This is a genomic window from Candidatus Limnocylindrales bacterium (genome assembly GCA_035571835.1).
In the GTDB taxonomy this organism is placed as follows: Bacteria; Desulfobacterota; Binatia; order UBA1149; family CAITLU01; genus DATNBU01.
Map to the genome: position 1 here is coordinate 57672 of DATNBU010000001.1, position 57362 is coordinate 115033.

Annotated in this window: 54 protein-coding genes and 3 tRNA genes (2 of these 57 cut by a window edge); 22 read left to right on the forward strand and 35 right to left on the reverse strand. The window is 64.6% G+C overall.

The features are described 5' to 3' along the window. Positions 1-508 carry the 5' portion of a DUF1566 domain-containing protein gene (locus VN634_00205; GenBank protein ID HXC49278.1) on the reverse strand. 500 nt of this gene lie to the left of the window's left edge, so only the first 508 of its 1008 coding nucleotides appear in the window; it begins with the start codon at positions 506-508; the stop codon falls past the left edge of the window. Positions 509-691: 183 nt separating this feature from the next. On the opposite strand from VN634_00205, the gene VN634_00210 reads away from it, so the two are divergent. Further along, positions 692-2029, forward strand: coding sequence for a hypothetical protein (locus VN634_00210; GenBank protein ID HXC49279.1), 1338 nt, complete (start codon positions 692-694; stop codon positions 2027-2029). Between the two features lie 50 nt (positions 2030-2079). On the opposite strand, the gene VN634_00215 is transcribed toward VN634_00210, so the two are convergent. After that, the gene (locus tag VN634_00215; protein ID HXC49280.1) at positions 2080-2676 is read right to left on the reverse strand and encodes a TetR/AcrR family transcriptional regulator; all 597 of its coding nucleotides are present in this window, start codon (positions 2674-2676) and stop codon (positions 2080-2082) included. Between VN634_00215 and VN634_00220 the strand changes: the two genes are divergently transcribed. Beyond that, complete coding sequence (locus VN634_00220) at positions 2658-3143, forward strand: DUF1330 domain-containing protein (GenBank protein ID HXC49281.1); 486 nt, start codon at positions 2658-2660, stop codon at positions 3141-3143. The genes VN634_00215 and VN634_00220 overlap by 19 nt on opposite strands. A gap of 72 nt (positions 3144-3215) precedes the next feature. Here VN634_00220 and VN634_00225 read toward each other — a convergent pair whose 3' ends face one another. The 3 genes from VN634_00225 to VN634_00235 all read right to left on the reverse strand — a co-directional run bounded on the left by VN634_00225 (position 3216) and on the right by VN634_00235 (position 5091). Further along, positions 3216-4331: a PQQ-binding-like beta-propeller repeat protein gene (locus tag VN634_00225; GenBank protein HXC49282.1), complete on the reverse strand. Its 1116-nt coding sequence runs from the start codon at positions 4329-4331 to the stop codon at positions 3216-3218. Positions 4332-4535: 204 nt separating this feature from the next. After that, on the reverse strand, positions 4536-4853 hold the full coding sequence (locus VN634_00230; GenBank protein HXC49283.1) for a hypothetical protein: 318 nt from the start codon (positions 4851-4853) through the stop codon (positions 4536-4538). Between the two features lie 19 nt (positions 4854-4872). Next, the gene (locus VN634_00235) at positions 4873-5091 is read right to left on the reverse strand and encodes a DUF433 domain-containing protein (protein HXC49284.1); all 219 of its coding nucleotides are present in this window, start codon (positions 5089-5091) and stop codon (positions 4873-4875) included. Between the two features lie 319 nt (positions 5092-5410). Here VN634_00235 and VN634_00240 point away from each other — a divergent pair, with 319 nt between their 5' ends. Together VN634_00240 and VN634_00245 are read left to right on the forward strand one after the other, a co-directional pair. Then, complete coding sequence (locus VN634_00240) at positions 5411-6034, forward strand: hypothetical protein (GenBank protein HXC49285.1); 624 nt, start codon at positions 5411-5413, stop codon at positions 6032-6034. Between the two features lie 94 nt (positions 6035-6128). Then, positions 6129-6608, forward strand: coding sequence for a hypothetical protein (locus VN634_00245; GenBank protein ID HXC49286.1), 480 nt, complete (start codon positions 6129-6131; stop codon positions 6606-6608). A gap of 65 nt (positions 6609-6673) precedes the next feature. Here the strand turns inward: VN634_00245 and VN634_00250 are convergent. Then, a tRNA-Glu gene (locus tag VN634_00250) sits at positions 6674-6748 on the reverse strand. 74 nt (positions 6749-6822) lie between these two features. After that, a tRNA-Lys gene (locus tag VN634_00255) sits at positions 6823-6895 on the reverse strand. 112 nt (positions 6896-7007) lie between these two features. Here VN634_00255 and VN634_00260 point away from each other — a divergent pair. Then, the gene (locus VN634_00260) at positions 7008-7433 is read left to right on the forward strand and encodes an EVE domain-containing protein (protein ID HXC49287.1); all 426 of its coding nucleotides are present in this window, start codon (positions 7008-7010) and stop codon (positions 7431-7433) included. Next, positions 7426-8142 (forward strand): hypothetical protein, encoded by a 717-nt coding sequence (locus tag VN634_00265; protein ID HXC49288.1) that lies wholly within the window; start codon positions 7426-7428, stop codon positions 8140-8142. Before VN634_00260 ends, VN634_00265 begins: the two co-directional genes overlap by 8 nt. A 9-nt stretch (positions 8143-8151) precedes the next feature. On the opposite strand, the gene VN634_00270 is transcribed toward VN634_00265, so the two are convergent. Then, a complete protein-coding gene (locus VN634_00270) occupies positions 8152-8946 on the reverse strand; it encodes an SDR family oxidoreductase (GenBank protein ID HXC49289.1) in 795 nt (264 codons plus the stop codon). 3 nt (positions 8947-8949) lie between these two features. After that, the gene (locus VN634_00275) at positions 8950-9909 is read right to left on the reverse strand and encodes a Rieske 2Fe-2S domain-containing protein (GenBank protein HXC49290.1); all 960 of its coding nucleotides are present in this window, start codon (positions 9907-9909) and stop codon (positions 8950-8952) included. A gap of 166 nt (positions 9910-10075) precedes the next feature. Between VN634_00275 and VN634_00280 the strand changes: the two genes are divergently transcribed. Next, the gene (locus VN634_00280; protein HXC49291.1) at positions 10076-11149 is read left to right on the forward strand and encodes a hypothetical protein; all 1074 of its coding nucleotides are present in this window, start codon (positions 10076-10078) and stop codon (positions 11147-11149) included. 18 nt (positions 11150-11167) lie between these two features. Here the strand turns inward: VN634_00280 and VN634_00285 are convergent, their stop codons facing one another. From VN634_00285 to VN634_00305, 5 genes are read right to left on the reverse strand one after another with little or no spacing between them, the layout of a single operon-like run. Beyond that, positions 11168-11965, reverse strand: coding sequence for an SDR family oxidoreductase (locus VN634_00285; GenBank protein HXC49292.1), 798 nt, complete (start codon positions 11963-11965; stop codon positions 11168-11170). Between the two features lie 47 nt (positions 11966-12012). Continuing rightward, a complete protein-coding gene (locus VN634_00290) occupies positions 12013-12918 on the reverse strand; it encodes a CoA-binding protein (protein ID HXC49293.1) in 906 nt (301 codons plus the stop codon). Between the two features lie 12 nt (positions 12919-12930). Beyond that, positions 12931-14139 carry an ATP-grasp domain-containing protein gene (locus VN634_00295; GenBank protein ID HXC49294.1) on the reverse strand — a complete coding sequence of 403 codons (1209 nt, stop codon included), beginning with the start codon at positions 14137-14139 and terminating at the stop codon, positions 12931-12933. A 17-nt stretch (positions 14140-14156) separates the two neighbouring features. After that, positions 14157-14375: a hypothetical protein gene (locus VN634_00300; protein ID HXC49295.1), complete on the reverse strand. Its 219-nt coding sequence runs from the start codon at positions 14373-14375 to the stop codon at positions 14157-14159. Between the two features lie 17 nt (positions 14376-14392). After that, entirely contained in the window at positions 14393-15442 is a 1050-nt protein-coding gene (locus VN634_00305; protein ID HXC49296.1) for a CoA ester lyase, read from the reverse strand. A gap of 126 nt (positions 15443-15568) precedes the next feature. Between VN634_00305 and VN634_00310 the strand changes: the two genes are divergently transcribed. Continuing rightward, positions 15569-16987: an amidohydrolase family protein gene (locus tag VN634_00310; GenBank protein HXC49297.1), complete on the forward strand. Its 1419-nt coding sequence runs from the start codon at positions 15569-15571 to the stop codon at positions 16985-16987. A 143-nt stretch (positions 16988-17130) separates the two neighbouring features. Then, complete coding sequence (locus VN634_00315) at positions 17131-18363, forward strand: LL-diaminopimelate aminotransferase (protein HXC49298.1); 1233 nt, start codon at positions 17131-17133, stop codon at positions 18361-18363. 2 nt (positions 18364-18365) lie between these two features. Here VN634_00315 and VN634_00320 read toward each other — a convergent pair whose 3' ends face one another. Continuing rightward, positions 18366-19154, reverse strand: coding sequence for a glucose 1-dehydrogenase (locus VN634_00320; GenBank protein ID HXC49299.1), 789 nt, complete (start codon positions 19152-19154; stop codon positions 18366-18368). A 117-nt stretch (positions 19155-19271) separates the two neighbouring features. Between VN634_00320 and VN634_00325 the strand changes: the two genes are divergently transcribed. Continuing rightward, positions 19272-19646, forward strand: a complete 375-nt coding sequence (locus VN634_00325; GenBank protein HXC49300.1) for a hypothetical protein — start codon at positions 19272-19274, stop codon at positions 19644-19646. A 5-nt stretch (positions 19647-19651) separates the two neighbouring features. Here the strand turns inward: VN634_00325 and VN634_00330 are convergent, their stop codons facing one another. Next, positions 19652-20248 carry a nitroreductase family protein gene (locus VN634_00330; protein HXC49301.1) on the reverse strand — a complete coding sequence of 199 codons (597 nt, stop codon included), beginning with the start codon at positions 20246-20248 and terminating at the stop codon, positions 19652-19654. Positions 20249-20418: 170 nt separating this feature from the next. Between VN634_00330 and VN634_00335 the strand changes: the two genes are divergently transcribed. Together VN634_00335 and VN634_00340 are read left to right on the forward strand one after the other, a co-directional pair. Then, a complete protein-coding gene (locus VN634_00335) occupies positions 20419-20937 on the forward strand; it encodes a hypothetical protein (GenBank protein ID HXC49302.1) in 519 nt (172 codons plus the stop codon). Positions 20938-21089: 152 nt separating this feature from the next. Beyond that, positions 21090-21542, forward strand: coding sequence for a response regulator (locus VN634_00340; protein HXC49303.1), 453 nt, complete (start codon positions 21090-21092; stop codon positions 21540-21542). Position 21543: 1 nt separating this feature from the next. Here the strand turns inward: VN634_00340 and VN634_00345 are convergent, their stop codons facing one another. The 5 genes from VN634_00345 to VN634_00365 form a co-directional block, all read right to left on the reverse strand. Continuing rightward, positions 21544-22761 (reverse strand): ATP-binding protein, encoded by a 1218-nt coding sequence (locus tag VN634_00345; GenBank protein HXC49304.1) that lies wholly within the window; start codon positions 22759-22761, stop codon positions 21544-21546. 66 nt (positions 22762-22827) lie between these two features. Further along, the gene (locus tag VN634_00350) at positions 22828-23994 is read right to left on the reverse strand and encodes a hypothetical protein (protein ID HXC49305.1); all 1167 of its coding nucleotides are present in this window, start codon (positions 23992-23994) and stop codon (positions 22828-22830) included. 6 nt (positions 23995-24000) lie between these two features. Next, complete coding sequence (locus VN634_00355; protein ID HXC49306.1) at positions 24001-25824, reverse strand: AMP-binding protein; 1824 nt, start codon at positions 25822-25824, stop codon at positions 24001-24003. A 189-nt stretch (positions 25825-26013) separates the two neighbouring features. Beyond that, the gene (locus VN634_00360; GenBank protein HXC49307.1) at positions 26014-27708 is read right to left on the reverse strand and encodes an ATP-binding protein; all 1695 of its coding nucleotides are present in this window, start codon (positions 27706-27708) and stop codon (positions 26014-26016) included. Between the two features lie 156 nt (positions 27709-27864). Then, complete coding sequence (locus VN634_00365; GenBank protein HXC49308.1) at positions 27865-29370, reverse strand: aldehyde dehydrogenase family protein; 1506 nt, start codon at positions 29368-29370, stop codon at positions 27865-27867. A gap of 89 nt (positions 29371-29459) precedes the next feature. Between VN634_00365 and VN634_00370 the strand changes: the two genes are divergently transcribed. Continuing rightward, positions 29460-31271: a lysyl oxidase family protein gene (locus VN634_00370; GenBank protein HXC49309.1), complete on the forward strand. Its 1812-nt coding sequence runs from the start codon at positions 29460-29462 to the stop codon at positions 31269-31271. Between the two features lie 16 nt (positions 31272-31287). On the opposite strand, the gene VN634_00375 is transcribed toward VN634_00370, so the two are convergent. Next, positions 31288-33111 (reverse strand): glycosyl hydrolase family 8, encoded by a 1824-nt coding sequence (locus VN634_00375; protein HXC49310.1) that lies wholly within the window; start codon positions 33109-33111, stop codon positions 31288-31290. Positions 33112-33245: 134 nt separating this feature from the next. On the opposite strand from VN634_00375, the gene VN634_00380 reads away from it, so the two are divergent. Together VN634_00380 and VN634_00385 are read left to right on the forward strand one after the other, a co-directional pair. After that, the gene (locus VN634_00380) at positions 33246-33698 is read left to right on the forward strand and encodes a DUF6010 family protein (protein HXC49311.1); all 453 of its coding nucleotides are present in this window, start codon (positions 33246-33248) and stop codon (positions 33696-33698) included. Further along, on the forward strand, positions 33695-35203 hold the full coding sequence (locus VN634_00385) for a hypothetical protein (GenBank protein HXC49312.1): 1509 nt from the start codon (positions 33695-33697) through the stop codon (positions 35201-35203). The genes VN634_00380 and VN634_00385 overlap by 4 nt, the downstream gene beginning before the upstream one ends. Before the next feature lie 136 nt (positions 35204-35339). Here VN634_00385 and VN634_00390 read toward each other — a convergent pair whose 3' ends face one another. Further along, a complete protein-coding gene (locus VN634_00390; GenBank protein HXC49313.1) occupies positions 35340-35771 on the reverse strand; it encodes an MAPEG family protein in 432 nt (143 codons plus the stop codon). 439 nt (positions 35772-36210) lie between these two features. Between VN634_00390 and VN634_00395 the strand changes: the two genes are divergently transcribed. Both VN634_00395 and VN634_00400 read left to right on the forward strand, forming a co-directional pair. Beyond that, the gene (locus tag VN634_00395; protein ID HXC49314.1) at positions 36211-37287 is read left to right on the forward strand and encodes a hypothetical protein; all 1077 of its coding nucleotides are present in this window, start codon (positions 36211-36213) and stop codon (positions 37285-37287) included. Positions 37288-37994: 707 nt separating this feature from the next. Beyond that, the gene (locus VN634_00400) at positions 37995-38651 is read left to right on the forward strand and encodes a hypothetical protein (protein HXC49315.1); all 657 of its coding nucleotides are present in this window, start codon (positions 37995-37997) and stop codon (positions 38649-38651) included. Positions 38652-38717: 66 nt separating this feature from the next. Here the strand turns inward: VN634_00400 and VN634_00405 are convergent, their stop codons facing one another. The 7 genes from VN634_00405 to VN634_00435 form a co-directional block, all read right to left on the reverse strand. Further along, the gene (locus VN634_00405; protein ID HXC49316.1) at positions 38718-39191 is read right to left on the reverse strand and encodes a DUF4440 domain-containing protein; all 474 of its coding nucleotides are present in this window, start codon (positions 39189-39191) and stop codon (positions 38718-38720) included. Between the two features lie 136 nt (positions 39192-39327). Next, positions 39328-40017: a hypothetical protein gene (locus VN634_00410; protein ID HXC49317.1), complete on the reverse strand. Its 690-nt coding sequence runs from the start codon at positions 40015-40017 to the stop codon at positions 39328-39330. A 125-nt stretch (positions 40018-40142) separates the two neighbouring features. After that, the gene (locus VN634_00415; protein ID HXC49318.1) at positions 40143-41513 is read right to left on the reverse strand and encodes an adenylate/guanylate cyclase domain-containing protein; all 1371 of its coding nucleotides are present in this window, start codon (positions 41511-41513) and stop codon (positions 40143-40145) included. A gap of 355 nt (positions 41514-41868) precedes the next feature. Continuing rightward, a complete protein-coding gene (locus VN634_00420; protein HXC49319.1) occupies positions 41869-42090 on the reverse strand; it encodes a type II toxin-antitoxin system HicB family antitoxin in 222 nt (73 codons plus the stop codon). Positions 42091-42161: 71 nt separating this feature from the next. After that, positions 42162-42236 (reverse strand) — tRNA-Glu (locus VN634_00425). Between the two features lie 63 nt (positions 42237-42299). Beyond that, on the reverse strand, positions 42300-43442 hold the full coding sequence (locus VN634_00430; protein ID HXC49320.1) for an acyl-CoA dehydrogenase family protein: 1143 nt from the start codon (positions 43440-43442) through the stop codon (positions 42300-42302). 168 nt (positions 43443-43610) lie between these two features. After that, a complete protein-coding gene (locus VN634_00435; protein ID HXC49321.1) occupies positions 43611-44945 on the reverse strand; it encodes an alkaline phosphatase family protein in 1335 nt (444 codons plus the stop codon). Positions 44946-45133: 188 nt separating this feature from the next. Between VN634_00435 and VN634_00440 the strand changes: the two genes are divergently transcribed. Both VN634_00440 and VN634_00445 read left to right on the forward strand, forming a co-directional pair. Further along, on the forward strand, positions 45134-46687 hold the full coding sequence (locus VN634_00440) for a hypothetical protein (GenBank protein HXC49322.1): 1554 nt from the start codon (positions 45134-45136) through the stop codon (positions 46685-46687). Positions 46688-46791: 104 nt separating this feature from the next. Further along, the gene (locus VN634_00445) at positions 46792-49056 is read left to right on the forward strand and encodes an aconitate hydratase (GenBank protein HXC49323.1); all 2265 of its coding nucleotides are present in this window, start codon (positions 46792-46794) and stop codon (positions 49054-49056) included. Here VN634_00445 and gltX read toward each other — a convergent pair. Together gltX and ispF are read right to left on the reverse strand one after the other, a co-directional pair. Continuing rightward, a complete protein-coding gene (gene gltX, locus VN634_00450; protein HXC49324.1) occupies positions 49037-50521 on the reverse strand; it encodes a glutamate--tRNA ligase in 1485 nt (494 codons plus the stop codon). The two genes, VN634_00445 and gltX, sit on opposite strands and share 20 nt — an antisense overlap. A gap of 50 nt (positions 50522-50571) precedes the next feature. Continuing rightward, complete coding sequence (ispF, locus tag VN634_00455) at positions 50572-51048, reverse strand: 2-C-methyl-D-erythritol 2,4-cyclodiphosphate synthase (protein ID HXC49325.1); 477 nt, start codon at positions 51046-51048, stop codon at positions 50572-50574. Positions 51049-51234: 186 nt separating this feature from the next. Between ispF and VN634_00460 the strand changes: the two genes are divergently transcribed. From VN634_00460 to thiE, 3 genes are read left to right on the forward strand one after another with little or no spacing between them, the layout of a single operon-like run. Continuing rightward, a complete protein-coding gene (locus VN634_00460; GenBank protein HXC49326.1) occupies positions 51235-52350 on the forward strand; it encodes an ATP-binding protein in 1116 nt (371 codons plus the stop codon). Then, positions 52347-53792 (forward strand): sigma-54 dependent transcriptional regulator, encoded by a 1446-nt coding sequence (locus VN634_00465; protein ID HXC49327.1) that lies wholly within the window; start codon positions 52347-52349, stop codon positions 53790-53792. The genes VN634_00460 and VN634_00465 overlap by 4 nt, the downstream gene beginning before the upstream one ends. After that, a complete protein-coding gene (gene thiE / locus VN634_00470) occupies positions 53789-54454 on the forward strand; it encodes a thiamine phosphate synthase (GenBank protein ID HXC49328.1) in 666 nt (221 codons plus the stop codon). Before VN634_00465 ends, thiE begins: the two co-directional genes overlap by 4 nt. 93 nt (positions 54455-54547) lie before the next feature. Here thiE and dnaB read toward each other — a convergent pair whose 3' ends face one another. The 3 genes from dnaB to VN634_00485 form a co-directional block, all read right to left on the reverse strand. After that, positions 54548-55933 carry a replicative DNA helicase gene (gene dnaB / locus VN634_00475; protein HXC49329.1) on the reverse strand — a complete coding sequence of 462 codons (1386 nt, stop codon included), beginning with the start codon at positions 55931-55933 and terminating at the stop codon, positions 54548-54550. Positions 55934-56125: 192 nt separating this feature from the next. Continuing rightward, positions 56126-56872, reverse strand: a complete 747-nt coding sequence (locus VN634_00480) for a helical backbone metal receptor (GenBank protein HXC49330.1) — start codon at positions 56870-56872, stop codon at positions 56126-56128. Between the two features lie 129 nt (positions 56873-57001). Beyond that, a protein-coding gene (locus tag VN634_00485; GenBank protein HXC49331.1) for an acetyl-CoA C-acetyltransferase crosses the window boundary here: on the reverse strand, positions 57002-57362 show its final stretch. It continues 827 nt past the right edge of the window; only the last 361 of its 1188 coding nucleotides appear in the window; its start codon lies off the right edge, out of view — the gene reads right to left on this strand; its stop codon occupies positions 57002-57004.

The following is a 57362-nucleotide window of genomic DNA, read 5'->3' on the forward strand; positions in this document are numbered from 1 at the left end:
GCGACGGCACTGCGCCCGCATAAGCGCAGCCCGTGAAGTCCAGCGAACACCGACTCGTGCACGCGAGGCCCGGCGAGTCGCTGGCACCAAAGCTGGAGCACGTCTTCCCGTCAAGATCCGTTCCATCGCACGTCTCGCCGAGTTCGACGATGCCGTTGCCGCAAGCAAACGGCAGTACACCGCCGCCGAGTTTGTCGGCGACACCGTCGTCGCAGGCATCGATGAAAGCTTTGACCGCTGCGGCGTCGCCCATGCTCGGACACAGCGTCGGCGCGGCTTTATCCTCGGTAGCGGGGAACTTGTCGTTGAACTTGCCCTCGCACTTGCTGTAGTCGGCTGTCCCGCCCTTGACGGCGACGCCCGCATCGACTTTCAATCGACACGCCGCGTACGAGCTGCTCGCCTTGAGCTTGCCGGATTGGCAGACGAGCGCCTTGTCGGCGGCCTCGGCCACGCTCACGTTGAGGATCATCAAGGCTATCAGAGCGATCACACTGTTGTTCATCATCGTGCCAATGTCGCACGCGGCCCCTGCTGACGCGAGGAGTTGGGTACCCTGAGAGCTCGCCTTAGTCCGTGTTAGGGCTTCTCGGGATCGAAGAGCGTCGCAAAACCACTCGCTAAGCGATTCTCGTGCGGGCATCCTTGCGCTATGCATTCCGCAAGATTCGCATTCGCAGTGGCGCTGGCAATGGCGACAGGTGCGGCCGCACAAACTCTGCCGGCTCCCTGCCCTGATGTTCCGTTCATCACCGACGTTCCGCTGATCGAAGCCGGCGCGCCGCCCGACACCATTACGGTCGATCCGGCGGGGATGACGGCAATCGCGGGCTACTGCGACCCCGTGCTGGCGCGCTGGCGCGTACGCAGTGACGGCACCGCAAAGCTTCGCGCGCGATGGGACACATGCGGTGCTTTCGAGCGCATAAGGCTGCGCATCGAGTTCGCCGGCGACTGCGTTTCGGCCTCCGGCAAGCTGTCCGCGCGACATCAGTCGCGCGTGCTTTTCACCGCTCTCCCGGAAGGAGGCGCAACGACGACGACGAATCCTGGCGGAACCACAACTACCCTCGATGGCGGAACGACGACGACCACGCTTGGCGGCGGCAGCGGAGGCGGCGGAATCTTCGAGGCGCCGAACCCGTGGAACGAGGACGTCTCGGGCCTGCCGCCTTCGGGCCAGAGCGCAACCATCATCTCCGCGCTGGCGGCAGCCGGCGGATGGGGCAACGGGAACAACTTCCAGATCGACTTCGGGCTGCACGTCCTTCAGCGGATCGCATCGACGCCGTTCGTCACGTTCCAGAAGAGCGCCGGCTACTATTCGCCGGACTGCGACGAGCCTTTCGCGTTTCCCCGCCCTGTCGGCGGCGCGGCCGAAGGCCAGTCCGGCTACTCGTGCCCGGTAGGGAGCGAGGATTGTCATATCCTCGTCGTCGACCCGATCGCGAAGCGGCTGTACGAGATGTACAACGCGACATCGTCGGGCGGCACGCTGGTCGCACGCTGCGCGCTGCAATGGGACTTGACCCGCTCGTATCCCGACGGCCTTCGCGGCGAGCAGTGCACGTCCGCCGATGCCGCGGGCTTTCCGATCGCGGCAATGCTGTTCACGGCCGACGAGGTCTTCGCCGGCGAGATCGATCACGCGATCCGTTTCATTCTTCCGAACGCCCGCATGCGTGCGGGCGTCTACGTTCACCCTGCTTCTCATGCGGGCGGACCGTCGGGCGGTCCGAACCTGCCGCCCTACGGCGTGCGCTTCCGCCTGCGCGCCGACTATCCGCTTGCGACGCTTCCGACCGAAGGTGCACGCGTCGTCGCTCGCGCGCTGCAGAAGTACGGCATGTTCCTGTCCGACGGCGGCAACATTGCGCTCACCGCGGCGAGCGATACGTACACGACGCACACGTGGAGCGAAGTCGGCATCGATTCGCACTCGATGTACGGCATCCAGGTCACCGACTTCGAAGTGGTCGAGCTCGGGCCGACGATTCCGCTCACCTACGACTGCGTGCGCAATCCTTAAAAAGAATCGCCTGCCGACCGGCACCGGCGCGGCCGGCATGCGACTTCCGGCTAGCTCGCAGCAAGGACCGCCTTGGCCAGTGCCTTCCGCAACGCGCTGGCCGATCTGCTCGCCCCCCAGCCGCGATCCACCGCAAGAAGTTCCCAGACCTGCACGGAGGAACCTGCCCACAGATAGTCCGCCGAAGTTTCGATGGTCCATCCCTCTGCAAGCGCGCCGTCGCGACGAAGACTTTTCGTCAACGTTCGATAACCACCGCGCAACTCCTCCATGCGGTCGGCCCAGGCAGCGGCTGCCTCGGGATCCTCGCTGCGAGCACGCATCAGCGTAGTCGCGACCGGATGGATGGTCGGAACAAAATCGAACCAGACAGCGAGAAACGCGTCCAGTCGTCGAATCGGATCCTTGACGGCGAGTGCTTTGCGAAATTTTGCGTGGATGTCGGCGCGCTCGTCCGCGCGCTGCACGAGTGCGACGAGGAGCCCGCCGCGCGAACGAAAGTGGATGTAGACCGCCTGGCGCGTGAGGCCGGCCGCCTGCGCGACCTCGACCATGGAGACCGCTTCGCCTTTCTTCGCGAACAGCTTCCACGCGACGTCGAGAATCTCGGCGCGCGTCCGAACCGAGCGTGGATGCAAACTTGACACGTGTAAACTCTACGGATAGCGTCGCCGCCGATCAACCCCGGCAAGGAGGATTCTGCATGACCCTCGACGCTCAAACACAGACGAAGCGCCTGGTCGCGCATTTCGGCGAACAACACGGCCCGACCGCCGCACAGTGGGAGCGTGCGCTGTCCGGTCCCGGTGGCCCCATCACGCTGATCAATTTCTTCAAGCTCCGCGCCGACGGCGGCGAATCCCTGGGGGCTATGATGCGCTACGCTTCGGTCAGCGGCCCTGCGCTGGAACGCGTCGGAGGACGCTTTTTGCTGTCCGGCCCCTTCGAGATGACGTTCATGGGCGACGACGAAGACTGGGACATCGTTGCGATCGCATCCTATCCGGATCGCGCGGCTCTTCTCGCGCTGCACGAGGACGAGGCGTATCGCCTGGCATGGTCCGATCGCGTCGCCGCGGTCGACCGGCAACGCGTCGTGATCGCAGCCGGCTAGCTCGCCCGACGCAGTCGGGAGCAATGAACGATCCCGAGTCTCCACCGTGCCGCCTCGCTCCAACGACGCAGGCTAGCGCAGCCATAGCTCATTCGGCGGCCAGTACCCCGGCGGAATCGTCCATCGGTGAATCAGGGCACCGTCGGTTATGGTCCTGCGCTCCACGAAGTGGCCACCCATTCCTTGGCTCACAAGGACGAGCTCGGTTCCTCGAAACTCGACATAGACACGTTGCCAGTACTTAGAGTGACTGATTCCGAGCCCCCTTGCGGTAATGTGCCAAGCGACGGCTCCGGTCGCCGTGTCGATTTTCGCCAGATGCACGCCGTCATCGGAATATCCCAGATGCGTTTCAACGAGGATCAAGCCATCTGCGAGTGGGTAGATACGTGCGGGCGTATGTGTGAAAGCCGGAATCGGCGGAGTCACATGCCAAATCTCTTGACCGCTTCGAGTAAGGCGCGCCGTTCTCGATGAGCTTGTTATGTAGTTGTTCCCGACACGACCGGGATATGGACCCAGCTTCGATTCGGATACGGTCACGACGATCACGTCGCCCCCCGGAGCGATCTGGTGCGCTGCATGCAGAGCCTCTCCATCGAGAACGAACTGAAGTGATCCGTCCGCAGCGTACGCCCGAGTCCAGCCATTACTTCCAGTTCCCTCATTGCTGACGATGAGGATGTCGCCGGTGGCGATCGCGGGCTGCGGGTCCGAATCCTCCGGTAAGGTAGCGCGCCACGTCTCCACACCGTCGGTGAGCCGACGGGCAGCTACCGTATCGCCGTCAACGGCAACGACGAGTCCGTGGGCTGCGATCAAACGGTCTTGCGGGCGGCCCGAGTGCCAGATTTTCACACCGCTTGTCTCATTGACGCCGGTCACGCCATCTTCGACTGCCAATGCGATCACCCCGCTACCCTCGGCCCAGAGCGGCGGACGGAGTGAATCGTAAGACGGATACGCCCACTGCACGGCCCCTCCCTTGCCGAGCAAGGAAATCCTCGTGTCGCGAACCGTGGGATTCGAGACGGCGATGATCCCGTCCGTCGTGGTCGTCATCTTCGCTGCATCGACGAACAGGTCTTCGTGCCTGAACTTTCCAGCTTCTCCCGGCACCGGTTCTGACCACGTGTATGGGGAGCCGCCGGGCACCGTGCCGACGATGCTTCCGTCGGTCACACTCACGAACCTGTTCCCGACTAGAACCGGTCGCTCAGGTTGGTCGGCGCGAGCCGCCGACGTCGCAGCGACAACGAACGCAGTTGCAGCGGCCAGCGCGATTGTGCCGGTGCGAAGGAATCTGTGCGCCATTGATTTCACCGTCGCCTCTGCTCCAGATTCGGCTCGTATCTGACTGTCGTCGCGGCCCTTGTGGACCATCCGGAGGGACTACGAAATCGTCAACTCCACAAAGTCTCCAGGTCGCAATGCATCGACGGCTTCGACAACGGCGGAGAGCGCCTGCTGGATCCTTGGCCAACTCGTTGTAGAAAGTACCACGATCGCGAGTTTCCGACCGGTGACCTTCTGTTGATACTGAAGGCTCTGGTCCGTGGTGACGAGGGCATCGAACGATGCTTCCGCCACAGCGAGCAACTCGCCATTCGTCAGCGTTCCCCATCCGCCCTCGTAAGCTGTGACTACGATGTGCTTTTCGAGGGCAGCTCGAAGCGGGACGGGCGTGCCCTGATCGAAGAGGATCCTCACCGACGATGACGATCGAGCATCAGGCCGCCGCGAGGCTTCGCTCGGCGTGTTTCAGGACGGCATCGACCTGTTCACGGCTGACACCTGGGAACCAGGAAAGGAAATCGGGCACGCGCGCTCCATCTTCGAGATTCTCGAAGAGCGCTTTCACCGGCACCCGGGTTCCCTTGAAGACCCAGACGCCACTGACGGTGTCAGGGTCTCGTTCAACTGCCGGGCATTGATCCCAAGCGAGCATGTGGGAAATCTACCTCAGAGCGGTCCGTCCGCCAAGGCGAGCCCTGTTCCCCCTCGATTGACAGCAAGTCGCACGGAAACCCCGACGACAATCCTGATGGTCACACCGAGCGATTCGCGACCCGCACGACCGCTGAATAGAAGTGACGTATGTCCAGAGAAGTGTCCTTCGACATTGCGAGTCGGAACCAGCTGGTAGACTGGCTCCGGGAAGCCGAACTCCTGCGATGAGATGGCGTCAGCTCTGGAAAAACACATATCCTGTTCCTGGATAGCCCGCGGCGCCGAAGCGAAACATCTGCGGGCTGGAGGAATTCTCGATGACACGCACGCATATGCTGGTTCCCATCGCAGTCGTTCTCGCAGCCCTGCTGATCGTTCCCGGCGCTTCCGCGCTCGACAAGTGCAAGGCCAAGACCGATTCGAAAGATGGGACCATCCTGGTCTCGGCCGCGAGCGTCGATGGCACGCTGAAGTGGGGCGGCTCCGCGTCGGGAGCGACCAACGCTTTCTTCAATCCGACCTGCGTCGCCGCGGGTGTCGCGAAGGGCTGCGTGCTCGGTGATGTCGGCAGCGAAGCTCGAATCACGCCGCCTCGGCAGTGCACGATCTATCTGGCGGACGATACTGGCAGCTGCTCCGTTTTCCTCAAGGGTTGTACGCCGACCGCACAGGGCTTCATTACGGCCCCTTCGACCGGTTCGGTCCTCTGCCCTGCCAGCAGCATCTGTAGCGGTCAGATCGTGGAGGATTGCCCAGGGAACTCTGCAGCGGCGAGCATCGTTCGTTGCGAACCCCAGCTTCAGCCCGGCGTCAACGTCGTATCCACCGACCCGGTGTTCGGGGCGACGGTCGCGTGTGACGTGACACTGAACAACACGAACGCAAGTCCTGTCCTGGTGAACGTCGATATCGAGGCTTTGTGCATCCCTGCGGCAGACTAGCCGAGTGAAGTGTCTCCACTGCGACTTGGAACCAGTTGAAGACGTGGCTGAGGGATCTGCAAATCCTGCGGAGAACCGGAGCGCAGGCGACGCAATGAGAATGCGTCTGTTGAACTGCTTGGTCGGGGTGTTGCTCGCGCTGGTGTCTTCAGGCTGTAAGACACCCGACGGGCCGCGGCTCGCCTTGCCGGATCAAACGACGTCCGCGCCACTACCGGCTGGGTACGTGCGCGTCGTTGTTTTCAACGATACATTCGAAGCGATGAACTTCGACAACTCCGGCGTCATGCGAATTCAGATCGACGGTCAGACCGCTCCCAGTCTCTACCTTCGACACTATGCGCAACTGTTTCTGAAACCCGGAGAACATCAGTTGCTGCTCGAGCACTTCGATCTCTTCCTGTTCACAGACAAGTTCCGCCTCAAGGTTGAACCACCAGCAACCTTCGTTCGAATCTGGACCACGCCGTTTGGCAATCGCTTTGAAGTCGTTCCGGAACTTCCCGCAAACTTTCATACTCGTTTCATCGGTGGGCGTGATCCTGCGCAGTGGCCAGCCTTTCACGCCGAGTAAACGCTGAGCGCCAACGTCCCGGCCGCCAACGTCCCCGCACACGTTTGAAGCGATGCGAAGAAGAGTGTCCCCGACGGGATTTGAACCCGTGTTACCGACGTGAAAGGCCGGTGTCCTGGGCCGGGCTAGACGACGGGGACCCAGATATGAGCCGCTCTGCTCGCGGCGCATCTTGCGCGGCGTTGCGGCTGCCGCTTGCGGGCGGCTCTCGTGATGAGCCGTGTTGGATTCGAACCAACGACCCGCGCCTTAAAAGGGCGCTGCTCTACCGACTGAGCTAACGGCTCGGAAAGAGGGCGGACCATACCAACCCGCTCCCGTTTTGCAACTCGCCTGTCCTGCGCAACCCCGCGGAAGCATGCAGGTTCCGTATTCGCGCCGCGAGAGTTACGAAAAGGCATGGCTCACTGGCTCGCGAAGACCGAACCGTCCACGTACTCGTGGCAACAGCTCGTCAAAGAAAAGCGCACTCGCTGGGACGGCGTCCGCAATGCGCAGGCGCGTAACAACCTCGCAGCGATGAAGAAAGGCGACGACGTGCTGTTCTACCACAGCGGCGACGAGCGCGCGGTCGTCGGCATCGCCAAAGTCGCAACGGCCGCGTACGCCGATCCGACCACCGACGACGAGCGCTGGGTCTGCGTCGACCTCACGCCGGCGAAAGCCCTCGCCTCGCCCGTGACGCTGGCATCGATCAAGGCAACGCCCTCTCTCAAGAACATGGCGCTGGTTCGCCAGGGGCGACTGTCGGTCACGCCGGTTACGCCCGAGGAGTTTCGCGCGGTCGTCGCGCTCGCGAAGCCAGCGGCGCGAAAACATGCCTGAACCGGTCACGTTCTACGCACCGCTGGCCGGTCATCTCGCGACGTGGTCGAGCGTTACGGTTGACGTCACCTCCGACGACGGCGACGCGTCGGTTCCCCTGCCCTGCGACCCGGTCGATCTCTACGTGCTCGCCGACCCCGAAACATCGATCGATTCTGCGGCGCTCCTGCGCGAACCGGTCATCGCCGATCCGCCATACTGGGCGATCGTCTGGACCGGGGCCCGCGCGCTTGCCGCAACGATCGCAAGCTCACCGGATATCGCCGGAACCAGAACGCTCGATCTCGGCTGCGGCCTCGGTCTGTCGGGTCTGGTGGCCGCGCGCAGCGGCGCGTTCGTGACGTTCGGCGACTACCTCGACGAGCCGCTCGCGTTCGTGCGCGCGACGCTCACGCGTTCGCAGCAGAAAGAGTCGGTCGTCGCGAAGATCGACTTTACCCGCGCGGACGATGACGGTTCGCGCTACGACGTCATCCTCGCCGCCGACATCGTTTACGATCCGGCTCACTACCGGCCGCTCGCCGACTATCTCGACCTTCACCTTTCGCCGGCCGGAAGGATTTTCCTTACCGAGAGCCTGCGCGCCGATGCGAGCGTGTTCCTTGCCGGAATGATCGAGCGCGGCTTCTCCGACGAGAAAAGAGCGCTGCGTGTGATCGAAGACGGGCGCCGCGAGCGCACGTGGCTGCACGAGCTGGCCCGGTCTTAGGGACGCAAGTCAGTCGACGTCCGGCATCAGCGGCCGGAACAGGTCGACGAGCTCGGGCCCTTGCCGCAGCGTGTGTCCGCCGTCGACGCCGATGCACTGGCCGGTGATCCAGCCGGCTTCGTCGCTCAGAAGAAACCCGACGATCGCGCCGACGTCGGCGGGAATCCCGATGCGCGAGATCGGCATGCGGCGCTTGTATTCGTCGGTAGCGGCCTCGCTCGACGTCAGTGTCACGGCGAGCTCGGTATCGACGAGGCCCGGCATGACGGCGTTCACGCGGATACCGTGCTCGCCGAGCTCGTCGGCGGCGCAGCGCGTGAGCATGTTGACGCCGGCCTTCGATACGCAGTACGCCGACATCCAGCGGTGCGTCAGCACGCCGGCAATCGAGCTGATGTTGACGATGCTGCCGCCGCCCGCCTTCTTCATGACGTTGGCTTCGGCACGGATGCAGCGCATGACGCCGGTAAGGTTGGTATCGATGGTCATCGCGAATGCGTCCGTTGCGGTCGCCGTCACCGGACCGGCCATTCCCATTCCTGCCGCGTTGACGGCCAGGTTGAGTGAACCGAACCGCTCGACGGTCCTGGCGATCGCAGCATCGACGGACGCATCCTGCGTCACGTCGCACTCGACGAAGTCCGCGCCATATCCGAGGGTGGAAACCGCGTTTTCGAGGACGTCACGACGGCGGGCAGCGAGCATCACGCGTCCGGCGCCATCCAGGACGGCGCGGGCACAGGCCAGACCGATGCCGGTCGCACCGCCCGAGATGAATGCGACCTTCCCCTTGAAACCCGGCATGCGTCAGGCCGCTACCGTTTCCTGCGGGGCTTTCGAGTAGAACTGCGCGTACCAGCGCCGGTAGCGCACGTACGGTCCGTCGTTCTCGGCGATCACCGGGATCGGCCGGTACAGCTTCGCGTTCCAGATCGGGATGTCGAGCTCGTAGTCGCGGATGTAGTTCGTGAAGAAAGCGTCGACGATCGCGGGATCGGTGTTCCGGTGACCGTAGTAGCGGTGCTGGATGAGCAGTTGCTCGGGTGCGACCGGCACGAGCACGTTGATTGCGATTCCGGTCATCGGACCGCGCACGCGCGTGCACGTGAACGACGGACCGGAATTGAACGAATCGACGTCGGTCGCATTCGCCGCGGTCGCCGACTGCTCTTCGGCGCCGGAGTCGACGTCGATGCGAAGCGTGTAGCGGTGACCGGCGGGCTGCCAGTCGATCGATTTCGCCTTCCAGCCGTGCAGCGTGAAGAAATGCTGGATGTCGACGCCGTTCTCCATGATCTCCTGCGGGTGCGAGGCGATGCGCCACTCTTTCTTTCCCCACAGGTAGTAGCCTGGGTCGGCAAGCTCCTCGACGACGTCCGGCGTCCAGTCGGGCTCATTGCCTTCGGCATGATGCCAGACGAAGACGAATCCGTTGTTCTCCCAGACCGGCCATGAGCCGACCGCGGCCTTCGGCGGCAGCTTGTCGGTGTACGGAATGGACGTGCACTTGCCGGTCGCGCCGTCGTAGCACCAGCCGTGGAACGGACATCGGATCGTGTCGCCTTCGACGCGGCCTCCGACACCGAGATGTGCGCCGAGATGCGCGCAGTACGGATCGACCGCGAAAGCCTGGCCGCCCGAGCCGCGGAAGACGACCATCTCGCGACCGAGGATGTGAACGGTCTTGACGTCGCCGACGGCGAGCTCGTCGGAGTGGCTGACGGCCCACCATCCGTTCGGATACGGGGGAAGAGGGATTCTTTGCATCGGATTCTCCGCTGGTAGAACCTGTTCCAGTCGGGCCGATTATGGGCGCGCAACGGGCTCGAGTCCACCGCAGGCCGGGCCGATAGCACCGGGCTTGAACCGCTGCGCCGCGGAGCAACCGGGATCTCGTGTCCGCGCGGCCCCGCCCGGCACCCAGGAGGCAACTTTGGCCACTGTCCAGACCGTTCTCGGCCCCGTCGATGCCGCCGATCTCGGCGCCACGATGTCCCACGTGCACCTGACGCTGGACATCTCGTGCTGGTACATGCCGCCCGAGGATCCGGCGGCGCGCCGCGATGCGGAGATGGATTTTTCGATCGAGCGCCTCGGCGCGATCCGCCGCAACGGGCTCTCCTACCAGCGCAACCTGCATCAGGATGACGTCGCGCTGACGACCCGCGAAGTTGCCGAGTTCAAGAAGCACGGCGGCGGCGCAATCGTCGACATGGACCTCGAGGGCATCGGCCGGAGCGTCGATGCGATGGTCGAGATTTCGCGCGCGACCGGCCTGCACGTGATCGCGTCGACCGGCTGGTACATCCAGGGTGCCCATCCGTCGTTCGTTGCCGACAAGAGCGTGGAAGAGCTCGCCGACATCATGACCGGCGAGATCCTCGAAGGCATCGGCACGAGCGGAGTGCGCGCCGGCAACATCGGCGAGATCGGGCTGAGCGGCATGCCGGACGTGCCGTTTCACCCGCACGAAGAGAAAGTGCTGCGTGCAGCGGGACGCGCGCAGAAGGCAACCGGTGCGTCGCTGACGATTCATCCGAACGCGCACCTGACGATTTACGGCGAGACGCCGGTCGATCACTTTCCGACCTACATCGACATTCTCGAGAAAGAAGGCGCCGATCTCGCGAAGGTCTATCCGTCGCACCTCGGCCTGTTCCCGGTCTCGACCGCACGCAAGCTTCTCGAGCGCGGCGTCGGATTCGTCTCGTACGACCACTTCGGTCACGAGGAATACTGCGAGATCCTCGGGCCGGGACGCGGTTTCACACCCGACCGCATCGAAGTGGAATCGGTCATGAATCTCGTCGGCGAAGGCTTCGCCGACCGCATTTTGCTCGGCGCCGAGGTCGGCTGGAAGACCTGCTACAAGGCGAACGGCGGCTGGGGTTACAGCCACGTGCTCGAGAACATCGTGCCGTGGCTTCGCGCGTGCGGCGCGACCGCGGACCAGATCCACACGATGACGGTCGACAATCCGCGCCGCCTGCACGGCATCGGTGCCTGACCAGGAATCAGCGCGCGTCTAGATCGGAGACTGGAGATTGCGCACGAGCCCGAGCAGCGTCGTCCGCGGCATGAACGGCACGAGGCTCGCGAGCACGCGGTTGCGCAGGCCCGTCACCTCGACGCGCTTGTTTCGCTTCCACGCTTCGTAGCCCAGGCGCGCGACGTCCATCGACGGCATCGGCGTACCGCCGGCCTGGCTGAGCCTGGTTTTTCCGGTACCGGCGCGCTCGCGGAACTTGCTGACGGTCGGCCCCGGGCAAAGACAGCTCACGCGCAGGTTGGTGCAGCGCGCCTCTTCCCAGAGCGCCTCGGAGAACGACAGCACGAACGCCTTCGACGCGTAATAGATCGCCATCAGCGGACCGGGCTGAAATGCGGCGGTCGACGCCACGTTGAGCACGCCGCCGCGATTCTTCGACAGCATGCGCGGCCAGTAGATGTGCGTGAGCTCGACGAGCGCACGATCGTTGAGGTCGATCATGCCGAGCTGGTTGTCCGCGTCCGAGCCGTTGAATGCGCCCGCCGTGCCGTAGCCCGCGTTGTTGACGAGCACGTCGATGTCGATCCCGCGTGACGCGATTTCATCAGCGAGCCGCTTGCCGCCGCCGATCGCACCGAGATCGACGGCAATCGCCGTCGCAGTGATACCGTGCGTCTTTGCCAGTCGATCCGCGACTTCGCGCAGCGCCGGCTCGGTGCGTGCAGCAAGCACCAGATTGTATCCGTCGGCTGCGAAGCACTCTGCAAGGTCGACGCCGATGCCGAACGATGCACCGGTAACCAGGGCCGTCTGTCCAACGCCTTCTTTCGACATGGAAGCCTCCCCGCAGCACCGGCGCCGCGCCCGCGCCGGACTCTGCCTTAGTTTACGGAGCTGAGCCTTTGCCTTACGAGCTCCGGAATATCCTCGATGCGCTCGGCGACAGAGATTCCCGCTGCCTGCATGCGCGCGATCTTGTCGGCGGTCGTGTCCGCCTTGCCTTCGACAATGGTGCCGGCGTGGCCGAAGCGCATTCCCGGCATCTCGTCCATGAAGCGACCCGCCATGAACGCGACGATCGGAAGCCGCGACTTCGTCTCGGTCACGTGGCGCGCAAGCTCGGCTTCCATGCGGCCGCCCGGCTCGCTGTAGATCGCGATGGCCTTCGTTTCCGGATCGGCTTCGAAGAGCGGCATCAGCTCGGCGTAGCTGGAGCCGATGATCGCGTCGCCGCCGATCGAGACGGCCGTCGACTGGCCGAGCCCCGCAGCGGTGAGCGTATTGCAGATCTCGGTGGTCATGCCGCCGGAACGCGACATCACGCCGATGTTGCCCTTGGTGAAGGCCTTGCGCGCGTCTTCCGCGCGGCCGCCGAGGCCGCCCATCTTCGCTTCGTCGGGCGAGAGCACGCCGAGGCAGTTCGGTCCGATGATGCGCGCGCCCTTCTGCTTGGCCATCTCCACCATCTGAGCGACGTGCATGCGCGGAATGCGCTCGGTGACGATCACGATGATCTTGATGCCGTTCTCGAGGGCCTCGAGCACCGCATCGCGCGTGTACGCCGGCGGCACCACGACGATCGAGCCGTCGACGTGCTGCTTTTTGGTGATCTCACGGACGGTGTCGTAGACGGGGACGCCGTAGATGTCGCGACCCGCGCGGCCCGGCGTGACGCCGCCGACCACCTTCGACCCGTAGTCGAGGCAGTCCTTGGTCATGTTGATGGCCTCGCGGCCGGTAATGCCCTGAACGATGAAGGTGGTGTCTTTGGTAATCAGGATCGACATGGCTTTAGCTCGTCACTTCCCTTCCATGTTCGCGACTGCGCGGCCGGCGGCTTCGTACATCGACACCTTGCGATCGGCGTACGGAACGCCGTAATGCTCGAGGATCTGGAACCCGTCGCCCTCCCAGGATCCGGGAATGCGGAAGATCGCGATCTTCTCCGACGGCTTGAATCCCGATTCGACGACGCCCTTGATCACGCCGCGCGCGACGATGTCGACGCGCGTATTGGAAACCACGTTCATCATGACCGCGATCTTCGATACGCCGGGCTTGCGAAGGATGAGCTTGGTCAGCTCGCAGGTCTTCGACACGCTCGGGTTGCCGCCGATCTCGCAGTAGTTGGCCGGCTTTCCGCCGTGCTTGCGGACCGCATCGAACAGCGTGAGCGAGCCGCCGCCGGCGCCGATGATGAGTCCGAGCGTGCCGTCGAACTCGACGACGTTGCCCGCAACACCTCGGTGATCGGCTGCATCGACCGCCGCCCCGTCGATCTCGAACTGCGTCGCCGGACGTGCCTGGCGTTTCTCGAGGGGATCGATGCCGATCTCCTTGAGAATCGCCTTCTGCATGTCGAGCGCCTCGTCCTCCATGTCGATGTGGCCGTCGAGGCAGACGAAGCGGCCGTCATCGAGCTTGGCGAGCGGGTTGATCTCGGCGAGCGTGAGGTCGTGGTTGATGAAGACGCGTGCGAGCGCCGCAGCAATCTGCGTGAGGCGGTTGAGATCGCCGCCGGTGACGCCGACGGAAGAAATCAGCTCCTTGGCCATGTAGTCCGAGAACGGCTCGATGGTGGAGAAGTTGCGCTTGCCGATATGCTCGGGGTGCTTTTCGGCGACCTCTTCGATGTCGATGCCGCCCATGTCGCTGAAGATCATGATCGGCAGCTTGTTGATGCCGTCCCACGTGACGCCGATGTAGTATTCCTGCTTGACCGGCGCGCGCTGCTCGACGAGCACGCCGCGCGCCGTGTGGCCGTTGATCTTGAGCGGAAAGATCTTCTCCGCCGCTGCGGCCGCCTGGTCGCCATTGTCGGCGAAAAGAACGCCGCCGGCCTTCATGCGCCCACCCGACAGGACCTGGGACTTGAGCACGACCGGACCGCCGATCTCGTCGGCGATGGCTTTCGCGTCGGCCGCGGTCGTCGCGACCTTCGATCCCTTCGGGAGCGGGACGCCGAGCTTTCCGAACAGACGCTTGGACTCGAATTCGTAGAAACGCATGGTGCTATGCCTCTGCTTCAGTAGAGCTTGACGACGCTCACGGCGCCCGGCGCAGCCTCGATGCACAGCTCGCAGAGCGTGCACTCGTCGACGTTCTTTTCGACGACCGTCACCTTGTTCGCGCCGCTGTCGGCCGCGAAGATATTGACGGGGCATACTTCCGCCAGCTTGGCGGCAAGCCCCGGGGTCTTGGCGACGACGGCGTCGTCGACCTCTACACGAATGAACATCGCCATGATCTTCAACTCCTCGGTCAGAATCCGTACGCTGCCTTGAGATCCGCATCACGCGAAGCGAGCATGCGGGCAAGCTCGACCATGACCTTGCACTGCTTGTAGGTCGCGTCGTCCTGCATTTTTCCGTCGAGCATCACGGCGCCGCTTCCGTCGCCGAGCTCGGTGATTACCCGCTTCGCCCACAGCACCTCGTCCACTGGCGGGCTGAACACTCGCTTGGCGATGCCGATCTGCACGGGGTGGAGTGACCAGGCGCCCACGCAGCCCATGAGGAAGGCGTTGCGGAACTGATCCTCGCACGCGACCACATCGTGGATGTCCCCGAAGGGCCCGTAATAAGGAAGGATGCCGTTGGCCGTGCACGCATCGACCATGCGCGCCATCGTGTAATGCCAGAGGTCCTGCTGCGCGGTAGGCCGCGGCGCATCGGGATTGGATGGATCGGGATCGGTGCGCACGAGGTAGCCCGGGTGCCCGCCGCCGACACGCGTCGTCTTCATGCGGCGCGAGGCCGCGAGGTCGGCCGGGCCGAGCGACAGGCCCTGCATGCGCGGGCTTGCCGCACAGATCTCCTCGACGTTCGACACGCCCGTCGACGTCTCGAGGATCGCATGGACAAGGATGGGCCGCTTGATGTGAGCGCGGGCCTCGAGCTGCGCGAGGAGCTGGTCCACGTAGTGGATGTCCCAGGCCCCTTCGACCTTGGGAATCATCATGACGTCGAGCTTGTCGCCGATTTCGGTGACGAGCTCGACGATGTCGTCGAGCACCCACGGCGAATCAAGGCTGTTGACGCGTGTCCAGAGCTGCGTGTCTCCGAAGTCTGTGGCCTTCGCGATCTCGATCAGGCCGCGGCGCGCCGCGACCTTGTTCGTGGACTGGATTGCGTCCTCGAGGTTGCCGAGCAGCACGTCCACCTGGCGCGCGATGTCCGGCACCTTCGACGCCATCTTCGGATTGCTCGGATCGAAGAAATGGATCATGCGCGAAGGACGTACGGAGATCTCCCGCACCGGCTCGGGCGCACCGATGGCCAGCGGACGGAAGTAGGCTTTGGCGCTTCGCATGAGAATTCCTTTGGGCGGCAGACGTTCGGACCGGGCGCCTATACACGATGCGGTGGAGGGAGTCGACTGAGTCGAAGCGCCCAGCCGGGCCTCGCGTCGTCCATGCGCTCTGCTAAGCAAGACCTCATGCAGAACAACTCGCGCCTCGGCCATTCGCTCGCCATCGCGATTCTCGCCTGCGGCTTTGCGGCATGCTCCAAGCCGGCGCCGCTCGTGACGATGCCGGCGAAATCGCCGGAAGCGGTTCTCTTCGAGAATACCGGCGTGCTCGACGTCGCAAACGGGCGGATCACGCCCGGCCAGGACGTGCTGGTCACCGGCTCGAAGATCACAGCGATCGGTACGACGGGAACGCTGACGGTGCCTGCGACGGCGTCGCGCATCGACGGCCGCGGCAAGACGCTGCTGCCCGGGCTCGTCGACAGTCACGGTCACGTTGCCAATGGCTCGTCGCCGCCGTGGCTCAAGCGGTTCCCCGACCCCGACCGCAACCTCCAGGCGTTTCTGTACTGCGGCGTGACGACCGTGCTCGATCCCGCCGACCTTGCGCCGGACGCGTTCGAACGGCGCGATGCAGTGGCCGCCGGCAAGCTGCTCGGACCGACGATCTTCGCATCGGGACCGATGCTGACCGCGATCGGCGGACATCCGCTGCCGGTGATCGACGAGATCGCGCCGTGGTGGATCCGCTGGTACGTGCGCAGCCACGCGGTGCGTCCGCTCGGATCCGACGAAGACGTAAGGAAAGCCATCGACGAGCTTGCTGCGGCGCACGCCGACGTCGTCAAGATGGCGATCGACAGCGTTCCCGACAGTGCGCCTCGGCTCACCGACGCGCTGGCTGCGTCGGTCGTGCGCATGGCGCATGCGAAAGGCCTGCGCGTGGTCTCGCACGTCGGCACGCTGGCCGATGCGCTCGAGGCCGGCAATGCGGGCGTCGATGCGTTCATGCACATGGTCTACAAGGAGGCGCTCGACGACGCGGGCGCGGCGAAGCTCGCCGCTTTCCGGAAGCCGATCGTGGCCACGATGGCCGTCTTCGAGAACTACGCGATGTTCGGGCATGGGCCGCGCATGCCGACGCCGCTCGAAACGGAGACCGCCGACCGCGAGCTGCTCGAGTCGTTCGATCATCCGCCGGCCGGCGGTCTGTCGCCGATGTTCCAGGCGTATTTCGAGCTGCTGTACGCGACGCGCCAGGCTCGACGCGACAACGTGAAGCTGCTTCGCGCCAATGGAGCGACGATTCTCGCCGGCAGCGATGCGCAGACCGGCGTGTTTCCGGGCGCCGGGCTGCATCGCGAGCTCGCGCTGCTCGTCGAGGGTGGGATGACGCCGGCCGAAGCGATTCGCGCGGCAACGCTCGATCCGGCGCGCTTCATCGAAAAAACCGAGGATCCGTCGTTCGGCGTGGTCGCCGTCGGCAAGCGCGCCGACCTGCTGCTGGTCGGCGGCGACCCGACGACCGGCGTCGCCGAGCTTTCGAAAATCCACACGGTCATGAAAAACGGAGTCGCCCTCGAACGCCACGCGATCGGCGGGTAGGGACTGGTACGATTTCGCCGCCGGAACCGTCGCGATTCATCCACGCCCCGGCGAAATTGTACCTGTCCCTTTTTTAAAACCGCCCGCGTTTTCGCTGAAGAAAATTAATTGTACCTGTCCCCTTTTTCGAAGAGGTTCGCTTCATGGCTCGCATCAATGACAACTACCTCAAGCTTGCTGCCGGATATCTGTTTCCGGAGATCGGCCGGCGCGTGCGCGTGTTTCAGGAGGCCAATCCTGGCGCGTCGATCATCCGGCTCGGGATCGGCGACGTCGTGCTTCCGCTGCCGCCGTCGATCTGCGATGCGATGCACGCGGCCGTCGACGAGATGAAGACCCGCGAAGGGTTTCACGGATACGGACCGGAACAGGGTTATGATTTTCTTCGCGAGGCGATCGCGCAGAGCGACTACAAGAGCCGCGGCGCGGCCATCGAAGCCGATGAAATCTTCGTCTCCGACGGCTCGAAGTGCGACAGCGGCAACATCCAGGAGATCTTCTCGACCGACGCCCGCATCGCGATTCCCGACCCGGTCTATCCGGTCTACGTCGATACCAACGTCATGGCCGGGCGCACCGGAGCCGCCGACGCGAGCGGCCGTTATGCCGGTCTGGTCTATCTGCCGTGCACGTCGGACGGAGGCTTTCTGCCGCATCCGCCCACCGAGAAGGTCGACCTCGCGTACCTGTGCTTTCCGAACAATCCGACGGGCGCAGTCGCGCGGCGCGCCGATCTCGAACGCTGGGTCGCGTGGGCGCGCGAGACCGACGCGGTGATTCTGTACGATGCCGCCTACGAGGCGTTCATCACCGATCCCGAAATTCCGCACTCGATCTACGAGATCGACGGAGCGCGCGAAGTTGCGATCGAGTTTCGCAGCTTCTCGAAGACGGCCGGCTTTACCGGGACGCGTTGCGCGTTCCTGGTGGTGCCGAAGTCGCTGCGCGGCACGGCGGCCGACGGCTCGCGCGTCGACTTGCACAAGCTGTGGTCACGCCGGCACACGACGAAGTTCAACGGCGTGTCCTACCCGGTGCAGAAGGCTGCGGCGGCGGTCTACACCGACAGCGGCCGCCGCGAAGTGCGCGCCAACATCGACTACTACATGGCCAACGCATCGATCATCCGTAGCGGCCTCGCCGACGCCGGGCTCGAGGTGCATGGCGGCGTCAACGCGCCGTACGTCTGGGTGCGCACGCCGCGAGGTCTCGGATCGTGGGAGTTCTTCGATCTGCTGCTCGAGCGCGCGCACGTGGTCGGCACGCCCGGCGCGGGCTTCGGTTCTTGCGGCGAAGGTTATTTCCGGCTGTCGGCATTCGGCATCCGCGAGCAGGTCGAGGAAGCCGTTGCGCGCGTGAAGCAGGCCATCCACTAACCTCAGTGCACGAAGCCTTCTTCGATGGCCGGCGCACCAAGCGATGCGCGCTGGCCTCCGTCGGCGACGAGGCAGGCTCCGGTTACGAACGAAGAGTCGTCGCTGACGAGGAATAGCGCAGCCTTCGCGATCTCGTCGGGCTCGCCGAAGCGTCCGAGCGGAATCAATCGGAACATCGCGCGCCGCGCGGTCTCGGTCGGAAACGCAGCCAGCGTGCCGGGCGTGGCGATGCATCCGGGCGCAAGCGCATTGACGCGCACGCCACCTGGCGCCCCTTCGATTGCGGAAACGCGCGTGAAGCTCTCGAGCGCAGCCTTGGCCGAGCTGTAACCGGCGAGCGAATGCAGGGCCGCGTGCCCGGCAGTCGACGAGATGTTGAGGATGACGCCGCCGCCCTGCTCGAACATGATCGGCATCGCCGTACGCGTCGCATAGAACACCGCATCCAGCGCTACGCTGAAACTGTCCTTCCATGCGGCCGTCGACATTGCCGTGATCGGCGCGGCCGTCATGCGGAACGCATTGTTGACGAGGATGTCGAGCCGTCCGCGCCGCCCGGCCGTGTCCAGGATGAGCCTGGCCATCGCGGCTTCGTCGGTGACATCGCAGAGGTGGCTTTCGGCGCTCCCGCCGCGCCCGACGATTTCGGACACCGTCTCGACCAGCGACGGCTCGCGGTCGCCGCAGACGACGACGTGCGCTCCTTCGGTGGCAAAAAGAGCGGCCATTGCCCGTCCGATTCCCGAACCGGAGCCCGTTACCAGCGCCACTTTCCCTTCGAGCCTGTGCATCACGTTCTCCTTTGCCGCAGCGGCGGGCCGCAGCGGGTGGCCGCGCAAAGACTGTGTGCCTTGCCGGAGCGACGCAAGCACGCGCTTCGGCGGCCAGGTGCCCGGATTGCATCGCACGTGCCCGCAGACAATCTCACGCACGGCCGCGCATGCACCCTCAACCTGCTCGCGGCCGCGAAGGAGGCTCCGATGATCCGCATCGTCACTCGACTCGCCTGCGCACCGAAGAATCGGCGAAAGATCGCCGAGAATGCCGGCGACCTCGTCCGCCTGTTCGAAAAGCACGGCTTGCGCAGCGAAGGCGTCTTCGAGAACTTCGCCGAAAGTGAGATCATCCACCTCTGGTCGGCCGAGGACATGGCGACCTACGATGCGGCAACAGCCCGGCTGAGGAGCGACCCCGAGTTTCTTTCGTTCGCGGCGGCCGCCGCCGAACCCATCGTCTCCGAACGCAAGGAATACTGGCGGGCGCTTGCGCTCGCCCGCACGTGAAAATCCTACCAGCGCTCCCAGTGCGCGACATCGTCGAGCGGCTTGCGGCGCACCGGCCCGAAGGCACGGGCCGGCCAGCCGATCGGGATCGTGACTGCAATGCGCGCATCGTCCGGTATCGCGAGAAGACTTCGGACGGCGGCCTCCGACGGCATGTGCCAGGTGGTGAACGTGGCGCCGAGCCCGAGGCCCCGCGCGGCGATCAGGATGTTCTGCGCCGCCGGATAGACGGCCGATGCGATCCAGTCCACGCTCGGCGCGGACGCGGGATAGACCGGACGCCCGCAGACGAGCACCCAGACCGGAACATCGAGCGCATGATCGACGAGGTGATGCGCGGATTCGAGAAGTCGCCGCTTGGAAGGATCCGAAACGGCAGAAGCGGGGGGCAGCAGCGGCCTGACCCCTTCGCAAAGCATGCCCGCCAGCTCATGACGCAGGGGCAGCTCGCGCACGACGACGAAATCCCATCCTTGTGAGTTGCCCGGGCTGGGCGCGCAGATGCCCGCCTCGAGGATTTCACGAATCAGCGCGTCGGGAACCGGATCGGGGCGGAAGTGCCGCATCGCGCGGCAGGTTCGTATGGCTTCGAGAACGTCCAATGGGTTGCTCCGCCGCGCGGCGTCGAATAATGATGCGGCACACCGACTGCGGCAACTGCCCCGATGCGAAACTCGTCGATCGGAAGCGCTTGCCTCCCCGGCGCGCAGCCCAAGACACGCGGCATCGCCGGTTCGAGTGCGAGTCGGGCAAAGAATCGACAGGAGACTCCATGAAGAACGTCGCGAAGAATCTCGCCAACATCGGGCTGATCGCCGCACTGTGCGTTACGGCAACCGCCTGCCCCAAAACCGGTCCCACGGCCAAGGCGCCGAAATTCTCGGATGCTCGCGCCACGATGGCGAAGATCGGCGGAAAGCCGCTGCCCGTGTTCGAGCTGAGCACGAAGATCGAAGACAACGACAACAAGATCGTCGCCCAGCGCGCCTTCATCTCGACGTCGGGTGCCCTCTACAAGCGCAGCGAGAATGGCTACGAGCTGGTCGAGCCGAAGAAGCTCGACGCAGAGTATGTGGCCAACGTGTCCCAGGTCCGCGCGACCATCGATCCTGCCAAGGAAGAGGCGCTCGCGACCCATCTCAACGGCGACGGCGCGACGATGGCGTTCCGATTCGAGGTCGACTGGACCGCTCCCGACAGCACCGAAGTCAATACGACCCGCTCGATCATCTTCGAAAGCGACCACGAGAAGATCGCCACAGCGGAGCTCGCCAAAGAGATCAAGGAATAACCCGTACCGCCGATGCGCCCGGCCATCCGCCGGGCGCATCGACTGCGGCCACCGCCCTTTTTTCTGCGCCGGAATTGCCGGCAACCCCCTGCCCTTTCCTCCCGCCGCACGCTAGACTTCAGCCGTCCGCGAGATTCGCGGAGGAGGCAGCCTTGTCGCGCGACAGCAAAGCGATCACCGTGCTCATGGCCGATGACGATGAAGACGATCGTCTGCTGGCCCGTGATGCGTTCCGGGAATGCGGGCTCGAGATCGACCTGCGGTTCGTCGAGAACGGAGAGGAGCTGCTCGAATACCTGCACGGCCATGGGCGCTGGACGAGCTGCCCGACGCCGTCGCTGATCATCCTCGACCTGAACATGCCGCGCATGGACGGACGCCAGGCGCTCGCAGCGATCAAGGAACACCCCGCACTGCGAAGGATTCCGGTCATCGTGATCACGACCTCCAAGGCCGAGGAGGACGTGCTTCGCAGCTACGACCTCGGCGTGAGCTCGTTCATCAGCAAACCCGGCAGCTACGAGTCGCTGCTCGCGCTCATCCGCACGCTTTCGAACTACTGGTTCAAGACGGTAAGGCTTCCCGGACACACGCCGGTCAGGTGATTCAGGCGGCGGTCACTGCCGCATCGCCTTCGGCGGGCATCAGGATCGTAAACATCGCGCCGTGTCCGGGAGAGCTTTCGGCCAGGATCGTGCCGCTGTGGCGCTCGACGATTCGACGCACGATCGCCAGTCCGATGCCCGATCCTCCGAACTCGCTGCGTCCGTGCAGGCGCTGGAACGGCGCAAAAATCCGCTCGGCATGCTGCTGCTCGAATCCGATGCCATTGTCCTTGACAGTCAGCTTCCAGCCCGGAGAGCCTGCGCATGTTGCCGGCTCGGCACGGATCACGACGTGCGGCACCGCACCGTCGCCCTGGAACTTCATCGCGTTGGCAATCAGGTTCTGGAAGACCTGCCGGAACTGCGTCGGGTCGGCCTGCAGTGTCGGCATCGGGCCGACGTCGACGACGGCGCCCTTGCTTTCGATCAGCACCTCGAGATCGCCGAGCACCTCGCGCACGACTTCGCCGAGATCGACCGGCACGAACGGCCTCGCACGCGTGACCACACGCGAGAACTCGAGAAGGTCGTCGATCAGCGTCTGCATGCGTCCGGCGGCGTTCATCATGCGCTCGATGTAGTCGTTGCCCTGGTCGCCGAGCTGCCCGTCGAACCGTTGCCGCAGCCGGTCGCCGAACACGACGATCTTGCGAAGCGGCTCCTGCAGGTCGTGGCTGGCGACCGACGCGAACTGCTGCAGCTCGCGGTTGCTGGCCTCGAGCTGCGCCGCTACGCGCTCGAGGCGTTCCTGGGCGAGCTTGCGTGCCCGGATCTCGCCTTCGAGCGCCGTGTTGTCGCGCTCGAGGCGGCGGCTGCGGTTTCGCTCGATCGCATAGCGCATCGACCGGACCAGCGACTGTCCGTCGGCCTTGCCTTTGACGAGGTAGTCCTGCGCGCCTTCGTTGAGCGCGCGCACGGCGAGGCGTTCGTCGTCGTTTCCGGTCAGCACGACGATCGCTACCTCCGGATCGGCTTCGTGGATTTTCTCGAAGGTATCGAAGCCGCGGCTGTCGGGCAGCGACAGATCCGACAGGACGACGTGGAACGGCGATGAAATCAGCGTCCTGCGAGCGGCGTCGAGCGTGCCGACGCGGGAAATCTCGAATTGCCCGGGCGCCGCTTTGGTCAGCGCGCGCTGCAGCAGGAAGGCATCGTCCTCGTCGTCTTCGACGAGGAGGATGCGAATCGGTTCTGCTGTCAGACCTCCCCCTGAGCTCATCGCGATTCTTATGCGCGAAATCTCCTGGCCAGTGAAGCGCTCGCCGTCCTGGAGCCGCGCTGCGCTTTACTGGTTCTTTCCGGTCGTCTCGCTGTTTTCGGTTGCGGCCTTTGGAAGGAACGTCCTCGCGATTTCCGGAGACGGTGGATGGCAGTGGCCCTGCCGTGCAAAAAGCATCTCGCGACAGAAATCGAGCTTCCTGCCTGCGCACAAGTGCTCGGCCCATTTCGAGCCGTCCTCGACCGCTGTTACCTCCGGAACTCCGTCGCAGAAATGTTCGGTCTTCTTCGTCTTGGCGAGACATGCGCGCGCGAAGAACCGGGCCCAGTAGCGGCAGCGATCATCCCGGCATCGGTCCTGGCGGCCCTGGCCTTCGAGCATGCAGCCGTCGTCGTTGGTGTCCTCGGCGAACTCGAACGCCTCCTGGACGGCGTGCCTGGTGAAGTCGTCCATGTCCTTCATGGATTCGATCGGTACAGCCGACTCCGGGTACTTGAACGGCGGCGGGTTCTTCGGATCGAAGACCGTCAGAGTGGCGAACGGCTCGGGTTCCTTGCCGTCGGTCTTCGCACCGTCGATTTTGGGCTTGGCGACTTTGAGATCGATCGGCTTGAGCAGCAGCGAACGCGTGATCCACGTATCGGAATGCTCGAATCCGGCCTTGACCGCGCCGAGCCATGTGCCGAGGCCGAGCATCAGCGACGCAGCGCAGGATCCGATGACGATCACCTGCATCATTCGCGGGGTGATGCGAGTGCGCCAGTCCTGCCCCGGGCTGAAGCCGTTCTTGAATGCCTGGATCGAGAGCGATCCGAAATAGCCGTTGAGGACCAGCAGCATCGTCACCGGGGCAAGCGCGATGCGGATGCCGGCGGCGATATGATCGGTCGCCGTGCCGTGGTCGAGCATGTCGGGCAAACCATGAGAGATCACGATCAGGTCGGCCAGCACCGCACCCACGCAGGCCAGCAGCGGCCCCGGTGCACGCGAGATCGACGATGCCGCCAGCAGGATCGTTCCGAACCCAGCCGCCAGGTCCCAGAGCGGCGGCGCCACGTGGACAGTGTCGAGGAAATCGAGCAGGCCGAACACGAGAATCACGATCGCCCAGGACGCCGCGATGCGAATGCCGAGCGTGCTGCGCTTTTTTGCCTCGGCGTAAACCTTGGCGACACCGCTTCGCAGGTCGTGCGCCTGCCAGCCTTCCTGAAGGAGTTCCTGTTCGTCGGCCATATCTGCTCAGCGCTCCAGAAGCGGCAATCGCTCGGCCTTCGCGAAATCGTCTCGCAGCCGGTCGTAATCGCCCGCTGTGAACGGCTTGAAGGTCTTGTCGCCCCGCTCCCGCCAGAAAAGTGGATCGTGGATCTTCGATGGATGAAAATGAACTGCCTTGAGATTGCGGATCAGGATCTTCTGCGTACCGGTGTACTCGAAATCGTCGACGACGCGCACGAAGTCGGGAAACCATTTGCGGTCCATGCCGCCTTCGACGACCTGGCGCTCGCAGAAGTCGAAAAAGCCCGCCGCGTCGAAGCTGGCGCCTTCGCGCAACTTGAGCGCGACCATCACGAGCTCGTCCGAAACCGCGCACGGTACGCCGTACGCTGCAGCAAGCGTGACATCCGGGTGTTCCTGCAGAAGGCGCGCAACCTGCAGGGCGGAGAAGTTCTCGCCGTCTTTTCGGATCCAGTCGTCGGTTCTTCCGTCGAAGAAGAGATATCGCTTGCCGTCCTGCAGCAGAATGTGGCCGAGGTCGCCCGAATGGTAGATGCCGTCGCGATACTTCTGCGTATTGGCCGACTGGTTATCGAAATAGCCCTGGAACAGCGCCGTATCGTCCGCGATCCGGCAGATCTCGCCGACCGCCTGCTCGTAGTTGAGGATGTGACCGTCGGCGGCAATCTCGGCCGCAGGGCATTCGTTGCCGCGACCGTCGAGGATGCGCACCGCGTCGTCGGTGACCTCGCCGACGCTTCCGCGCGGATCGTTCTTTCGCCGGTACGTCGCGATCGCCGCTTCGGTCGAGCCGTACAGCTCGAACATGTCCTCGAGTCCCATCCAGTCGATGAAGCGGTCGATGTCGGGCGGCGAGGCACCGTTGCCGATCGCATAACGGAAGTGGTTGTCGGGATGATGCGTGACCTCGCGGCGCAGGCGCTCGATGTCGCCTCCGTATTCGCGCTCGAGCGCCTGAAGGACGTAGTGCACGGGCTCGCCGACGTAGTTCCAGTACGTGACGCCGTAGTCGAGCACGTCGGAGACGAACCTGGTCGCGGAGAACCGCTCGCGGATGCCGAGGGTTCCGCCGACCCAGAACGTCGGCATGAAGCCGATGAACATCGAGTTCGAATGAAACAGCGGCATGCACGTATAGCCGCAGTCGTCCTGACCGAGCTCGAGGCGCGACGAGACGCCGATGCCGGTCGCACAGAGTTTGAAATGATTGTTGTTGATGCCCTTCGGAAGCCCGGTCGTCCCCGACGTATAGATGATCATCAGGTTCGTACCCGGCGTCACGTCGGCCTCCGGGTACGGAAGGCTCACGCCGGGCGCACCGGCTTCGACCGCCATGCAGGCAAGGTAATCGGCATGCGTCTCGATCGTCGCCGTGCCCGAGGTCGGCAGGTAAAGGATATTCTCGCGAGTGACGTGCTCGAGCTTGTCGGCGACCTTTTCGACCTCGTCGCGGAACTTCTCGTCGACGACGACAAGCCGCGCGCGTGACTGGTTGAGGACGCCCGCAAGCGTCGGCCCGCGAAGGCCCGTGTTGACGCCGAACAGCGTCAGGCCCGCAATCCCGCATCCGCCGTAGAGCGACAGGAGCTCGAGGTGGTTTTCGAGCAGCATCGCGACGTGGCCCGGATGGCGGTCGTCGATGGTGCCGAGGCGGCCGAGCAGGAAGTGGGCGGCGCGGGTCGATTCGTCCCGGTAGCGCCCGTACGTCCAGGACCGTTCGTGCTGGCGAAGGAAGATTTTCCCCGACGCTTCCGGATGATCGGCGCGGGCCTGGATCTGGTCACGCAGCGTGTAGTTGGCTTCGAACGTCAGTGGCTCGCTGGACAACGGTCGGCTCCTGTCAGGGCTTCGCCCGATCGCACGAGGTCTTCGCCCGGTCGCGCGAGGCTTTCGCCCGAATCGAGCAAGGTTTTCGCACGGATCGAGCAGGGCTTCGCCCGGATCGAGCAAGGGCTTCGCCCGGATCGAAGAAGATACACGCCGGAATACCTTGGAGCCAGCAGGCGGGACCGGGACTCAGGCAACGGCAGGAGCTGCGGCGTCATCGCCGCCCACGAAGACATCGTCGTCGAGTGCCGACTGCGTTCGCTTGGGGACCGGAAGGCGGAACAGGAACGTCGCTCCCTCGCCGAGGCGGCCCTCGGCCGAGACCGAGCCGCCGTGCCGCCGGACGATCCGTTCGACGGTCGCCAGCCCGATGCCGGAGCCTTCGAACTGGTCGCTGCGATGCAGGCGCGAGAACGGACGGAACAGCTGGCCGGTCTGTTTCGGATCGAAGCCGATTCCGTTGTCGCGGACGAAGTACGAAACCGAATCACCCGCTCTCTGGTGCACACCGATCGCGATGTGCGCCTCCGGCCGGGTCTCGGTGTACTTGAACGCATTGCCGAGAAGATTCTGCACGACGAGGCGGAGCAGCCCCGCGTCGCCCCATGCAAGCAGCCCGTTTCCGATTTCCCATTCGATCTTGCGGCCCGGCGACACCGAGCGCAGCTCTTCGATGATCGATCGTGCAACCTCGGCAAGGTTGACGACTTCCTTTTCGATCCGGTCGTTTCCGGCCCGCGACAGCGTGAGCAGATCGTTGATGATGTGGTCCATGCGTCCCGCGGCGCGCTCGATCCGGCCGAGCAGCTCGCGCTCGTCGTCGCTCAGGCGCTCGCCGACGTCCTCGACCAGAGTCTCGACAAAACCGTTCATCGCCCGCAGCGGCGCTCTGAGATCGTGGGAGACCGAGTAGCTGAATGCTTCGAGCTCGCCGACCGCGATCTCGAGATCCTCGGTGCGCTGACGGACTTTTTCCTCGAGCTCGACGTTGAGGCTCTGCAGGGCTTCTTCCGCACGCATGCGGCGCGTGATGTCGCGCTCGATCATCGACACGCCGATGATCGCACCGCGATCGTCGAGAATCGGCGAGAAGCTGGCCGAGACATCGAAGCTCGTACCGTCGCTGCGCAGCCGCACCGATTCGACTTCGTCGACCCGCTCTCCCCCGGCCACGCGCGCGACGAGCGAAACCAGCTCAGCCTCGTGCTCGGGCGGAATCAGCATCGACGACGAGCGATCGATGATCTGCTCGCGCGTGTAGCCGTACACGCGCGTCGCGCCGGCGTTCCAGCTGACGATGGTTCCCGAAAGGGATTGTCCGATGATCGCGTCGGCCGACGATTCGACGATCGACGCGAGGTAACCGGAACGCAGCTCGGCCCGGCGCCGTTCGGCGATCTCGCGGTGAAGCTGCGCGTTGACGAGGCGAAGCTGGTCACTTCGCTGGCCGGCGGAGGACTCCACGACGTCGACCTGCTGGCGCAGCATCGCGCGCGCCGAATCCCGCTGGCGAAGAAAGACGACGACCATTGCGATCGCGGCGACGACCGTCGTGCGTCCGATCGCAGCCATCCATGCAGGGTCGACGATCGCCGGCGCGGCGGCGCCCGAACTAAGAAACGGCGCGACCAGGACCAGCGTGGCTGCGGAGGCTGCGGCAATCGCTGCACCGAGCGGACCGGACGTCGCCTGAGCCAGCACGACGACCAGCAGATACGGAAGCCCGAACATCATGCTGTCGGGAGCGTGAAGATCGAGGAAGAAAAGAAGGCCGGAAAGGACGACCGGCATGAGCAGCCGAATCGCCTGTGACGGCGTCTTCTGGGACGCCCATTGCATTCCCATCGTTACGTTCACGGCCTCCCCCATTCTGTCGTCGTCCATCGTGCGCTCCGCTCGGCCAGGACGCGGAGCTGCGGACAACGGTACTCGTGCCTGGCAAAAAGATGGCCAGGGCAACCCCGCGTGCCGAAGTTAGCTGTACACCGGATGCGTATGCAATGACCGGAGGCAAGAAAACGATTGAGAGCGTGCGCAGTTTCAGGCCCGGGAGCTGCCGGCCGGCCGCGCTTCGAAGCGACCTTCGAGATAGGCGGCGATCTTTCCGTCGACCGGAAGCTGGAACGACTTGGTCGTCAGATACTCTTCGAGCCCGTAGACGCCGAGCTCGCAGCCGATTCCCGACTGCTTGATCCCGCGAAACGGCGCCACCGTGTTGAAGGTGCCGCCGTTGATGTCGATCCCGCCAGTGTCGATGCGGCGACCGACCCGCATCGCCCGCTCGACGTCTTTCGACCAGATTGCGCCGCCGAGGCCGAAAATCGTGCCGTTTGCGATGCGCACCGCGTCGTCTTCACCGTCGTACGGAAGGATCGTCAGCACGGGACCGAAGATTTCCTCCTGCGCAATCGACATGTCCGGCGTCACATCGCCGAAAACTGTAGGCCGTACAAAAAACCCGCGCTCGAGATCCTCGGGCCGTTCGAGCCCGCCGGCAACCAGTGTCGCGCCTTCTTCGATTCCGCGCCGGATGTGCTCGCGGACGCTTTCGTACTGGTGGCGGCTGACCTGCGGTCCCATGCGTGTGGTGCCCGGCGCCGGCGGCACGCGCGGATCGCCGGTTTTGATCACGTTCTCAGCGACGTCTTTCGCGATGCGGCACGCCTCTTCGTGCATCGAGCGAGGCACGAGCATCCGCGTCCATGCCGCACACGTCTGACCCGCGTTCGTATACGCATGATGGACTCCGGCGCGGATCACCGAAGGATCGGCATCGTCGAGGATCACGTTGGCGGCCTTGCCGCCGAGCTCGAGCGATACTTCCTTGATGGACTGTGCAGCCAGCGCCATGATCCGGCGGCCGACGTCGGTGCTGCCGGTAAGCGATACCATGTCGACGTCCGGATGCGTGGCCATCGCTTCGCCGATCTCGCTGCCCTTGCCCGAGAGGAAATTGAAGACGCCCGGCGGCAGATGGCGCCCGGCGATCTCGGCGAACAGGAAACACGACAACGCAACTTCGCAGCTCGGCTTGACGACGACCGTGCAGCCCGCGGCAAGCGCCGGTCCGACTTTCGCGGTGATCTGATGGATCGGGTAGTTCCACGGCGTGATCGCTGCAACGACGCCCTTCGGTTCGCGTACGACGACCGAGTTGCCGATGCGCTGCTCGAACGGGAACTCGCCGCGCGTCAGCAGATCCGCGTAGAAACGGATCGTCGAGGCGGGAAAGCCCACCATATACTGCGCGGTCATCGCGGCCGGGGATCCGAGCTCTTCGACGATGACGTCGCCGAGCTCGCCGGCACGCGCGTCCATCTCGTCGGCGATTGCGCGCAGGCAGCGGCCACGCTCTTCGGCCGGCGTGAGCTTCCAGTCGACCAGCGCGCTGCGCGCCGCACGAACCGCCGCGTCGACATCGGTCCTGTCTGCGCGCGGAATCCGGCCGCAGATTTCTTCGGTGGTTGGATTGACGATGTCGAAGTGGCCGGAGCCGTTGGGCTCGATCCATTTTCCGCCGACAAGAATCTTCTCGAAGGTATGCATGGCAGGTCTCCGACCGCCTGATTGCCAGATAGATGGTCGCGACGCCACAGGCGGTGTGCTACGCAGGCGGAACGGGGGAACTTCGGGGGATGACGACCAGAGCAGCTCGGACCGTGGGCGCGGGACTGGCCGCAGCGGCAATCGGCCTTCTCGGGCCGGTTCGCGCCTCTGCCCTGCCCGATCTCGTACCGGAGATCTTCAACATCACCGTCGCGACGCAGAACGTTCTGGCAGGAGACGTGGTCGAAGGCTGCGCCGGCGGGCAGTACGACCGCCGCCTGGTCAAGTTCTCGCTGAAAACCACGAACATCGGTCCCGACGATCTCATCCTCGGCGATCCGGGCTGCCCGAACTGCAGCCTGAACCCGGGCGCAGAGTGCACCAATCCATTGTTCGAATGCGGCGCCGCGCATGGTCACGCGCATTTCGGCGCATTCGCCAACAGCGAGATCCTCGACGAGAACGACCAGGTGGTCGCAATCGGCCACAAGTACGGATTCTGCCTTCTCGACCTGATCTGTCCGAACAAGCATTACAGCTGCTCGTACCAGGGCCTCACAGCTGGCTGCAGCGACGTCTACAGCTCCGGCCTTCCGTGCCAGTACATCGACATTACCGACGCCGGCCTTCCCGACGGAATCTACAAGCTGCGCGTGCACGTCAATCCCGACGGCGTCCTGAGCGAATCCGACCAATCCAACAACACCATCGAAACATTGTTCACGCTCGGCCAGACCGAACAGATCTGCCCGACCTACGCGGCGAGCGACATTCCGAAGCCGATTCCCGATCTCGGCACCGCCACGTCGAGCGTCACCGTTCCCGACATCGGCGAGGTCACGTCGATCCGACTGCACATGAGCGGAACGCACACGTACGTCGGCGATCTCGATGCGCAACTGACGAGCCCGTCGGCGACGACGCGCACGATGTTCGCGAACATCTGCGGCAACGCCGACAACTTCTCCCTTTACCTCGGCGACGAGGCGGTCGACCCGCTGATCTGCCCGGCCACCGATCCGTCGGTGCTGCGCATCCCGAACCAGAGCTTCGCGCCGTTTATGGGTGAGAACGCGGCCGGCAACTGGACCCTGACCGTTCACGACAACCGCTCCAACGACACCGGCACGCTCCAGAGCTGGAGCCTCGAGATCTGCTCGATCTGCGGAAACGGCCTTCTCGACCCCGGCGAAGTCTGCGACGACGGCAATGCCGCCGACGGCGATTGCTGCTCGAGCGACTGCCAGACGATCGGTCCCGATGGCGCGAGCTGCGAAGACGGCGACTCCTGTACGGTTGGTGATACCTGCTCGGGCGGCGTCTGCGTCGAGGGGACGCCCCTCCAGTGCGATCCGTGCCTTATCTGCAGTTCGTCTGCCGGCTGCGTCGTGCCCGACATCGTCTATCCGTGCCAGGAGCCTCCGAGCGGAGGCTCGCTGCTGATGCTTCGTCACTCCGACGACGATCCGACGCGCGACTCTCTCGTATGGCGCTGGCGCAGCGAAACTCCGGTCGAGCTCGATGAGTTCGGCGCGCCGGACATCGTCACCGACATCTCGCTGTGCGTCTATCAGGGCGACGAGCTGGTGATGAGCTCGACGGCGCCGGCGGCGTCGATATGCGATCTCGGCGCGCTGTGCTGGGACCGCGAAGAGCACATGGCAAGTTACGTCGATCCCGACTCGCTGTACGACGGCTTTTCGTCGATGCGCATCCGCGAAGGAACCACCGGAAAGATCTCGGTGCGCGGCCGCGGCGCCGGTCTCGAGCTCGGCGACCTGATGCTGCCTGCGCCGCTGACCGTACGCATGTTGCGAAGCGACGGCACGCCCTGCTGGCAGGCGAACTACGACAGCGTGCTCGCATCGAGCGAGCGCGTGCTCAAGGCGCGCAGCCGCTGAGCTGAAAACCGCCCGGCTACTCGCAGTACATTCTCGCCGCGTCCCCGCTGCAGTCGAGAGGGTTGCTGACCCCGCAGTCGGCATCACCTGCGGCTGCGGTATCGCCGAGCACGAGGGTCACGCGAACAGGCCCGACGGGCGCAGCAATCGTCGAGCGCTTCGTCGTGATCCGGAACGGAACGTCGGTCGTGCTGCCGCGCCTGTACTGAATCTTCGAAAGACCTGCTGCCGAGCCCGGCGTGCACGCCGGAGCGTCGAGCGCTCCGCTCTTGTTCCGGTACTGGACCTTGCTCGCCGAGGTCTTCCACGCGTCGCGATCGCCGCAGACGGCGTCGCCGGCGCCGGGCACGGGGCTGGTGGCTTCGGTCAGATCGAAGATTGCCGCATCGCCGGAGCCGACGTCTTCGACGAGGATCTGCGCGCCGGCATCGAGCACCGTGGGTGCGCCTCCGGGAAAGAACAGCGTGCCGCGAAGATTCATCTGTTGCTCGCCCGGGTCGCGGTCGAGCTTTCGCAGGTCAACCGATGCATCCAGGACGTATGCGGGGTTCGTGCATTCCGGCGTGCCCGGAAGGCTGCACGTCGGTGCGCCGACTTTCTCGGGCGCCCACCAGTTGCCGCTCATCACGATCATCGAAAGAAGCTTGAGCGTGTTTTCGTAGTAGCCTTCCGCGGAAAGCGGCGTTCCGGCGACTTCGTCCCACATCGCGTTGAGCCAGCTCTGGTTGGTCGAGTTGACCATCGCGCCGACAGCAAACGGAGCCTTGAACGCGAGCGACGGGTAGTCCGTGCCCGGGATCGCATCGCCGTCGAGCTCGTAGCCCGCGCCGATCGCCGAAGGATCGTTGCCGGTCTTCGTGCGGAGCCACGCGTTGACCACGTCGAGCGTCGCCTTCGCGCGCGAATCGCCGTTGGTCACATAGTCCGTGGCGAGGCGCCACGGCACGCGGCATGCGTTGTACGAGTACATCCCGTCGGTATCGCCTTCGAGGAAGTTGGCCGGCGCCGGTGCGGGGGATGTCGCCGGATTGACGATGAAATCCGGCACGAGCCCCACGCCGCTGCTGTAGTTCGTCCGAACTGACGAAATGACACCGTAGAGACTGTTGCAGAGATCGATCCACTGCGAGTTGCTGCTCGCGATCGCGAACGACAGGAAATGGTCGACCATGAAGTCGGACGATCGCGTGGACTTGTCGTAAGGTGCTTCCCCCGCTGTGACCCAGTCGCCGAGCAGCGTGAACGCGTGGGTAGCGTTCACCTCTCCGTCAAGTATGTCGGCGAGGACGGCGAGCGCTTCGGTCTTGTAGTCGAACCGTCCGCAGCTTCCCCACTGCTTGTCGGCAAGCAGCAGTGCGAACGCGATGTCGAGGTCGCCGTCGGTGGCGCTGTCGTTTCCGTCGACGTTGTTGCACGACGTCGACTGGTTCCACGACATCAAATGGTCGTGCGTCGCCGTCGGGTGCTCGAGGAAATACGTGACCATTCCGTCGAAGATCGTCTGTGCCTCCGGATCATGCCCTGCCATCAGCGCCGCGAGCATCATTCCATAGCCGTGACCTTCGGAGACCGTCAGGTTGCCCGTGCTGACGTGCGTCAGCACCACGTAGCGACCGGTCCCGCACGTCTGCGAGACGTACTCGGCTTTCCATGCGTCGTAGAAATCGGCGACCGCCTGGTCCAGCGCTGCCTGCGAGAGATGATTCGGCCGTATGCTGCCGGCCGTGTAAGTCATCGGATGCGAGCCGAACGGCCGGTTGATGTCGGCGCGTGCCTCCGAAAGCGGGCCGAGCAACGAGAACGCAAAACAAGCAGCAGCAAAGCGGACAGGACGGTTCATCGGTATCTCCCCCGTCGCGCCGTGCCGCGCGAGCCGGGACCGAGTGTGCACGGCGATCGGAAGGCCGTCAACGGGCGAGCAGCAACGATCGACGCAAGACCGGAGCGCTGGCCGTATCCGGGAGATCCCGTACCATGCCGCCGCGAGATCCGACGATGCACCCGCCGCCGCTTTATCTGATGGACTATGTCGGACCTTCTCTCGGCGCCGTCGTGTTCGTGCTGTTGATGTCGCTCGTGAAAGAGCCGGTTCGCCCGCGACTCAATGCGATGATCGTCGCCGGTGCGAGCGGAGCGTACCTGAGCGGCGGCTTCGGCCCGTGGGAGCTGATCTATCCCGCACTTGCAGTCCCTGTCGCTTATGCAGGCCTGAGCTCGTACCGGTTCGTCGCAGTCGCGTGGCTGATGCATGCGGCCTGGGACGTGGTGCACCATCTCTGGGGCAATCCGATCTGGCCGTTCATGCCGACATCGTCGTTTGGATGCATGATCTTCGACACGTTGATCGCGGTGTGGTTTCTCTGCGGCGCGCCCGACATGTTCGCGGCAATGCGACCGGCGGTCACGCTGCAAAGGATGCACCGATGAAGCGTCTGTCCTTTGCCGTGCTGCTGGCGACCTGCCTCGTCTCGAATGCAGAGCTCGCAGCTTCCGCCGAACGGCCCACAGCGCTCGACGACATCTGTCCGGCCGATGCAGATCCGTGCGTGGTCACGAAACACTGGGATATTTCGAATCTTCCCTTCGATGTCGATTTCGGTCTTCGCACCGTACGCGTCTCCGGCTCCGGAGCATTCGATGCGAACGGAGAGATCGACACGGGAGTAAACTGCGGGCGCTTCGAAGCGCTGCCGGGCACACTTTCGCCGGTCTACCTGGCAGGCCCGCAGCAGTCGGATTCCACACCGGGCGGACGCATGACGATCCGCGCATACCGAAGCTGCAGCGACAATCCGGACATGCGCTGCCTGAGCGACGCGGATTGCACCGCCGGCGCGTGCTCGGTCGGCGACGGCTCGATCATCCTGCGAGGCCAGGTTCTCGGCAACGCCGCCGAGCATGCACGGCTGACGCTGTCCGCGGCAGGACCGATCGAAGTGCACGGGGGCGTGCAGCTGTCCGGAAAAGATCCCGCCGTAGAGGATTTCACCGATGGCGGCGAGCTCATCGTCTCGTCCACGACGGGACCAGTGCTGTTCGACGCGAATCTGAATGCGCGGGCTCAGCAGTACGCAGGCTCGCTCGCCATCACGGCGGGAGGAGACGTGGTCATCAATTCGAGGATGAACCTGAGAGCCACGTACTTCGGCGGCAGCGTCGAGATCGATGCCGGCGGCAACGTCGAGATCGATGGACGCATCCAGGCCCAGGCGCAGGGTGAAAATGGAGATTCCGGACATGTCACGATCCACTCCGGAGGGACGATCGTGCTCGGTGGCACAAAGCTGCTCGTCGACTTGTCCGGCCGTGACGGCGAGGGCGGCGTCTTCGAGGCCACGGCGAGCCAGAACGTGGAGCTGGGCAGCGAACTGATGCTCGAGATGCGGCGGGCCGAGCTTTCTGCAGGGGCAGACGTGCTCGTTGGGGGTCGCATCGATGCGAGCTCGAGTCGCAACGGCGGAACCGTCGGCCTCGTTGCGGCGCGGGACGCGACGATCGAAGACCGGATCAACGTGTCGGGAAATCGAGGCAACGGCGGGCAGATTTCCATCTCGGCCGGCAGGACGCTCACGATCGCCGACCAGCTCAAGACCAAGGGGCAGAATCTCGCCGGGACGATCTCACTGGCCGCGCCGGCCATTGTCATCAGCGGCTCCATCTCTTCGAAGGGCGCGTCCGGCAGCGATGTGCTGCTGACGGCCTGCGACATCTCGCTGCTGGATTTCGCGGACATCGACGTCGCCATACCGGGAGGTGGACTGCATACGATCTCGTCCAACCAGCTCACCGTCGCCGCCGGCGCGCACGTGACTGGCGCCGAGGATGGCGATCATGTGTTCGAGTATCGCGATGGCGGACCCGCGCCGATCATTCTCGGCGATGTCGAGCCAGCACCCACGCTTGTGCCGGCGGCGCTGGTCCCCTGCCCCTGACGCCGCCGCGGTCGGCCTGCCAATTGCCAGGATCTTTCCGAGTTCTTTCCAGACTCGGTGCCTCCGGGCTGCGGCGTTTCGGAGGGATGGCCTGCGGCGCAGGCCATCCCCGAAGCGGCGAAAGCTCCGGCAGCCGCTATTCGCTGAGAACCAGCATCGCTGCCCTCAGCGCAAGCGCGATCAGCACCACGCTCGAGATCGTGAAGAGCGTCGCGCGATAGAAAACGATGTTGACCGTGGCCTGCCAGATGCTGTGCACGATGCGCAGCACGACGTAGACCCATGCCAGCACGACACTCACGCCGTCGCCGGGCGCGAGGATCGCGAGCATCAACACCAGCGCATAGAACAGCGTCGGCTGCTCCATCAGGTTGTTGTAGTTGTGTGCCTTCCACTGCGTCTTGTCCGGCAGGACGCCGTCGAGGTCGGAGCCGCGACCACCAACGGCGCCTCGGATGTCGAGATTGTGGCGCTTGAGCGCCGGAATCCTCGTGCCGATCATCCACAGCAGAACGAGAAGAGACCACAGCACGAGCACAATGGCGGGACGAAGAATGGGATGAGTCATGGCGTGTGCTTGGTCTCCTGTTCAGCCGGCTCGCTGTCATGCAATCGGACGGAGCAGGCTCGCTCGGATCAGACCGCACACTTCCGACGTTCGCAGATCGCAAGTCCACAGTACAGGCGGCACGACGCAGCGCAACACAACGAGAACTTCACACCCGGTGAAGGACAATCGTGCGTGTCGTGCCGCGCTTTATCTTGCAACAGCAGCGACGCAGCGAAATGAGTGCCGCATTCTTTTCGAGGAGCCGAGGACCCACATGACACGCCTCACCGGCATTCGTCGCGATCACACATCGAGCCAGCGCTACCGCCCGCGTCACGTGCTCGCAGCGAGTCCACTGCTTGCCTTCTGTCTGCTGACGAGCTCACCGTCCGAAGTCCGCGCGGCGACGGCCGTCGCATGTGTGGGCACGGAGACGCCAGCTTGCAAGGAGTCATCCGTGCTTGCTTCGGCGTTCCAGTGGGGCGTCAAGACGTACTCGGGCGGCGGGCTTCTGCGTGGCGTCGCGAAGGCCAATGCCCGCCAGCTCGGCGTCGAGTTCCTTGCGCGGACAGAGAAAGCGGCAAGCGCGCTCCTGTATGGCTCGGCGAGTGCCGGGTTCTCCGACAGCGACGTCCGGGTCGGCCTTCCCAATCCGGCAACTGTGACGCTTACGTTTCTCGTCACGATGTCGGGTGGTTTCAGCGGCAGCGACTTCGGCCCTCCGTGTGATCACTGCGGCGGCCAGTCGCCGTGGGTCGGCTCCGGCACCGCGTCCGGAACGGCCCAGGCGAATGCTCCTGAACAGAGCCGGCGACTCGACTTCGATACCGCGTGGAATTCGAACGACGGCATAACCAACGAGCTCGAGCCGGAGGGAATCATTGAAATCACGGTCGGCAGCGGCATGCCGTTCACGTGGAGCTCTTCGATGACCGTCAGCTCCAAGGCCGCCAACGATCCGTGCCTTAGCGGAGCAGGAACGTGCGGGATCGAAGGCGGGGCCGAAGCCGACGGCGATTTTCGCAGCACGTTCCATTTCCACGACTTCCATCTTTACGATGCGGCCACGCACGAGGAGATCTTCGATTTCACGCTGACGGGAAGCGGCGGCATCGACTACCTCGCGATCGACCGCGGATGCGGCAACGGCACGCTCGATGAAGGTGAACAGTGCGATGACGGCAATGTCGATCCGGGCGATTGCTGCTCACCTGGCTGCAAACTGGAGACCGGGGCCTGCGACGACTACGACGCGTGTACTGGAAACGGAACATGCGACGGCGCGTCGTGCACCGGTGCCGAAAGCTTCTCGTGTCCCCTTCCCTGCGGAGATGCCGACAAGAACGGAGCTCTCAGCGCCGTCGATGCCCTGATCGCACTGAAGACGGCGGTCGGAACGAGCAGCTGTGACGATTGCCGCTGCAACGCGAACGACGATGACTCCGTCACGACAACCGACGCACTGCGGATCCTTCAGGCCGCTGTGGGCGTTGATGTGATGCTCGATTGTACGGCGTGCCTGCCGGACTTCTGAGGACTCGCGGCAGGAGATTGGGCTGAGACCTACTGGTCGAAGTACCGACACCTGCCACGGTCCTCGCCACACGCTGCGAAACCCGCCGGCTGGACGGCCATCCGCGAGGTGCACTGCACGGTCGACCGGGTAGGATGTCGTCTGCCGTTCGGCGGGACATGCGCGTGAACCTGTTCCTCGACTTTCTGGCGATTCCGTTTTTTCTCCCGTTCCAGCTTTTTCTTGACACATGGCGGATCCTGTTCGTCGCGTGGCTCGGCGCGCCGATCAGTCGCAATTGGCCCGCGATGTTGCGGATTCCTTTTCGCGCGCTTCCCGTGGCGCTATCGTGCGCTGTCGTCGGCATCGAAGTGGACTGCGGGGGCTGGTCGGCATGGTCGGTACTTACCGACTCCGACAACACGGTCCGGCGAATCGAAGCCGTGGAATCCGTTCTTCTGGTGTGGATGATCCTCAGCGCCGTCGCGTTGGCGCGGCTGCCGATACGAACGCCTCGCGACGCATCTCCACACCCGAAATCCGCGCTGAATGTGCTCGGTTCGATCGATCAGGCCGCACGCGCCGGCGTGGTCGCATGGGCGGTTGCCGTCGGTGTTCACTACGTCGCGTGGCTGTGGCTGACGTTCGGCTCCAGCGGAATCCTCGGACGTGCGCAGCCGTTGCATGCGTGGTTTACGCTGCCCAGGTCGCTGCTCGTCATGCTCCTCGTGGTCGTTCCCGCCGAGATCGCTGCGCGAAGATACGCGTTTCGCGGCAGGCTGATGATCCGGGCCGCCGCATGGGGCGTGCTGTGCACTGCGATCGCCGGTCCGTCATTCTTCGTGTTTACTGGCAAGAATCTGGCTGCTCTTGCAGCTGCCGCCGGCCTTTCTTGCTGGCTGCTGGCGAAGCTCGACCTGCCGTCCTTCGCCGGAGAGCGCCTCGATTCGTTCATTCTGCGCGCCCGGACTCGGGCGGGCGACCCTATCCTGCTCGCCGCGCTGTGCGCTCTCGGCATCGCCGCGGTCGCTGGCGCTGCGTTGACGGCGCGCTCGCCTGCCGCCGATCTGACCACACTCCTCAACAGCACCAGCACGCCGATCAGCGACGTCGAGTTAAAGCTCGGCAAGACGATCGTTCGATTCGGTGACATACCGATCGGCGGCCGAAGATATGTGCCTTTGTGGAGACCATCCAACCTCGAAGACTATGAAATTCGCTGGCGCGAACCCTCGGGGGCACCGCAAACAGTGAAATTCCGAGGGCGCTTGAAAGGACCGCCGAACATGGATCTGCGGTTCGAGATCCTCTCCGATCGCGTCCGAATTCTTGACGGAGAGTATCCGATGATCGGCGACAACGAGATTCTCGTCACGCGAGAATGAGTCAGATACCCTAGACCTGGTTGATTCCGTCCGCCCGAAGCGTCGCCACCTGGCCGAATCGCTTCACTACTTCGCCGCCGGAAGATCGTTCCAGATATCGCGGTGGAGCTTCCACGTTCCGTCGGATTGCCGCTTCCAGACCACGAGGTACTTGGCCCTCGCCGACGTGTCCGGCTTGCCTTGCGCTCGTACGACGAGCTCCACCGTTCCGGTTTCGAACGCGATGTCGCCACTGCGCTCCACGTCCGTCGTCGTGAGCTTCGCGCTCGCGACGCCACTTTCATGCGTCTTCTTCCAGAACTGTCCGATCGCGAGGTTGCCGCGCACGATCTCCTCGCCGGGCGGGAACAGGAACGCATCGGCAGTGTACATGGCGGAGAGGGCTGTGCCGTCTCCGCGAGCAAAAACTTCGCTGAACTTCGCATTGGCGGCCTCGATGGCCGTGCGCGCTTCGGCCGCTGGGTCTTCGGCGGCGGGTCCCGGTACGGGCGACGAGGCAATGATGCACAGCACAGAAACGATCGCGGCGATGAGCTTCATCGGATTCTCCTTTTCTGCCAACCGCGCGAGCGCGCCGTTGCGAGGGAAATCCTGTATCGGAAAAGTTCGATTGGGAAGCCGTGCTGGCCTTCCAGCAGGGCATTCGGATCCTGATTCGCAACCTGGTTGCGCCAGATCATCCATCTGAGGACGAACCGTGCGGACCCGGACGGTGAACTCCCGACACGGCGCCCCATAGCCCGAAACTCAACATCCAGGCAATGACAAGCCCGGCGCCCAGCCGCAGGTTCATCGCGCCACCCGGCTCCGTGAAACCGGTCATTCCAAAAATCGTGATGGTTTCGATCGCCTGTTCGACGATACAGACCGCACCGAGAATTCCGATCCATCTCGGGATCGTCTCTTTGTTTCCGAGCGCGAGCATCGTAACCGGCAGCATCATGGTGGTGGTGAAGCCGGTCAGTATCGGTCCGAAGAACAGCGAAATATCGTGCACGGTGCGGGCCGTCGCCGGCTGCAGCTGGTCGGCGTGCAGCGCCAGGCCTCCCATGACCATCGCGGGAATCACCGCGGTCACAAAGAGGCCGATCGCGCCAAGAAAATACATATCCCGGTACGACGTCGGCAGAAGAAGCCGCAGACGTGCGAACATGAAGGCACCCGGTGGAATCCCCACCGTCAGCATCCACAGCGCCCAGCGCACGTGATCGCCGCTGCTACGGTACCAGGAGAGAACCTCTTCCCCGGTGGCGGCTGCAGTCGGAGCGTCAGCGATCAGTCCTCCACTGATGACAGTCAGCGTGATCGAAAGGACTACGGCAGCGGCAAGCACGATTGAATCCGAATGGCCTGTCGTCTTCTTCATGCGTGTTCCTGTTGACCGACGCTCACGCCGTCTGACGCGATCGGCCAGTGCGGCGGCGGATGACCGGCAGCGTGGCCACGGCCGGGATGTCGAGCGGTTTCAATCCATTCCGCGAGCCGGAGTTGCTACCAAAGGAACTCCCAGATGCGGACAGGTTCCTTGAAACCGGCAAGCACCGGCTGGCCGAGCTCGGCAAAGAGAAAATCCTTGCCTCCCACCAGCTGCCGCACGACGTCCGCCACGACCACCTGGCCCCCCTCAGCCTGATCGGCAACTCTTGCGGCAAGAATCACGGCGCTTCCGAACAGGTCGTCGCCCTCGGCGATGGGTTCACCCGCGTTGATTCCGATGCGGATACGAAGTGGTTCGTCGTTCGTTTCCGCGCCGGCGGCCACGGCTCGCTGCAACGCCGCCGCGAAATGGAGCGCGAGCGTCGCAGCAGGAAACGAAGCCATGAAGCCGTCGCCGAGCGCCTTCAGTTCCGTCCCCCCGTGGGCCCGCAGTGCATCCCTGGTCATCCGGTCGTAGACCCGCAGAACCTCGCGCCCACGTTCATCGCCCAGGCGCTGCATCATCGCGGTGTGGCCGGCAACGTCCGTGAACACCACGGTGCGAAAAGCACCGGTCGCTGCTGCCGCGACCGGAGCAGCAGACGAAGCGTGCACGGTGCCCCCGAGGAATTCCTCGACGGCGCGAACAGTGTCATCGCTGTCCCGAATCGACACGAGTCGGGCATCACCGAGGCCGGCCATGAGATTGCGAGCGAGGTCGGCGCGAAAGACGTGCGAGGCGCTAGCCGATATGCAAACCAGCACCGGCGCCGCGATGTCGGGCAGAAGCGGCGTCAGATCGACATCCTTCGACGCCTCCTTCCACGCGACGAAATCCTCCTGACCCAGGCAAACGCGCATGTGCGCGGCGCCTATTCGCGCGCTCTCCGTCCATCCGAATCGCCAGAGTGCCATGGCATCTGTTCCGAGCTGCCAGTCCGCCCTCGCGAGCTCGTCCACGGCCTTCAGACGCGGCGTGTCCCACGCTCCGGAACCGCGAATCCAGGCATCGGTCAACACCAGGTGCGAAACGCGTTGCGGATTACGGGCCGCAAACGTGATGGCCACGAGCCCGGCCGACGAGGAGGCCTCGATGGCGAAGCGCTCGAACCCGACGCGATCGGCAACTGCCGCGACGTCCAGGATGCACGCATCGAGTGAACAGTCGGCGACGTCACGATCGGAGAGCCCGCTGCGTCGCAGATCGATCCGCACCACCCGCCGGTTGCGTGCAAACTGTTCGAGCTCCGCCCGATCGAACAGGTTCGAAGGGAGCCGCCACTCGGCCTCGACATGGCTGACCAGCTCCGGCCGAAGCACGACGAGCGGAACGCCGTCACCTTCGCCAAAAGTGGAGTAGGCAATTCGGACGCCATCGGTTGTCGTGGCGTACTGGATACGGGGAGTCACCGGACTCCCATATCCCAACGAATGACGGCGTTCCATGCCGCGTCGAGCGGCACATCGCACGCTTCAACGCGCGCATCGAGAAAGAAGACTGCTAGTGACCCTTATTACTCCGAGTTGGAACCAGCTTTTCGGCTGGCTTCGAGAACTGGACGCGGTGCGATCTTCGGCGACCGCTCAAAGCACGAGGTCATCGGCCGTCAGGCCGGTATCCCGTAGAATCTGACGGAGAGTCCCCGCCCAAGCGTCTTGCCGGAGTGAACCGGCACAGTCGTACGACGTCGATCGGCATGCCGGAGAATCAGGTGGCTGCCGCTCTGTCGAACGGGCTCGAAACCGTAACGATGGAGGATTGCGAGTAGTTCCCTGGCCGTGATGGCAGGGAGGTGCGGACTCATACCGCGACTCGCACCTTTGTCGCACCAACTTCGTCGTAGATCGGCTCAGCTGTGTCGATGCGATCCTGCACGTGCAGGCGAATCGCGTCGGCGATCAGCGCGCGAGCTTCCTCCTCCGTCTCCCCTTCCGTGTAGCAGCCCTGAAGCCCGGGGCAGATGGCGAGGTATCGGCCGTCTTCATCGCGCTCGATCACGACGGTGAACTCGTACTCGGTCATGAGAGCACCGTAGCAGGAGTCCGAGCAGCGGCACAACCCGCCCCGAGGAAGCTATGACAACGCAGGAATGATGGTGACCCCAACCGGAATCGAACCGGTGTTTTCGACGTGAGAGGCCGACGTCCTAACCGCTAGACGATGGGGCCGCGGTGAGCAGAGGCTTCTAGATGGCGCTGCGCCGAGGGTCAACCTGACGCGGTCGCCGTCATCTACCTCCCGAGAATCTGCCGCGCGATGATTTCCTTCATGATCTCCGACGATCCCGCGAGAATCCGGTTGATGCGCTCGTCCTGGTACATGCGGCAGATCGGATACTCGTCCATGTAGCCGGCCCCGCCGTGGAGTTGCAGGCACACATCGACGGTGCGGCCGGCAAGCTCGCTCGAGTACAGCTTGATGCGCGCCGCGTCTTCGGACGTGAGCTGACCTTCGTTGTGCACCTGAACGGCGCGATCGACGTACGTCTGCGCGATATCGATCTCGGCATCGAGCTCGGCGAGCTTGAATCGCGTGTTCTGGAACTTGCTGAGCGGCTTTCCGAAAACCTTGCGCTGGCTGACGAAGTCCTTGGTTACATGCATCGCCATCTGCGCGCCGACGACGTTCCCGACCGCCGCGATCAGGCGCTCTTCGGCCAGTCCCTGCATCAGCATCAAGAATCCGCCTTCGGGCGGACCAAGCACGTGCTCGGCCGGAATGCGTACATTCTCGAAGAACAGCTCGGCTGTGTCCTGCGCCTTCATTCCCATCTTGGCAAGATTGCGGCCGCGCTCGAAGCCCGGCATTCCGCGCTCGACGAGAAACAGTCCCATCGCGTGCGTCGCATTCGGATCGGTTTTGGCGGCGACGATGACGACATCCGAAAGTATGCCGTTCGAGATGTAGGTCTTCTGCCCGTTGAGGATCCAGTCGTCGCCGTCACGAACCGCAGTTGCTTTCATGCCGGCAAGGTCGCTCCCGGCATCCGGTTCGGTCATCGCGATCGCCAGGATCGACTCACCGGTAGCGAAGCGCGGCAGGAAGCGCGCCTTCTGCTCTTCGGTCCCGAAGTTGCCTATGTACGGCGCGACGAGCCGGCTGTGCAGCGTGCTGAAGAAGCACGGATCGCCGTACCACGCGTTCTCCTCGATCAGGATCTGCTCGTAACGGAAATCCGGAAGCCCGAGGCCGCCGTATTTCTCATCGGCCCAGATCAGCAGCAGCCCGGCCTGACCGGCCTTCTCGAACGCCTCGCGGTCGACGATGCCGGCCTCGCGCCAGCGCTCGCTGTGCGGCCGTATCTCGCGCTTGAAGAACTCGCGCGCGGACTGACGGAACATTTCCTGCTCTTCGGTAAACGGTAGGCGCTGCATGGTCCCCTCTGTGGTCGTCGCCGGCTGTCCGTGACGACGGCCGGGCCGTGTAGCACGATCTTGCAACAAATGCGCAACGCGGCCCCAGGAGGTGCAGCGAAAGACATGGAGGAAAGAAGGCAGCGAAAGGTCCAGCGAAGGACGGGAGCTTCGCGATCACCGGATCCGCTACTGGATGTACCCGAGCGACCTCAGCTGCTCGAGCCGTTCGTCCTCGCCGGGTGTTTCAGTCTCCGGCAGGTTGCGGGTCTTCGCCCAGCCTTTCGGCGTGTGCGTCGGCACGGTGCGGATCGGATGCCGCGCGAGGAACTCGGCGGTGATCAGCGACGTCAGCGCCCTGCCCTTCATGTCGCTCGCGACCTCGATGCCGAGCAGCGCGAGCACCGTCGGAGCAACGTCGAAGACCGATCCGAGCGAATCGAGGTCCTTCTCGCGAACCGATTGCGGCGAGCCTGCCGACTTCGCCCGCGCGATGTCCGGCCCCGCGATCACGAGCAGCGCTTCGCTCTGACCGTGTACGCCGGTGCGCAAAGGCTTGTCGGGACTTTCCGCAAAATCGCGCTTGCGGTTGCCCGCTCCCATCCCGTGGTCGCTCATGATGATCACGTTCGCGTCCGGCGGAGCGCTCGCGAGAATCTTGCCGATGCGCTGGTCCGTGTACCGGTAGTAGTCCCTCAGGATCGATCCGTACGCCGCCACGCTCTCGGCAGATGGCGGATGCTTGTAATCGTCCGGGTACGCCCAGCGCCAGAAGCGATGCCCAAGCACGTCGGTTCCACCGAAGTACAGCATCAGAAGATCGGGGTTCGGCTCGCGGCGAAGCGTTTCTTCGGCGACGCGTTCGTAGATTGCATCCGCGCGGATTGCCCATCGGCTCTGCTTCCATAGCGGCGTCACGGCGGGATCGTCGTCGGGAGGAATTTTCGGGACGATACCCCGCACGATGTCGTCGAAATGCTTCTCCACGTCCGCGGCCATCGCGAGGATCGGCCCGTTGAGCTCGGGCGGATGAATCTGATGATCGAGCCCCTGCACGAGCTGGCCCTTGAGGATGCCGTCGGCTTCGCGCACGAGCTGCATCGACGTGTTGGCCTGGGCGACCATGATCCCGCGGATCGGCTCGACCGGATACGTCATCCACCATCCGATGAGCTGCGACGTGAGGCCGTGATCGGTGGCGATGTTCCAGAGCGCCTTGGTCCTCCGGTCCCGGTTCGTGAACAGCTTGTTCTTCGAGTGGATGAAGCCGCGGATGCCGTGCTCCGACGGCGCAACTCCGGTCGCGACCGACGTCCAGATGGCCGGCGACATGCTCGGATGCAGCGTCGTCAGCCGCCCGTAGCTTCCTCGCGACATCTGCTGCGCGAGATTCGGCATCTCTCCCTTGCGGATCAGCTCGAGCACGAGCCTCCATTCGAGCCCGTCGATGCCGAGCACGACGACCGGCCGCGGCTCGTGCCGCCCGGCCGGCGTGCAGGAGCCGACGCCGGCGACAACGACCATAAGGATCACCTTCGCGACGGCAGAGCCCCACGACCACGAACGGCGAGCGGAGCACGATCCGCACGCGCTCCACCAAAAGCGGCGAGCGGAGCGCGGTCGCACAGGATCGCGGCTGGAGAGATGCGTGTTCAACGTGTAGGGATTCATACCGGTCTGCGGCGTCCGTTCCAGCGGCCGCGGAGAACAACGTGTCGAGCAACCGTATTCGAACAGGCCTGCGCTCGGCAGATTTCTGGTACCCGGTCTTTTTCTTCGCGATCGGCATCCTCGCCTGCTGGAAGCTCAATCCGGGTCGGGCTCCGATCCAGCAGGACGATCAGGTCTACTTCTACATCTCCGAGCGTGCCGCCTCGGGGATTGCGCCGCACATCTCGGAGTTCGACCCGAAGAACGCGCTCAGCATGATGGTGAACGCGGTGTTCATCTGGTTCGGACGGCACATCGGAGCCGACGACCTGATGGCGGCGCGAACCGCCTCGATTCTCGCGGTCGGGTTCTGCAGCGCGCTGCTCTGGATCTGCGCACGCCGGATCGGCGGGACCCGGGCAATGGCCCACATGGCCGCGGTGTTTCCGCTGCTCTTCGTCGATTTCCTTACGCTCGCCGTTGCCGGCGCGCAGCCGAAGATCTTCCTCGTGCTTGCAATCCTGGTCTGGCTCTACGCGGCGACGACGCGGCGACCGTTCTTTCTCGGAGCGGCCGCGACGTGCTGTTTTCTCGTCTGGCAGCCGGCGCTGCTGATGGTCGCGATCTCGCCGGTTGCCATGTTTGCCGCAGGCGAGCGGCGTGTCGCAAACCTCGCGCGCGTCATCGCCGGAATTCTGGTTCCGATGATCTTCTATGAGGCCTATTTCTGGTGGCACGGCGCGCTCGACGAGCAGATCTACCAGAGCCTCGTGTTCGCGGCCGTGCACCACAAATCCCGGCCGAATCCTGCTTGGGTCTTCCGCAGTCTGTTTGGCCTCGGCGATTCCAATCCGGTGCGCCAGCTCGGGCTGTTCGTATTCTGCTTTGCACTGTTCGCTGCGCCGGTGGCGCTCGTGGCCATGCGACGTCGCGCGTGGACCTGGCTCGCAGGTCGTTACGACAGGATCTGCCTCATCCTTGGAGCGTATGCGACGACCGGGTTCTGTTTCATCGACTACCAGGGTTATCCGGACCGGTACTTCGTGCTGCCGTTCATCGCGATCGTCAGTGCGATCGTCGCCGGCGCGGTGCTGTCTTGGGCCGTCGGGCAGTGGTCGTCAAGAATTCCTTTGCGCGCGCCGGCCGCGATGCCGGCGTCGCTGGCGAAACACGCCGTCCCGATCGTGATCGTCATGGCAATGCTGCTCGCGATACCCTTCAAGCCGTACGAGAGGCGAAGCCTCCAGGACCAGCGTAAAGCTGCAGCGTACGTCGGCGACCTTCTTCGCCGTCACAAGACGGTCTATGTGGTGAGCGCCCTGCATCTGCTGGCGATGAACCGCACCAGCAACTTCAACTACTACGGCTTCTATCCGGTACGCATTCGCGCGTATCTCGCCGAACGTGTGAAAAAAGAAGGCCCGCTGCTGCCGCTGAGGGACGGCCGCCTTCCGGACGTGCTGCTGCAGTCGCGGATGGAGTTCGGTCCGAACCGGCGCTGGATCGAGCGCTACTACCGCCCGGAGAAAGCCTCGGTGCTGCGCAGGCAGAACATCTCGATGATGGTTCTGCGCGACGACGTAAGCCCTCCGCCGGCGACGGCAAAAGCGTTCTGACGCTCACCCCGCGATTCCGCCCGCCAGCCGGCTCGGGTCGCCGGAGCGACTGACAACCCGATCGGTTCGTGCGATATCGCGAACATCCCACCAAGGAGCGCACGATGGCGACGATCGAAAGCAGCCCCGAGTTTGTGATCCAGGCCTACAAGAAGATGCACGAGCGTCTCGCCGTGGTTCGAAAGCGCGTCGGGAAGCCGCTCACGCTCGCCCAGAAGATCATCCTCGGGCACCTGAGCTCGCCGGAGACCGCCGAGCTCGAGCGCGGCAAGAGCTACGTCGAGCTGAGGCCGGATCGCGTCGCCATGCAGGATGCGACGGCGCAGATGGCGCTCCTGCAGTTCATGCAGGCAGGCAGGCCGTCGGTCGCCGTGCCGACGACCGTGCACTGCGACCATCTGATCCAGGCCCACCACGGCGCCGCCGCCGACACGTCGCAGGCCCGGACCGAGAATTCGGAGGTCTACGACTTCCTCGCGTCGGTCTCGGCAAAATACGGGATCGGATTCTGGAAGCCGGGCTCCGGCATCATCCACCAGGTCGTCCTCGAGAATTACGCGTTCCCGGGCGGGCTCATGATTGGCACCGATTCGCATACGCCGAACGCGGGCGGTCTCGGGATGTGCGCGGCGGGCGTTGGCGGCGCCGATGCGGTCGACGTCATGGCCGGCTTTCCGTGGGAGGTGCTGCTTCCGCGAACGATCGGGGTCCGGCTGACCGGCAAGCTCAGCGGCTGGGCCGCGCCCAAGGACATCATCCTCAAGCTTTGCGGGATCCTTACGGTAAAGGGCGGAACCAACAAGATTGTCGAGTACTTCGGGCCCGGAACCTCAAGCATCAGCTGCACGGGCAAGGGGACCATCTGCAACATGGGCGCCGAGCTCGGAGCGACCTGCTCGGTGTTCCCGTTCGACGAACGGATGGCGACGTACCTCAAGGCAACCGGCCGCGCGAAGCTGGCCGAGCTAGCCGCCGCAAACATCGATCTCGTGACCGCCGACCCCGAGACCGCCGAGCGGCCCGCCGACTACTACGACGAGATCGTCGAGATCGACCTGTCGACCCTCGAGCCGCATCTGGTCGGCCCGCACACGCCGGATCTCGCCCGCCCGCTCTCCGAGGTCGCGGCCGCCGTTCGAAGCGAAGGCTATCCGGACCAGCTCAGCGCTGCCCTCATCGGGAGCTGCACGAACTCGTCGTACGAGGACATCTCGCGCGTGGCGTCGATCGCTGAGCAGGCGGCAGCGCACGGTTACAAGGCCAGGGCGTCGCTCCTCGTCAGCCCGGGCAGCGACATGATCTTCGAAACCATCCAGCGCGACGGCCAGATGGCGTCGCTCGAGAAGGTCGGTGCATCGGTTCTCGCCAACGCGTGCGGGCCGTGCATCGGCCAGTGGAAGCGCGACGACGTTGCCAAGGGCGTCCGGAACTCGATCGTCACGTCGTTCAACCGCAACTTTCCCGGCCGCAACGACGCCAATCCCGAGACGCTCGCGTTCATCGCGAGCCCGGAGATCACGCTTGCGCTCGGCCTTGCCGGATCGCTGTCGTTCAATCCGATGAAGGATTCTCTCGGCAGCAACGGCTCGAGCTTCCGCCTGTCTGCTCCTCCGCCGGCTCCCGAAGTTCCGGCCGAAGGATTTGCGACCGCGCTCGGCGGCTATCAGCCGCCGGCCGAAGACGGCAGCAAGGTCGAGATCAAGGTGAAGCCGGACAGCCCGCGCCTCGCGCTGCTCGACCCGTTTCCGAAGCCCGAAGCACCGCAGTACCTGCGCATGCCGCTGCTGCTCAAGACGCAGGGCAAGACGACGACCGACCACATCTCGCCGGCCGGCCCGTGGCTGCGCTTCCGCGGACACCTCGACAAGATCAGCGACAACATGTTCACCGGCGCGATCCGCGCAGGCACCGGCGAGCGCGGCACCACGCGCAATCCGCTGACCGGCGAACAGGGCCAGGGCGTGCCGGCCGTTGCACGTGCGCTCAAGGCGGCCGGCCGCAGGTGGATCGTGGTCGGAGACGAGAACTACGGCGAAGGCTCGAGCCGCGAGCACGCCGCGATGAGCCCGCGCCATCTCGGCTGCGCCGTCGTGCTGACGCGCAGCTTTGCACGCATCCATGAGTCGAACCTCAAGAAGCAGGGCATCCTGCCACTGACGTTCGCGAACGCGGCGGACTGGGCGAAGGTGCGCGACGACGACGAGATCTCCGTGCCCGGTGCGCTCGAGATTTCACCGGGCCGTCCGACCGACGTCGTGCTGCATCACAAGGACGGCAGCGAAGAGACGATCGCGGCGAACCACTCGTGCAACGCCGAGCAGATCGGCTGGATCCGCGCGGGCGGCGCGCTCAACCTGCTGCGTCAGTAGTCGTCGTCTTTGCGGCACCGGCAGGCGCTGCAGCGGCTGCAGCGGGCCGCAGCCGCAGCACACCGGTCGCCGCGCCGTCGCACGCCTCCCGGATGCGGGCCACGACGCGGTCGCGGCCGAGCACGTGGCAAAGCTCGAAAATCCCCGGGCTCGCCGTGCCGCCCGTCAGCGCGACGCGCAGCGGCTGGGCAATCGCGCCGAGCTTGATCCCCTCGCCTTCGCAGAACGCCCGCAGCTCGTTTTCGATCTGCGGCAGCGTCCAGTCGTCCATCGCTTGGAGCTCGAGCACGAGCTCCAAGAGCCGGCGGCGGTCGCCTTCCGCGAGATGCTTCTCGACAGCAGCCGGATCGTATTCGACCGAGACGCGCACCAGCGGTCCCATCGCGGCCGCAAGCTCGACGAGCGTGCGCGCGCGCTCGCGCACCAATGCCACACCGGATTCGAGGAAATGATCGCCGAGCGTCCGCAGCCAGTCGTCCGGCAGGAACGGCTTTACCGCGGCGGCCAGCTGCGCAGCGGTACACAATTTCATGTGCTGGGCATTGACCCATTCGAACTTTTCCATGTCCCACGCGGCCGCGGCCTTGTGGATCGCCGACGGATCGAATGCATCGACGAGCTCGGGAATCGTGAAGATCTCCTGATCGCCGTGCGACCAGCCGAGCCTCGCAAGATAGTTGAGCGTGGCTTCGGGCAGGAACCCGAGATCGCGGTAGGCCAGCAGTGAAGTCGCCCCGTGCCGTTTCGACAGCCGGCTTCGGTCCTGCCCGACGATCAGCGGCATGTGACCGTAGACCGGAGGCTCCTCGTCGAGCGCCAGGAAGATCTGCACCTGGCGCGGCGTGTTGGTGATGTGGTCTTCGCCGCGCAGCACGTGCGTGATCTCCATGTCGATGTCGTCGGCGACGTTGACCAGGTGGAACACCGGCGAGCCGTCCGAGCGAACCAGCACGAAGTCGTCGAGCTCGCTGTTCTCGAACGTGATGTCGCCGCGGATCACGTCCTTCACGACGGTCTGGCCGCCGAGCGGAACCGCAAGGCGCACGACTGCGGTCTCGCCTTCGGCCGGCTTGCGGCCAAGGTCGCGGCAGCGGCGGTCGTAGCCGAACGGCTTTCCTTCTTCCTGGGCTTTCCTCCGGCGCTCTTCGAGATCGGCTGCCGAACAGAAGCACCAGTACGCGTGCCCGCTCTTGAGCAACCGGCCGACGACGTCGCGGTAATAGTCGCTGCGCTTCGACTGGAAGATTGGCCCTTCGTCCCACGAAAGGCCGAGCCATTTCAGTCCTTCCAGAATTGCCTGAGTGTACTCGTCGGTCGAGCGTTCACGGTCGGTGTCTTCGATCCGCAGCACGAAGCTTCCGCTGTGATGGCGAGAGAACAGCCAGTTGAAAAGCGCCGTGCGCGCGCCGCCTATGTGAAGGTGGCCGGTCGGGCTCGGTGCAAAGCGCGTACGGATTTCCGACATGCGGCGGAATCAACCACGCTCGATAGCGCAAGGCAACGAAGTGCGAGCGCTCAGGCTAGCTCGACGAGCACTGTGGCAAGCGATGCCACCGCGGCGGATTCGCCGACCGGCCCGATGCCGTCGCTGGTTTTTGCCTTGATCGAGAGAACATCGGTGCCGACGCGGAGCTCGTTCGCCATCGCGCTGCGCATGGCCTCGATATGGGGCGCGAGCCGGGGTTTTTCGATGACGATCGTCACGTCGGCGCTGACGATCGTGGCATGTTTTGCCGCGAGACGATCGCGCACTTCGGCGAGAAAGACCGACGAGCGGGCGTCCTTCCACCTCATGTCGTTCGACGGGAAGAACACTCCCATGTCGCCGAGACCCGCGGCCGAAAGCAGCGCATCGCACAGTGCGTGGGCCGCGACATCGCCGTCGCTGTGTCCGAGTGAGCCGCGATCGAACGGGATCTCGATGAGCCCGAGCCACAGCGGCCGGCCCGCGACGAGCCGATGGATGTCATAGCCCTGACCAATGCGCAGCATGCGAGCCCTCCCGGCCTGCGATCCGTGAAACCGGGACGGCCCCGGTTTTTCCTGCACGACGAGCGGCACGACAAAAGCCGGTGCTTTCCAGCCGTTATCGCAAAACCGTCGTTTTGAGGCGCGCGAGAGCATGGTAGCATCCCGCCGTCTGCGACTTCGAGCCTTCCGAAGCCGCGTACGTCGCACGTGACGTCCGAGGATTCCATCCGCACCGCCGATCACGAAGCGGTGCTGGCGAGCTTGCTCGAAGCAGTTGTGGCCTTTGGCCCCGGCGGACAGGTGAACTTCGTTAATCCCGCGGCCGAGTCCCTGCTCAGCCGTTCCGGCCGCACGCTGATCGGCCGCGACCTTTCCAACGTCTTCCGCTCCACACCCTGGATTGCCGAAATGCTGCGCCGGCTTGGCCCCGAGCATCCGGTGGTTCGCGAACAGGGTGAGCTCGTGCTGTCGAACGGCAACGTTCCGGTGCTGGCCGAGGCATCGCTGGTTCCCGAGCGCGAAGCGATCGAGACCGCCGGCACGCTCGTGCTCTACGACCTGACCCGGCGCGGCGAGCTTCAGAATCAGGAAAATCAGCGCCGGCGCGTCGCCGAGCTCGACCGCATGGCCGCCCAGTTCGCCCATGAGATCAACAACCCGCTCTCGGGCATTCGCGGCGCAGCGCAGCTCCTCGGCCGCAAGCTCGCCGAGCGCCACGACCTGGTCGAATACACCGAGCTGATCGTTCGCCAGGTCGATCGCCTGAGCGAGCTCGTCGAAGCCCTGATGGCGCTCGAAGCTCCCGTGCTGCGCAAGCAGCCGGTCAACGTCCATCGCATCATGGACGAGCTCATGCTGCTCGAGCGCAGCTCGGCCGACCAGCGCGGCATCGTGTTCGAAGCCGAGTTCGATCCGAGCCTGCCCGAAGTCAGCGGCGATCCCGCACGGCTCGAGCAGCTGTTCCTGAACATCCTGCGCAATGCGGTCGCGCACTGTCCGCCTTCTCTCGGACGGATCCGCGTCGCTACCAGGATGGACAATTCGTTTTATGTGGACCGTAACTCCGAACGCGTCTCGTTTCTGAGCGTGTCGATTGCCGACAACGGACCGGGTCTGGACGAGGAGGCGCTCGAGAACTGTTTCTCGCCGCTGTTCTCGCGCAGGCCGGGAGGTCACGGCATGGGACTGGCGATCGCGGGGGCGATCGCGATGGCTCACGACGGACGCATTCGCGCAGCAAACGTTCCCGGCGGCGGAGCCATTTTCCATGTCAGCCTTCCGCTGGCCCGCACGCGTGAACCGATCAAAGGAGAACATCCGTGACGACCCTAAGAAAGGGCACCGCGCTCGTCGTCGACGACGAGGCCGATGTACGCAAGGTGATCGGCGACGCGCTGACCGAAACCGGCTGCACCGTGATGACGGCCGGAGACGCCGAAAGCGCGCTCGAGATCCTCGACCAGGGCGGAGTGGATCTCGCATTCGTCGACATCAATCTCGGACGTGCGAGCGGATTCGACATTCTCGATTCCGTGCGCAAGCGCGGAACCAGCACCGACATCGTCGTCATCACCGGCAAGGCCTCGGTCGCCAACGCGATCGAAGCGACCCGTCGCGGCGCGTACGACTACGTGACCAAACCGTTCGACATCGACCACCTGATCTCGCTCGCGCAGCGGATTCTCGACAGCCGCGCCGCCGTGCGCTCGCTGCCGGAGCCCGTCGCGAGCACCGAGCCCGCGGCGAAGGCGGAGATCGTCGGCCAGTCCGCGGCGATGCAGGAGGTCTACAAGATCATTGGCCGCATGGCCTCGAGCCCGACGACGGTGCTCATCCAGGGCGAAAGCGGCACCGGCAAGGAAGTCGTCGCGCGTGCGATCCACGCATATTCGACGCGCGCCGAGGGGCCGTTCGTTGCGGTCAACTGCTCGGCGATTCCCGCGGACCTGCTCGAAAGCGAAATGTTCGGACACGAGCGTGGTGCATTCACCGGTGCGACCGAGCGCCGCATCGGCAAATTCGAACAGGCCAGGAACGGTACGCTGTTTCTCGACGAAGTCAGCGACATGCCGCTCGCGCTTCAGGCCAAGCTTCTGCGCGTGCTGCAGGAACGCGAGTTCTCGCGCGTCGGCGGTCACGAGCTGCTGCCGGCCGAATGCCGCGTGCTCGCGGCAACCAACCGCGGCCTGGAAAGCGAAGTCGAAGCCGGCCGCTTCCGCGAAGACCTGTACTTCCGGCTGAAGGTCGTCGTGATCGACCTGCCGCCGCTTCGCGAGCGCCGCCAGGACATCCCCGACCTCGTCCGCCATTTCCTCGATCGCATCAATGCGCGCGAGCGCTTCAAGGTGAAAGGCGTTTCCGCCGAAGCCATGTCGCTGCTGGTCGAGCAGCACTGGAAGGGCAACGTCCGCGAGCTCGAGAACGTGCTGCTGCGGGCATCGGCGCTCGCGCCCGATCGCGTGCTCGGCGTCTCCGACCTTCCCATCAAGCCGCGCACCAGCGCACCGGTCATGGATTTGTCGGTGCCGCTGACCGACATTCTCAGCGCCAAGATCCGCGAGATGCTGGCTTCGTTCGGCACCGCGGAGCCGCGCGACCTGCATGCGCGCGTGCTCGCGATGGTCGAAAAGCCGTTGTTCGAAGCGGTGCTCGAATCGACCGGCGGCAACCAGCTGAAGGCCGCCGACATCCTCGGGATCAACCGCAACACGCTGCGCAAGAAAATCACCGACTACGGCATCTCGCTGTCGCGCGCACGGACGTGACGGCACCGGCCTTTCGCCTTCCGCGCTTCTATCCGATCGTCAATGTTGCCGATGCAGGCGACGCTGCGATCGAGCGGGCGTACCGCACGGCGGCCCATCTTGCCGGCTGCGGCGTCGCGCTGATGCAGCTTCGCGCCAAGCCGCTTGGCGGCGGCGCGATGACGGCGCTCGCGAAGAGACTGGTTGAAGCGTTCGGTGCCGGCGGCGTAGCGCTCATCGTCAACGATCGCGCCGACGTCGCGGCGGCGTCCGGCGCCGCGGGCGTGCACGTCGGCGACGAGGATCTGCCGGTCGATGCTGCGCGGCGGGTTCTGTCGGCGGCGGGCAGCGCATCGATCGTCGGCTATTCCACGCACAGCGTGGCGGAGGCGATCGCCGCATCTTCCTTCGATGCGGACTACCTCGGCTTCGGACCGGTTTTCGACAGCCCGACAAAAGCCGGCGTGCGCGACGCGCGCGGGCTCGAGCTGCTCGCCGAAGTCTGTCGGATGGCGACGCTTCCCGTGGTTGCGATCGGCGGGATCACGCTGGAGACGGCGCCGCTCTGCTGGAAGGCAGGCGCCGAAAGCGTCGCGGTGATCAGCGATCTCGAACGGGTTGGGGATCTGCGCGCACGCGTCGCCGAGTGGCAGCGGTCCGCGCGCGAATTCTCGCCGGAGTGATCGGCGCGGCACGTGAGCGCACGGTCAAATGTCGGCGCCGCAACCCGTCGCCATCGCCAACATTCCCCGGGGGAATGTTGCAGCAGGGACCCACTACTCGTACCGCCCTCCCCCGTATCCGGCCGGCGACGACGCATCCTCGCGCGTGCTGAAGTTCCGGAACCGCGCGAACGCCTTGTCGAACATCAGCCGCACTGTTCCGGTCGGTCCGTTACGCTGCTTCGCGATGATGATTTCTGCGACACCCGGCTCGGGCGTGTCGGCATTGTACTGCTCGTCGCGGTAAAGGAAGACGATGACGTCGGCGTCCTGCTCGAGTGCGCCCGATTCGCGGAGATCGGCCATGCCGGGGCGCTTGTCGGCGCGCTGCTCGACCTGACGGTTGAGCTGCGAGAGCGCTACGATCGGCACGCTCAGCTCCTTCGCCAGCGCCTTGAGCGACCGGGAGATCGCCGAGATCTCCTGTTCACGGCTGTCCTCACCGGTGCCGCGCATCAGCTGGAGGTAGTCGATGATGATCAGGCCGAGTCCCGCCTGCGCGTCGTGCTTGAGCCGCCGCGCCTTCGCGCGGATCTCGAGCACGGTCTGCGCAGCCGTATCGTCGATGTAGATCGGCGCGCCGCCGAGCTTGCCCGCCGTCAGCGCGATGTTCTTGATGTCGCGATCGTGAAGGTTTCCGGTACGCACGCGCGAGTTGTCGATCTCCGCCTGCGAGCACAGCATGCGCATCACGAGCTGGTCCGAGCTCATTTCCATCGAGAAGATCGCAACACCGACGTTGCTCTCGCCGGCGGCGTATTCGGCGATATTCAGACAGAAGGCGGTCTTCCCCATACTCGGTCTGCCCGCCACGATGATCAGATCCGACGGCTGCAGCCCTGCCGTCTTGTGGTCGAGATCGTAGTATCCGGTCGCAACGCCCGTTACGTCGGACTTGCGCTCGAACAGCATCTCGATGCGCTCGACCGTCGGCCCGATCAGCGTATCGATGCGCCGCAGCGCGGTTCCCGAATGATCGGACGACAGCTCGAAGATCGCCTGCTCGGCCTTGTCGAGAAACTCGCGCGTCGCGCCGCGCGACTCGTACGCACCGGTCAGGATCTCGGATGACGTACGGATCAGCCGGCGCAGGATCGATTTGTCATGGATCAGCCGCGCGTAGTGGTCGACGTTGGCCGCCGTCACGACTTTTTCGGCAAGCTCGACCAGATAGGCCGTGCCGCCCACGCGCTGCAGCTCTCCGGAGTGCTTGAGCGCTTCGGTCACGGTGATCACGTCAGCCGGCCGCGCCTGCGCCTGCAGCGAGCTGATCGCCGCGAAGATGCGGGCATGCCGCTCGGCATAGAAATCGGTGGCGACCACCAGGTCGGCGATGCGGTCGAACGCGTCCGAATCGGTCAGCAGCGCGCCAAGGACGGACTCCTCGGCTTCCTGGCTGTGCGGCGGAACGCGGGTGTAGGCGGCTTTGTTCTCGTCCATGAGCGGGCGATTCTGCGACGAACGCGCGGGCCCGGAAAATGACGCACGCGGTATGATCCCGCGGGACCCCGTGAAGCGTCATCACAAAGCTGTCGATAAACTGTGGACCCGGGCCGCGAACTGACTGACGGCGCTCGCCGTTCGTGCGCGCACAGCGTTGCGCACAGCGAACGCACAGGTGCCGTGCGTTTCTCAGCCCGCGCCGCGAACGGCGCGCGAGAGCCGCTCGATCGCGCCGGGAATCCTCGGGCCGTACCAGGCGAGGTCCTTGCCGTCGATGAGCAGGTAGCGGGCGTCGAGGCCGCCCGCCCGCAGCTCGTCGGCATGGCGCTCTTCGAAGACGAACGGCTCGTCGGGAAGGACGATGAGCTCCGGGGCCGCGGCGAGGACTTCGTCGATCGTGATCTCGAAGAAGTCCGGTCCAGCGCGATCGCCGAAGACATTCCGACATCCCGATCGCTCGAGCATGTCGCCAATGTAGGTCGCGCGGCGAAACGTCATCCACGGTTTGCGCCAGATCGGGCAGAACGTCGCGACGCCCTGGCCTCCGCTGCCGGCGTGCGCGGCAGCGATCGAATCCCGGCATCGCTGGGCAAGCTCGGCGCCGCGGGCAGTCGCACCGCACGCTGCTCCGAGCTCTTCGAGCATGTCGGCCGCGTCGGCGACCGTGCACGGATGCGTAACGTGCAGCCGGATCCCGGCCGCCTCGATCGCGCGGCAATCCTCGAGACGGTTTTCTTCCTTGTTGACGATGACGAGGTCGGGCCGCAGCTCGATGATGCGAGCCACGTCGGGATTCTTGGTGCCGCCGACGGCTTCGATCTTTTCGACGACGTCCGGCGGCTCGGTGCACCAGCGCGTGCGGCCGACAATCGCATCGGCAAGGCCGAAGTCGATCAGTGTCTCCGTCAGGCTCGGCACGAGCGAAACGATCCGCATGATGCACCAGAGATCCGGCGACAGGATCGTTGCCGGAGAAGAGGATCGAAAAAAGGGGACAGGCTTTCTGTTTTCGACGATCGCGAAAACACTACATTTTTTTAAATGTACCTGTCCCCTTTTTTGTTTTCAGGCTGCGCGCTCGACGACCATCGAGATGCCCTGCCCTCCGCCGATGCAGAGCGACGCAAGGCCGAGCGACACGTTGCGCTTCTTCATCGCGTGCAGCAGCGTCACGAGGACGCGCGCGCCGCTGGCACCGATCGGATGACCGAGCGCGACCGCGCCGCCGTTGACGTTGACCTTGGCGGCTTCGATGCCGAGCTCGGCGAGTACGCCGAGCGACTGCGCGGCGAACGCCTCGTTGAGCTCCCACAGGCCGATGTCGTTCTTCTTGATGCCGGTTCGCTTGAGCACTTTCTCCGACGCAGGCCACGGGCCCATGCCCATGATCGCCGGGTCGACGCCGGCAGCAGCCGCGCCGAGGATG

Bases quoted from the DNA above. Each gene is read 5' to 3' on its own strand.
- VN634_00210 (HXC49279.1), top strand. From the start codon at position 692: ATGGCGACAGGTGCGGCCGCACAAACTCTGCCGGCTCCCTGCCCTGAT.
- VN634_00235 (HXC49284.1), bottom strand. From the start codon at position 5,091: ATGCTCGCTTGGGATCAATGCCCGGCAGTTGAACGAGACCCTGACACC.
- VN634_00240 (HXC49285.1), top strand. From the start codon at position 5,411: ATGACACGCACGCATATGCTGGTTCCCATCGCAGTCGTTCTCGCAGCC.
- VN634_00245 (HXC49286.1), top strand. From the start codon at position 6,129: ATGAGAATGCGTCTGTTGAACTGCTTGGTCGGGGTGTTGCTCGCGCTG.
- VN634_00260 (HXC49287.1), top strand. From the start codon at position 7,008: ATGGCTCACTGGCTCGCGAAGACCGAACCGTCCACGTACTCGTGGCAA.
- VN634_00265 (HXC49288.1), top strand. From the start codon at position 7,426: ATGCCTGAACCGGTCACGTTCTACGCACCGCTGGCCGGTCATCTCGCG.
- VN634_00270 (HXC49289.1), bottom strand. From the start codon at position 8,946: ATGCCGGGTTTCAAGGGGAAGGTCGCATTCATCTCGGGCGGTGCGACC.
- VN634_00275 (HXC49290.1), bottom strand. From the start codon at position 9,909: ATGCAAAGAATCCCTCTTCCCCCGTATCCGAACGGATGGTGGGCCGTC.
- VN634_00285 (HXC49292.1), bottom strand. From the start codon at position 11,965: ATGTCGAAAGAAGGCGTTGGACAGACGGCCCTGGTTACCGGTGCATCG.
- VN634_00290 (HXC49293.1), bottom strand. From the start codon at position 12,918: ATGTCGATCCTGATTACCAAAGACACCACCTTCATCGTTCAGGGCATT.
- VN634_00295 (HXC49294.1), bottom strand. From the start codon at position 14,139: ATGCGTTTCTACGAATTCGAGTCCAAGCGTCTGTTCGGAAAGCTCGGC.
- VN634_00300 (HXC49295.1), bottom strand. From the start codon at position 14,375: ATGGCGATGTTCATTCGTGTAGAGGTCGACGACGCCGTCGTCGCCAAG.
- VN634_00305 (HXC49296.1), bottom strand. From the start codon at position 15,442: ATGCGAAGCGCCAAAGCCTACTTCCGTCCGCTGGCCATCGGTGCGCCC.
- VN634_00310 (HXC49297.1), top strand. From the start codon at position 15,569: ATGCAGAACAACTCGCGCCTCGGCCATTCGCTCGCCATCGCGATTCTC.
- VN634_00315 (HXC49298.1), top strand. From the start codon at position 17,131: ATGGCTCGCATCAATGACAACTACCTCAAGCTTGCTGCCGGATATCTG.
- VN634_00320 (HXC49299.1), bottom strand. From the start codon at position 19,154: ATGCACAGGCTCGAAGGGAAAGTGGCGCTGGTAACGGGCTCCGGTTCG.
- VN634_00335 (HXC49302.1), top strand. From the start codon at position 20,419: ATGAAGAACGTCGCGAAGAATCTCGCCAACATCGGGCTGATCGCCGCA.
- VN634_00345 (HXC49304.1), bottom strand. From the start codon at position 22,761: ATGAGCTCAGGGGGAGGTCTGACAGCAGAACCGATTCGCATCCTCCTC.
- VN634_00350 (HXC49305.1), bottom strand. From the start codon at position 23,994: ATGGCCGACGAACAGGAACTCCTTCAGGAAGGCTGGCAGGCGCACGAC.
- VN634_00360 (HXC49307.1), bottom strand. From the start codon at position 27,708: ATGGACGACGACAGAATGGGGGAGGCCGTGAACGTAACGATGGGAATG.
- VN634_00365 (HXC49308.1), bottom strand. From the start codon at position 29,370: ATGCATACCTTCGAGAAGATTCTTGTCGGCGGAAAATGGATCGAGCCC.
- VN634_00370 (HXC49309.1), top strand. From the start codon at position 29,460: ATGACGACCAGAGCAGCTCGGACCGTGGGCGCGGGACTGGCCGCAGCG.
- VN634_00375 (HXC49310.1), bottom strand. From the start codon at position 33,111: ATGAACCGTCCTGTCCGCTTTGCTGCTGCTTGTTTTGCGTTCTCGTTG.
- VN634_00380 (HXC49311.1), top strand. From the start codon at position 33,246: ATGCCGCCGCGAGATCCGACGATGCACCCGCCGCCGCTTTATCTGATG.
- VN634_00385 (HXC49312.1), top strand. From the start codon at position 33,695: ATGAAGCGTCTGTCCTTTGCCGTGCTGCTGGCGACCTGCCTCGTCTCG.
- VN634_00390 (HXC49313.1), bottom strand. From the start codon at position 35,771: ATGACTCATCCCATTCTTCGTCCCGCCATTGTGCTCGTGCTGTGGTCT.
- VN634_00405 (HXC49316.1), bottom strand. From the start codon at position 39,191: ATGAAGCTCATCGCCGCGATCGTTTCTGTGCTGTGCATCATTGCCTCG.
- VN634_00410 (HXC49317.1), bottom strand. From the start codon at position 40,017: ATGAAGAAGACGACAGGCCATTCGGATTCAATCGTGCTTGCCGCTGCC.
- VN634_00415 (HXC49318.1), bottom strand. From the start codon at position 41,513: ATGGAACGCCGTCATTCGTTGGGATATGGGAGTCCGGTGACTCCCCGT.
- VN634_00420 (HXC49319.1), bottom strand. From the start codon at position 42,090: ATGACCGAGTACGAGTTCACCGTCGTGATCGAGCGCGATGAAGACGGC.
- VN634_00430 (HXC49320.1), bottom strand. From the start codon at position 43,442: ATGCAGCGCCTACCGTTTACCGAAGAGCAGGAAATGTTCCGTCAGTCC.
- VN634_00435 (HXC49321.1), bottom strand. From the start codon at position 44,945: ATGGTCGTTGTCGCCGGCGTCGGCTCCTGCACGCCGGCCGGGCGGCAC.
- VN634_00445 (HXC49323.1), top strand. From the start codon at position 46,792: ATGGCGACGATCGAAAGCAGCCCCGAGTTTGTGATCCAGGCCTACAAG.
- gltX (HXC49324.1), bottom strand. From the start codon at position 50,521: ATGTCGGAAATCCGTACGCGCTTTGCACCGAGCCCGACCGGCCACCTT.
- ispF (HXC49325.1), bottom strand. From the start codon at position 51,048: ATGCTGCGCATTGGTCAGGGCTATGACATCCATCGGCTCGTCGCGGGC.
- dnaB (HXC49329.1), bottom strand. From the start codon at position 55,933: ATGGACGAGAACAAAGCCGCCTACACCCGCGTTCCGCCGCACAGCCAG.
- VN634_00480 (HXC49330.1), bottom strand. From the start codon at position 56,872: ATGCGGATCGTTTCGCTCGTGCCGAGCCTGACGGAGACACTGATCGAC.